The organism is Streptomyces sp. NPDC001020 (genome assembly GCF_053599115.1).
The window spans coordinates 229,620-283,461 of sequence record NZ_JBSFLQ010000003.1 but is presented as its reverse complement, the minus strand read 5'-3'; the positions used below and the strand labels follow the sequence as shown (position 1 = coordinate 283,461).

Annotated in this window: 58 protein-coding genes, 1 other RNA gene and 2 pseudogenes (2 of these 61 only partly in view); 30 read left to right on the top strand and 31 right to left on the bottom strand. The window is 71.1% G+C overall.

Annotation, left to right across the window (positions count from 1 at the left end; all coding sequences use genetic code 11):
• From ACWDEX_RS04280 to ACWDEX_RS04255, 6 genes are all read right to left on the bottom strand, one after another.
• Nucleotides 1-31: the 5' portion of a response regulator gene (locus ACWDEX_RS04280; RefSeq protein ID WP_450461654.1), read on the bottom strand. It extends 602 nt beyond the left edge of the window; the window shows 31 of its 633 coding nt (coding positions 1-31); its start codon is at nucleotides 29-31; its stop codon lies beyond the left edge, outside the window.
• An 89-nt stretch (nucleotides 32-120) separates the two neighbouring features.
• Nucleotides 121-345, bottom strand: a complete 225-nt coding sequence (locus ACWDEX_RS04275) for a type II toxin-antitoxin system HicA family toxin (protein ID WP_450461638.1) — start codon at nucleotides 343-345, stop codon at nucleotides 121-123.
• On the bottom strand, nucleotides 342-557 hold the full coding sequence (locus ACWDEX_RS04270) for a type II toxin-antitoxin system HicB family antitoxin (protein ID WP_450461636.1): 216 nt from the start codon (nucleotides 555-557) through the stop codon (nucleotides 342-344). Before ACWDEX_RS04270 ends, ACWDEX_RS04275 begins: the two co-directional genes overlap by 4 nt.
• Nucleotides 558-661: 104 nt before the next feature.
• Nucleotides 662-1,948, bottom strand: a complete 1,287-nt coding sequence (locus ACWDEX_RS04265; protein WP_450461635.1) for a sensor histidine kinase — start codon at nucleotides 1,946-1,948, stop codon at nucleotides 662-664.
• Nucleotides 1,949-1,963: 15 nt separating this feature from the next.
• Nucleotides 1,964-2,680, bottom strand: a complete 717-nt coding sequence (locus ACWDEX_RS04260; protein WP_450461634.1) for an ABC transporter permease — start codon at nucleotides 2,678-2,680, stop codon at nucleotides 1,964-1,966.
• Nucleotides 2,680-3,591, bottom strand: a complete 912-nt coding sequence (locus tag ACWDEX_RS04255; protein WP_450461633.1) for an ABC transporter ATP-binding protein — start codon at nucleotides 3,589-3,591, stop codon at nucleotides 2,680-2,682. The genes ACWDEX_RS04260 and ACWDEX_RS04255 overlap by 1 nt, the downstream gene beginning before the upstream one ends.
• 225 nt (nucleotides 3,592-3,816) lie before the next feature.
• Between ACWDEX_RS04255 and ACWDEX_RS04250 the strand changes: the two genes are divergently transcribed.
• Nucleotides 3,817-4,677, top strand: coding sequence for a MaoC/PaaZ C-terminal domain-containing protein (locus ACWDEX_RS04250; protein WP_450461632.1), 861 nt, complete (start codon nucleotides 3,817-3,819; stop codon nucleotides 4,675-4,677).
• 153 nt (nucleotides 4,678-4,830) lie between these two features.
• Here ACWDEX_RS04250 and ACWDEX_RS04245 read toward each other — a convergent pair whose 3' ends face one another.
• Nucleotides 4,831-4,998 carry a hypothetical protein gene (locus ACWDEX_RS04245; protein ID WP_450461631.1) on the bottom strand — a complete coding sequence of 56 codons (168 nt, stop codon included), beginning with the start codon at nucleotides 4,996-4,998 and terminating at the stop codon, nucleotides 4,831-4,833.
• A gap of 48 nt (nucleotides 4,999-5,046) precedes the next feature.
• Nucleotides 5,047-6,351, bottom strand: a complete 1,305-nt coding sequence (locus ACWDEX_RS04240; protein WP_450461630.1) for a hypothetical protein — start codon at nucleotides 6,349-6,351, stop codon at nucleotides 5,047-5,049.
• 232 nt (nucleotides 6,352-6,583) lie between these two features.
• On the opposite strand from ACWDEX_RS04240, the gene ACWDEX_RS04235 reads away from it, so the two are divergent.
• From ACWDEX_RS04235 to ACWDEX_RS04225, 3 genes are read left to right on the top strand one after another with little or no spacing between them, the layout of a single operon-like run.
• Nucleotides 6,584-7,447, top strand: coding sequence for a Nif3-like dinuclear metal center hexameric protein (locus ACWDEX_RS04235; RefSeq protein ID WP_450461629.1), 864 nt, complete (start codon nucleotides 6,584-6,586; stop codon nucleotides 7,445-7,447).
• Nucleotides 7,444-8,187, top strand: coding sequence for a zinc ribbon domain-containing protein (locus ACWDEX_RS04230; RefSeq protein WP_450461653.1), 744 nt, complete (start codon nucleotides 7,444-7,446; stop codon nucleotides 8,185-8,187). The genes ACWDEX_RS04235 and ACWDEX_RS04230 overlap by 4 nt, the downstream gene beginning before the upstream one ends.
• Before the next feature lie 12 nt (nucleotides 8,188-8,199).
• The gene (locus tag ACWDEX_RS04225; RefSeq protein ID WP_450461628.1) at nucleotides 8,200-9,456 is read left to right on the top strand and encodes a bifunctional RNase H/acid phosphatase; all 1,257 of its coding nucleotides are present in this window, start codon (nucleotides 8,200-8,202) and stop codon (nucleotides 9,454-9,456) included.
• Between the two features lie 17 nt (nucleotides 9,457-9,473).
• Here ACWDEX_RS04225 and eda read toward each other — a convergent pair whose 3' ends face one another.
• The 4 genes from eda to ACWDEX_RS04205 all read right to left on the bottom strand — a co-directional run bounded on the left by eda (nucleotide 9,474) and on the right by ACWDEX_RS04205 (nucleotide 12,481).
• Nucleotides 9,474-10,121, bottom strand: a complete 648-nt coding sequence (eda, locus tag ACWDEX_RS04220) for a bifunctional 4-hydroxy-2-oxoglutarate aldolase/2-dehydro-3-deoxy-phosphogluconate aldolase (protein WP_450461627.1) — start codon at nucleotides 10,119-10,121, stop codon at nucleotides 9,474-9,476.
• 83 nt (nucleotides 10,122-10,204) lie between these two features.
• Nucleotides 10,205-11,005, bottom strand: coding sequence for a peroxide stress protein YaaA (gene yaaA, locus ACWDEX_RS04215; protein WP_450461626.1), 801 nt, complete (start codon nucleotides 11,003-11,005; stop codon nucleotides 10,205-10,207).
• Between the two features lie 103 nt (nucleotides 11,006-11,108).
• Nucleotides 11,109-11,738 carry a hypothetical protein gene (locus ACWDEX_RS04210; protein WP_450461625.1) on the bottom strand — a complete coding sequence of 210 codons (630 nt, stop codon included), beginning with the start codon at nucleotides 11,736-11,738 and terminating at the stop codon, nucleotides 11,109-11,111.
• Nucleotides 11,735-12,481, bottom strand: a complete 747-nt coding sequence (locus tag ACWDEX_RS04205) for a MerR family transcriptional regulator (protein ID WP_450461624.1) — start codon at nucleotides 12,479-12,481, stop codon at nucleotides 11,735-11,737. The genes ACWDEX_RS04210 and ACWDEX_RS04205 overlap by 4 nt, the downstream gene beginning before the upstream one ends.
• Nucleotides 12,482-12,624: 143 nt before the next feature.
• Between ACWDEX_RS04205 and ACWDEX_RS04200 the strand changes: the two genes are divergently transcribed.
• From ACWDEX_RS04200 to rnpB, 5 genes and pseudogenes are all read left to right on the top strand, one after another.
• Complete coding sequence (locus ACWDEX_RS04200; RefSeq protein WP_450461623.1) at nucleotides 12,625-13,047, top strand: DUF4260 family protein; 423 nt, start codon at nucleotides 12,625-12,627, stop codon at nucleotides 13,045-13,047.
• Between the two features lie 40 nt (nucleotides 13,048-13,087).
• The gene (locus tag ACWDEX_RS04195) at nucleotides 13,088-13,627 is read left to right on the top strand and encodes a TetR/AcrR family transcriptional regulator (RefSeq protein ID WP_450461652.1); all 540 of its coding nucleotides are present in this window, start codon (nucleotides 13,088-13,090) and stop codon (nucleotides 13,625-13,627) included.
• A gap of 30 nt (nucleotides 13,628-13,657) precedes the next feature.
• Complete coding sequence (locus tag ACWDEX_RS04190) at nucleotides 13,658-14,500, top strand: helix-turn-helix domain-containing protein (RefSeq protein ID WP_450461622.1); 843 nt, start codon at nucleotides 13,658-13,660, stop codon at nucleotides 14,498-14,500.
• A 19-nt stretch (nucleotides 14,501-14,519) separates the two neighbouring features.
• Nucleotides 14,520-15,347: pseudogene (locus ACWDEX_RS04185) on the top strand (DMT family transporter); the annotation flags it as partial.
• A gap of 76 nt (nucleotides 15,348-15,423) precedes the next feature.
• Nucleotides 15,424-15,833: RNase P RNA component class A (rnpB, locus tag ACWDEX_RS04180), an RNA gene on the top strand.
• A gap of 227 nt (nucleotides 15,834-16,060) precedes the next feature.
• Here rnpB and ACWDEX_RS04175 read toward each other — a convergent pair.
• Complete coding sequence (locus tag ACWDEX_RS04175; RefSeq protein WP_450461621.1) at nucleotides 16,061-16,276, bottom strand: DUF397 domain-containing protein; 216 nt, start codon at nucleotides 16,274-16,276, stop codon at nucleotides 16,061-16,063.
• On the bottom strand, nucleotides 16,273-17,196 hold the full coding sequence (locus tag ACWDEX_RS04170; RefSeq protein WP_450461651.1) for a helix-turn-helix domain-containing protein: 924 nt from the start codon (nucleotides 17,194-17,196) through the stop codon (nucleotides 16,273-16,275). The genes ACWDEX_RS04175 and ACWDEX_RS04170 overlap by 4 nt, the downstream gene beginning before the upstream one ends.
• A gap of 149 nt (nucleotides 17,197-17,345) precedes the next feature.
• Between ACWDEX_RS04170 and ACWDEX_RS04165 the strand changes: the two genes are divergently transcribed.
• Both ACWDEX_RS04165 and ACWDEX_RS04160 read left to right on the top strand, forming a co-directional pair.
• Nucleotides 17,346-17,537, top strand: a complete 192-nt coding sequence (locus ACWDEX_RS04165; protein ID WP_450461620.1) for a hypothetical protein — start codon at nucleotides 17,346-17,348, stop codon at nucleotides 17,535-17,537.
• A gap of 95 nt (nucleotides 17,538-17,632) precedes the next feature.
• On the top strand, nucleotides 17,633-17,980 hold the full coding sequence (locus ACWDEX_RS04160) for a hypothetical protein (RefSeq protein ID WP_450461619.1): 348 nt from the start codon (nucleotides 17,633-17,635) through the stop codon (nucleotides 17,978-17,980).
• 180 nt (nucleotides 17,981-18,160) lie between these two features.
• Here the strand turns inward: ACWDEX_RS04160 and ACWDEX_RS04155 are convergent, their stop codons facing one another.
• The 4 genes and pseudogenes from ACWDEX_RS04155 to ACWDEX_RS04140 all read right to left on the bottom strand — a co-directional run bounded on the left by ACWDEX_RS04155 (nucleotide 18,161) and on the right by ACWDEX_RS04140 (nucleotide 20,819).
• Entirely contained in the window at nucleotides 18,161-19,420 is a 1,260-nt protein-coding gene (locus ACWDEX_RS04155) for an RNA polymerase sigma factor (RefSeq protein ID WP_450461618.1), read from the bottom strand.
• Nucleotides 19,421-19,425: 5 nt separating this feature from the next.
• The gene (locus tag ACWDEX_RS04150) at nucleotides 19,426-19,788 is read right to left on the bottom strand and encodes a YciI family protein (RefSeq protein ID WP_450461617.1); all 363 of its coding nucleotides are present in this window, start codon (nucleotides 19,786-19,788) and stop codon (nucleotides 19,426-19,428) included.
• A 100-nt stretch (nucleotides 19,789-19,888) separates the two neighbouring features.
• Nucleotides 19,889-20,008 (bottom strand): annotated as a pseudogene (locus ACWDEX_RS04145) (diguanylate cyclase); the annotation flags it as partial.
• A gap of 220 nt (nucleotides 20,009-20,228) precedes the next feature.
• On the bottom strand, nucleotides 20,229-20,819 hold the full coding sequence (locus ACWDEX_RS04140) for a TlpA family protein disulfide reductase (protein WP_450461616.1): 591 nt from the start codon (nucleotides 20,817-20,819) through the stop codon (nucleotides 20,229-20,231).
• Between the two features lie 290 nt (nucleotides 20,820-21,109).
• Here ACWDEX_RS04140 and ACWDEX_RS04135 point away from each other — a divergent pair, with 290 nt between their 5' ends.
• From ACWDEX_RS04135 to ACWDEX_RS04125, 3 genes are all read left to right on the top strand, one after another.
• Nucleotides 21,110-21,598: a DUF3515 family protein gene (locus ACWDEX_RS04135; protein WP_450461615.1), complete on the top strand. Its 489-nt coding sequence runs from the start codon at nucleotides 21,110-21,112 to the stop codon at nucleotides 21,596-21,598.
• Between the two features lie 67 nt (nucleotides 21,599-21,665).
• A complete protein-coding gene (locus ACWDEX_RS04130) occupies nucleotides 21,666-22,376 on the top strand; it encodes an ArsR/SmtB family transcription factor (RefSeq protein WP_450461613.1) in 711 nt (236 codons plus the stop codon).
• Nucleotides 22,377-22,446: 70 nt separating this feature from the next.
• Complete coding sequence (locus tag ACWDEX_RS04125) at nucleotides 22,447-23,394, top strand: DMT family transporter (RefSeq protein ID WP_450461612.1); 948 nt, start codon at nucleotides 22,447-22,449, stop codon at nucleotides 23,392-23,394.
• A gap of 41 nt (nucleotides 23,395-23,435) precedes the next feature.
• On the opposite strand, the gene ACWDEX_RS04120 is transcribed toward ACWDEX_RS04125, so the two are convergent.
• Nucleotides 23,436-23,990, bottom strand: coding sequence for a DoxX family protein (locus tag ACWDEX_RS04120; RefSeq protein ID WP_450461611.1), 555 nt, complete (start codon nucleotides 23,988-23,990; stop codon nucleotides 23,436-23,438).
• Between the two features lie 230 nt (nucleotides 23,991-24,220).
• On the opposite strand from ACWDEX_RS04120, the gene ACWDEX_RS04115 reads away from it, so the two are divergent.
• The 5 genes from ACWDEX_RS04115 to ACWDEX_RS04095 all read left to right on the top strand — a co-directional run bounded on the left by ACWDEX_RS04115 (nucleotide 24,221) and on the right by ACWDEX_RS04095 (nucleotide 29,150).
• Nucleotides 24,221-25,444, top strand: a complete 1,224-nt coding sequence (locus ACWDEX_RS04115; protein WP_450461610.1) for a D-alanyl-D-alanine carboxypeptidase family protein — start codon at nucleotides 24,221-24,223, stop codon at nucleotides 25,442-25,444.
• Nucleotides 25,378-26,571, top strand: coding sequence for a serine hydrolase domain-containing protein (locus ACWDEX_RS04110; RefSeq protein ID WP_450461649.1), 1,194 nt, complete (start codon nucleotides 25,378-25,380; stop codon nucleotides 26,569-26,571). The genes ACWDEX_RS04115 and ACWDEX_RS04110 overlap by 67 nt, the downstream gene beginning before the upstream one ends.
• A gap of 12 nt (nucleotides 26,572-26,583) precedes the next feature.
• The gene (locus ACWDEX_RS04105; protein ID WP_450461609.1) at nucleotides 26,584-27,576 is read left to right on the top strand and encodes a small ribosomal subunit Rsm22 family protein; all 993 of its coding nucleotides are present in this window, start codon (nucleotides 26,584-26,586) and stop codon (nucleotides 27,574-27,576) included.
• A 56-nt stretch (nucleotides 27,577-27,632) separates the two neighbouring features.
• Nucleotides 27,633-28,247, top strand: a complete 615-nt coding sequence (locus ACWDEX_RS04100; RefSeq protein WP_450461608.1) for a TetR/AcrR family transcriptional regulator — start codon at nucleotides 27,633-27,635, stop codon at nucleotides 28,245-28,247.
• Between the two features lie 171 nt (nucleotides 28,248-28,418).
• Nucleotides 28,419-29,150, top strand: a complete 732-nt coding sequence (locus ACWDEX_RS04095) for a bifunctional DNA primase/polymerase (protein WP_450461607.1) — start codon at nucleotides 28,419-28,421, stop codon at nucleotides 29,148-29,150.
• 32 nt (nucleotides 29,151-29,182) lie between these two features.
• On the opposite strand, the gene ACWDEX_RS04090 is transcribed toward ACWDEX_RS04095, so the two are convergent.
• Genes ACWDEX_RS04090 through efeO form a run of 4 tightly spaced genes read right to left on the bottom strand, consistent with a single transcriptional unit; the run spans nucleotide 29,183 to nucleotide 33,446 of the window.
• Nucleotides 29,183-30,184 (bottom strand): hypothetical protein, encoded by a 1,002-nt coding sequence (locus ACWDEX_RS04090; RefSeq protein ID WP_450461606.1) that lies wholly within the window; start codon nucleotides 30,182-30,184, stop codon nucleotides 29,183-29,185.
• Entirely contained in the window at nucleotides 30,141-31,016 is an 876-nt protein-coding gene (efeU, locus tag ACWDEX_RS04085; RefSeq protein ID WP_450461605.1) for an iron uptake transporter permease EfeU, read from the bottom strand. Before efeU ends, ACWDEX_RS04090 begins: the two co-directional genes overlap by 44 nt.
• A gap of 3 nt (nucleotides 31,017-31,019) precedes the next feature.
• Nucleotides 31,020-32,300 (bottom strand): iron uptake transporter deferrochelatase/peroxidase subunit, encoded by a 1,281-nt coding sequence (gene efeB / locus ACWDEX_RS04080; RefSeq protein ID WP_450461604.1) that lies wholly within the window; start codon nucleotides 32,298-32,300, stop codon nucleotides 31,020-31,022.
• A gap of 12 nt (nucleotides 32,301-32,312) precedes the next feature.
• Nucleotides 32,313-33,446, bottom strand: coding sequence for an iron uptake system protein EfeO (gene efeO, locus ACWDEX_RS04075; RefSeq protein ID WP_450461603.1), 1,134 nt, complete (start codon nucleotides 33,444-33,446; stop codon nucleotides 32,313-32,315).
• Nucleotides 33,447-33,604: 158 nt separating this feature from the next.
• On the opposite strand from efeO, the gene ACWDEX_RS04070 reads away from it, so the two are divergent.
• Nucleotides 33,605-34,249 (top strand): PhzF family phenazine biosynthesis protein, encoded by a 645-nt coding sequence (locus tag ACWDEX_RS04070; protein ID WP_450461602.1) that lies wholly within the window; start codon nucleotides 33,605-33,607, stop codon nucleotides 34,247-34,249.
• A gap of 18 nt (nucleotides 34,250-34,267) precedes the next feature.
• On the opposite strand, the gene ACWDEX_RS04065 is transcribed toward ACWDEX_RS04070, so the two are convergent.
• The gene (locus ACWDEX_RS04065; protein WP_450461600.1) at nucleotides 34,268-34,471 is read right to left on the bottom strand and encodes a DUF397 domain-containing protein; all 204 of its coding nucleotides are present in this window, start codon (nucleotides 34,469-34,471) and stop codon (nucleotides 34,268-34,270) included.
• Nucleotides 34,468-35,352 (bottom strand): helix-turn-helix domain-containing protein, encoded by an 885-nt coding sequence (locus ACWDEX_RS04060; RefSeq protein WP_450461599.1) that lies wholly within the window; start codon nucleotides 35,350-35,352, stop codon nucleotides 34,468-34,470. Before ACWDEX_RS04060 ends, ACWDEX_RS04065 begins: the two co-directional genes overlap by 4 nt.
• A gap of 189 nt (nucleotides 35,353-35,541) precedes the next feature.
• On the opposite strand from ACWDEX_RS04060, the gene ACWDEX_RS04055 reads away from it, so the two are divergent.
• On the top strand, nucleotides 35,542-36,183 hold the full coding sequence (locus ACWDEX_RS04055) for an ATP-binding protein (RefSeq protein WP_450461598.1): 642 nt from the start codon (nucleotides 35,542-35,544) through the stop codon (nucleotides 36,181-36,183).
• Nucleotides 36,184-36,515: 332 nt separating this feature from the next.
• On the top strand, nucleotides 36,516-37,247 hold the full coding sequence (locus ACWDEX_RS04050) for a DUF4097 family beta strand repeat-containing protein (protein ID WP_450461597.1): 732 nt from the start codon (nucleotides 36,516-36,518) through the stop codon (nucleotides 37,245-37,247).
• A 25-nt stretch (nucleotides 37,248-37,272) separates the two neighbouring features.
• Here the strand turns inward: ACWDEX_RS04050 and map are convergent, their stop codons facing one another.
• Nucleotides 37,273-38,130, bottom strand: coding sequence for a type I methionyl aminopeptidase (gene map / locus ACWDEX_RS04045; RefSeq protein WP_450461596.1), 858 nt, complete (start codon nucleotides 38,128-38,130; stop codon nucleotides 37,273-37,275).
• Between the two features lie 58 nt (nucleotides 38,131-38,188).
• Here map and ACWDEX_RS04040 point away from each other — a divergent pair, with 58 nt between their 5' ends.
• From ACWDEX_RS04040 to ACWDEX_RS04030, 3 genes are all read left to right on the top strand, one after another.
• The gene (locus ACWDEX_RS04040; protein WP_450461595.1) at nucleotides 38,189-38,422 is read left to right on the top strand and encodes a hypothetical protein; all 234 of its coding nucleotides are present in this window, start codon (nucleotides 38,189-38,191) and stop codon (nucleotides 38,420-38,422) included.
• A 290-nt stretch (nucleotides 38,423-38,712) separates the two neighbouring features.
• Entirely contained in the window at nucleotides 38,713-39,417 is a 705-nt protein-coding gene (gene npdG / locus ACWDEX_RS04035; protein ID WP_450461594.1) for an NADPH-dependent F420 reductase, read from the top strand.
• A 78-nt stretch (nucleotides 39,418-39,495) separates the two neighbouring features.
• The gene (locus tag ACWDEX_RS04030) at nucleotides 39,496-39,681 is read left to right on the top strand and encodes a hypothetical protein (RefSeq protein ID WP_450461593.1); all 186 of its coding nucleotides are present in this window, start codon (nucleotides 39,496-39,498) and stop codon (nucleotides 39,679-39,681) included.
• On the opposite strand, the gene ACWDEX_RS04025 is transcribed toward ACWDEX_RS04030, so the two are convergent.
• Nucleotides 39,671-40,471: a site-2 protease family protein gene (locus ACWDEX_RS04025; protein ID WP_450461592.1), complete on the bottom strand. Its 801-nt coding sequence runs from the start codon at nucleotides 40,469-40,471 to the stop codon at nucleotides 39,671-39,673. The genes ACWDEX_RS04030 and ACWDEX_RS04025 overlap by 11 nt on opposite strands.
• A 141-nt stretch (nucleotides 40,472-40,612) precedes the next feature.
• Here ACWDEX_RS04025 and ACWDEX_RS04020 point away from each other — a divergent pair, with 141 nt between their 5' ends.
• Complete coding sequence (locus ACWDEX_RS04020) at nucleotides 40,613-43,915, top strand: AfsR/SARP family transcriptional regulator (protein ID WP_450461591.1); 3,303 nt, start codon at nucleotides 40,613-40,615, stop codon at nucleotides 43,913-43,915.
• Between the two features lie 26 nt (nucleotides 43,916-43,941).
• On the opposite strand, the gene ACWDEX_RS04015 is transcribed toward ACWDEX_RS04020, so the two are convergent.
• The 3 genes from ACWDEX_RS04015 to panB form a co-directional block, all read right to left on the bottom strand.
• A complete protein-coding gene (locus ACWDEX_RS04015) occupies nucleotides 43,942-44,751 on the bottom strand; it encodes an ABC transporter permease (protein WP_450461590.1) in 810 nt (269 codons plus the stop codon).
• Complete coding sequence (locus ACWDEX_RS04010; protein WP_450461589.1) at nucleotides 44,748-45,779, bottom strand: ATP-binding cassette domain-containing protein; 1,032 nt, start codon at nucleotides 45,777-45,779, stop codon at nucleotides 44,748-44,750. Before ACWDEX_RS04010 ends, ACWDEX_RS04015 begins: the two co-directional genes overlap by 4 nt.
• 246 nt (nucleotides 45,780-46,025) lie before the next feature.
• Nucleotides 46,026-46,913 (bottom strand): 3-methyl-2-oxobutanoate hydroxymethyltransferase, encoded by an 888-nt coding sequence (gene panB, locus ACWDEX_RS04005; RefSeq protein WP_450461588.1) that lies wholly within the window; start codon nucleotides 46,911-46,913, stop codon nucleotides 46,026-46,028.
• 209 nt (nucleotides 46,914-47,122) lie between these two features.
• Between panB and ACWDEX_RS04000 the strand changes: the two genes are divergently transcribed.
• The 4 genes from ACWDEX_RS04000 (at nucleotide 47,123) to ACWDEX_RS03985 (ending at nucleotide 52,122) form a co-directional block, all read left to right on the top strand.
• The gene (locus ACWDEX_RS04000; protein ID WP_450461587.1) at nucleotides 47,123-48,715 is read left to right on the top strand and encodes an MFS transporter; all 1,593 of its coding nucleotides are present in this window, start codon (nucleotides 47,123-47,125) and stop codon (nucleotides 48,713-48,715) included.
• Between the two features lie 113 nt (nucleotides 48,716-48,828).
• Nucleotides 48,829-49,449: a TetR/AcrR family transcriptional regulator gene (locus tag ACWDEX_RS03995; protein WP_450461586.1), complete on the top strand. Its 621-nt coding sequence runs from the start codon at nucleotides 48,829-48,831 to the stop codon at nucleotides 49,447-49,449.
• A 282-nt stretch (nucleotides 49,450-49,731) separates the two neighbouring features.
• Entirely contained in the window at nucleotides 49,732-50,772 is a 1,041-nt protein-coding gene (locus ACWDEX_RS03990) for an endonuclease/exonuclease/phosphatase family protein (RefSeq protein ID WP_450461585.1), read from the top strand.
• A gap of 132 nt (nucleotides 50,773-50,904) precedes the next feature.
• Nucleotides 50,905-52,122 (top strand): MFS transporter, encoded by a 1,218-nt coding sequence (locus ACWDEX_RS03985; protein ID WP_450461584.1) that lies wholly within the window; start codon nucleotides 50,905-50,907, stop codon nucleotides 52,120-52,122.
• Between the two features lie 102 nt (nucleotides 52,123-52,224).
• Here the strand turns inward: ACWDEX_RS03985 and ACWDEX_RS03980 are convergent, their stop codons facing one another.
• Nucleotides 52,225-53,842: the 3' portion of an NAD+ synthase gene (locus tag ACWDEX_RS03980; protein WP_450461582.1), read on the bottom strand. Its footprint extends 137 nt past the window's final position; the window shows 1,618 of its 1,755 coding nt (coding positions 138-1,755); the start codon falls outside the window, past its right edge; it ends in the stop codon at nucleotides 52,225-52,227.

The following is a 53,842-nucleotide window of genomic DNA, read 5'->3' as shown; positions in this document are numbered from 1 at the left end:
CGCACTTCGACGGCCGACGATCCGCGGGCATCTCATTCACGCCCCCAGGGTATGGGGCTGACGCATCCCTGGGCTGCCTGTTGGGTTCGGTTGCCGTCAGGGGTCGGGTGTGGCGAGGTGCTACTTCATATGCTTCTCGAGGTCGTCCACGGTCCAGTCGGCCTGGCGGAGGTTGGAACGGAGGGTGCCTGGGGCGAGACTGTGGTGGAGGGGGACGATGACGGTCCTTTCCCCGCTGCGGTACTTGGCGTGGCTGCCGCGAGTGGCGATGTGCTCGAAACCGCCGCGTTCGAGGGCCTTCGCGACTGCTGAACCGGAGAGGCCTGTGAGGACGGCAGGGCTCATGCGACGCGCACCTCGATGGGAGCGGTGATCACGTCGGTGACCTTGGGAGCGGGAGCGTCCTCGAAGTAGAGCTCGAGTGCCTCACGGAGGTTTTCCAGGGCCTCCTCGATCGTCGCGCCTTGGGAGGTGACCTCGACCTGGAGGCAGCGCGCCACGTACCACTCGCCTTCATGGGTGATCGCGGCGGTCAGGTGCAGTGCGTCAGCCGTCATACCGCCAGCCTGGCATGCACTACGGCTGCCTGGGCGCGTCTTCTTCCACGGTCACCTTCCACGGTCACCCGTTCGTATTGCCGCGAACGAGTTGAGCAGGGCGGTCAGTCACCCGTGGGCGCCGTGGCCGCAGTGGACGGCAGCGCATACCCCGGCTCCACGGGGCGTTCCGGCTCCACCGGCAGTTCCGCGGTGACCGTGAAACCGCCGCGCGGTGACGGGCCGGCTCGCAGGGAGCCGCCCGCTGCCGCCAGGCGCTCGGTCAGCCCTCTCAGGCCGGTGCCGCCGACGCCCTCCGGGCGCGGTGCCGAGGGCACGCCGCTCCCGTTGTCGGCGACGGTCAGCCGGACGCGTTCCGAGGTGCTGTCGACGGTGATCTCGCAACGGTTCGCGCCGCTGTGCCGTACGGCGTTGGTGACGGCCTCGCGGACCACCCAGCCGAGCAGCGCCTCGGTCTGGGGCACCAGCGGCGCGCCCGAGCGGCGTACGACGGGTTCGATGCCGGCCGCGGTCAGGGCCGAGCGGGCGCGGTCCAGCTCCGTGGCCAGGCTGCCCTCGCGGTAGCCCGTGACCGCCTCGCGGATCTCGGTGAGCGCCTGCCGGCCGACGGACTCGATGTCGGTGACCTGCGCCAGCGCCGCCTCCAGGTCGTGGCGGGCCAGACGGCGGGCCGCCTCCGACTTCACGACGATGACCGAGAGGGTGTGGCCGAGCAGATCGTGCAGATCGCGGGAGAAGCGCAGACGCTCCTTCTCCACCGCCCGGCGGGCCAGTTCCTCGCGGGCGGCGCGCAGTTCGCGTACGGCCTCGGACAGTCCGAGGATCGCCGCGGTCACCATCGTCGACAGGAACGTGCCGTACACGATGGTGATCGCGTCCGTGCCGACGCGGAAGCCGGCGATGACGCCGGCGAGCGCGCTGAGGCCGAGGCCGGTCTTGCCCAGCCACGGGCCCCGGACCGTCGCGCCGGCCGCGAGCCCCAGCAGCGGGAAGAAGAGCAGCCAGTCGCCGCCGTACCCGATGGCCAGAGCACAGGTCACCAGGCCCATCAGGACGAGCGCCACCCGCGTGGAGGTCGCCTCACGGGTCTGCCTGTGGAAGGCGCGGAATGTCACATAGATGTAGAGGGAGTTGAAGGTGATCAGCCCTATGGAGCCGATCCAGGGGTCCGGGGTCTTGCCCTGGAAGAGATTGGAGAAGGCGCCCATCCCCATCAGCAGCCAGGGGAGCAGGGAGAAGCCGTTGGGTGGTGGGCCCGGTTCCTCGTGTGCCTTGCCGGCCTTCCGGGCGCTCCTGTACTCGGAGTTGAGGCGTTTTGTGTCCTCCTGCCACGCCCGACGGTCCAGTCGCCATGCGTCCAAGCGGCACGACACCCCTCGCAACCAGGCCATGTCCCCGTCCCCCGATCAGATGTTCCCGGCATACCGGCGGTACGACAGCACAGCGTACGAACCGAACGCCAGCAGCCAGGCCGTGAGCACGAGGACGGCACCGGCCGCCGGGGAGTGGCCCTCGGCGACCGCCGTGCCGAGCTGGGCGAAACGGTGGGTTGGGGTGAACGCGGACACCGAGCGAAGCCAACCGGGGAAGAGGGCGACCGGGAACCACAGACCGCCGAGGACGGCCAGTCCCAGGTTGCACACCATGTTCGCCACGCCGGTGGTCTGCGCGGTCAGCCGGTAGCCGTTGCCGAGGCCGAGCAGGGTGAAGGGGATCGAGCCGAGCCACAGCAACAGCGCGATCGTCGCCCACTGCCAGGCCGCCAGCCGTACGCCGTTGACGAGGCCGCCCGCCGCGAGCACCGCGACGATCGCGGGCAGCACCGTCACCGAACCGGTCAGTGCCCGGCCGGTGACGACCTGACGCGGGGTCATCGGGGTCACCCTGAGCTGCCGCAGCCAGCCGATCGCCCGGTCCTCGGCGACGCCGCCGCCGGTGTTGAGGGCGGAGCCGACCGCGCCGTACGCGGCCATCCCGACCATGGACGCGGCCTTCCAACCGGCGTCGATCTCACCGATGTTGGTGAACAACAGGTACATCATCACCGGCATCGCGATCCCGCCGATCACGAAACCGGCGTCGCGCAGGGTCCGGCGCACTTCCAGCAGCAGGTAGTCGAGCATCAGACCGTCTCCATCGTGCGCGAGGTCAGGGTCAGGAACGCGTCGTCCAGCGACGCAGGGGCGACCTCGAGGCCGCGTATCGCACCCAGGTCGGCCAGGGCGATCACCGTGGCGTCGGAGTCGTCCGTGCGCAGCAGCGCCCGGTCACCGCGCACCTCCAGCGAGCGCACACCGGGCAGCAGGGTCAGGCCGTCGGTGCCGCGACCGGCCAGGTCGATCGAGACCAGGTTGCCGCCCGCCGCCCGCCTCAACTGCTCGCCGGTGCCGTCCGCGACGATCCGGCCGCGGTCGATGACCAGGATCCGGTCGGCGTGCGCGTCGGCCTCCTCCAGGTAGTGCGTGGAGAACAGGACGGTGTGACCGCGGCGCGCGTACCCGCGCATGGAGTCCCAGAAGGCGCGCCGTGCCTCGACATCGAGAGCGGCGGTGGGCTCGTCCAGGACGATCAGCGACGGGTTCCCGGCGAGCGCCACCGCGAACCGCACCCGCTGCGTCTGCCCGCCGGAGAGCCGGTCCACCCGCCGCCCGGCCAGGTCGGTGATCCCGGCCAGTTCCAGGGCCTGTGCGACCGGCAGCGGTGCGGGGTAGCGGCCGGCCACGAAGGAGACCAGTTCGCGGACGGTGACCCGGGGTACCGCCCGTGCGTCCTGCAGCATGGCGCCCACCCGGCCCGCGCGCACGGCCCGCTCCGGGGGCACGCCGAACAGCTCCACCGTGCCCGCGTCGGGCTCGTTCAGACCGAGCAGAAGGGAGATCGTCGTGGACTTCCCGGCGCCGTTGCGGCCCAGCAGCGCGACGGTCTCGCCGCGCTCGATCTCCAGGTCGACGCCGTCGACGGCGCGTACGGTGCCGTAGGTCTTGACCGTCCCCGTGAAGGCCACGGCGGGTGGTGTCCCGGTCGTCTTCGTCATGACCACGACGCTACGAGCGCACGGTGCTCGCTCGGCAGATGCGGTTGTACGGACTCCGGCAGGACAAATGTCACCGTGTGTCGACCGACCTGACGTCCCCGATTTGGCGTCCTCGACCTGACGCCCGGTCAGGACCTTTCCGGGGGCGGAACGCTGGGCTATACAGGGGGAGTCGGGCGAGTGGACGCGTTCTGGCTCGGCTCATGACGACACACCGGGAGCCCCATGCCGATCGACGCAGTCAAGGCCCTCGCCGCCGACCCCCGGACCGGTGAGATCGCCTGGACCGCCAAGGACGTCCAGCTCTACCACCTCGGCATCGGCGCGGGCGTTCCCGCCACCGGCCCCGACGAGTTGCGCTACACCCTGGAGTCCCGACTGCACGTCCTGCCGAGCTTCGCCACCGTGGCAGGGGCCGGCTCCCCGGGCGTGATCGCCGGTCTGTCCATGCCCGGCGTCGACGTCGACCTCGCCCACGTCCTGCACGGCGGCCAGACGCTGCGGATCCACCGCCCGATCCCGACCGAGGGAAGGGCAAAGGCCGTCTCCCGTATCGCCGCGGTGTACGACAAGGGCAAGGCCGCCGTCCTCGTCCTGCGTACCGACGTCGGTGACGCCGACGGTCCGCTGTGGACCGGCGACGCGCAGATCTACGTGCGAGAGGAAGGCGGCTGGGGCGGCGACCGCGGTCCCTCCGCCCGCCCTGCCGATCCGCCCACCGGCGAGCCCGACAAGGTGGTGGAGCGGCCGATCCGCGAGGACCAAGCCTTGCTCTACCGCCTCTCCGGGGACTGGAACCCGCTGCACGCCGACCCCGAGTTCGCGCGGCTCGCTGGATTCGAGCGGCCCGTCCTGCACGGTCTGTGCACTTACGGGATGACGCTCAAGGCCGTCGTCGACACCCTGCTCGAGGGGGACGTGAGCCGGGTCCGCGCCTACTCCACGCGCTTCGTCGGGGTCGTCTTCCCGGGCGAGACCCTGCGCATCCGTATGTGGCGGCGGGACAACTCGATCCGGGTGGCCGTGCGGGCGGTCGAACGCGGCGACGCTCCTGTCCTCGCCGACACGACCGTCGAACACTCCTGAGTCAGCCGAGTCTCCGGGCCACTCCCGGGCCACGCACAGAGCGGCCCCGCCCGTCGTCCGACGGGCGGGGCCGTGTGTGATGCGGCAACCGGTAGGCGGTTCAGTGAAACCGGTGGACTTCAGTTCACTTTTCCGCCTGCCGTTGGCCCACTGTCAGGCCACCGAGCTACCGACCTGCTCGGCCTCCTCGGACAGCTTGCGGTGCCGGCCGCTCGGGGCCGACTCGGCTTCCTGGGCGGAAACCGGGCCGCGGTGCCGACCGTGACCGGAGGCCTCCGAGGCCTGGGCAGACATAGGCGGTGTGGTGTTGTTGTCGCTCATCGGAAGTGCTCACCCCGTCAATATGATCCTTCGTACAGCCGGGCGAGTCTAACGGGCGGCCATGACAGGAGCGTTGCCAGCCGGAGAAGTCTTCGCCACTTCCGCCGGAGGCGTCCCCACCGCTTCCGGCAGAGGTTTGCGTACCGCGCCCGCCGGTGGTCTGCGTGCCGGTTCCGCCAGGGGTCTGCGCACCTTGGCGGCCTCGGTCGCCGTACGCCCCCGCAACGGCGCCTGCTGCAACGGCACCGGCCGCGCCGCTTCCCGCTCCGCGGACTGCCGGGCCGGCCGCTCGGAGCGCTCCCTCACGGGCCCGGGCGGGACGGCTCCACCGGGCGCCGTCAGCCGCGCCACCCCGCACCGCAGCGCCTCCGTCGCATACGGAAGCCGCAGCACCCCCTCCGGCGTCCACAGCCCCGCCCCCGCCAACCAGCCGGTGGGCGGCGCGAGGTGCTGAACCCGGCGGTCCGCCGGGTGCCACACCCCGACCCAACTGCCCGCCGCCCCGTCGATCCGCAGCGCCACCGCACAGCTCTCCGGGGTCAGCGTCTGCCCCGGCTGGATCGCGAACGGCGTCACGGAACAGGTGTCCAGGCGCAGGCACTTCGGAAAGCGCACCGGCAGCGCGCTCCCCAGCACTCCCCAACCCAGCCGGCCACGACCGGGCGACGGCGCGTCCGAGCGGATCAGCAGCAGCCCGCTGTCCGGGTCGGCGAGCAGCACCCGGTCCTCGCTCTCCTCCGTGATCTCCAGCAGCGGCGACACCTCCCCGCCCCGTCCCAGGTCCACCACCACCGTCTTCGTGGGACCCCCCTCAGGCATGCGGTCCAGGGCCAGCATCCGGCCCGTACGGTCCAACCACACCCCTCCGGAGCAGCGGGCCGGCACCCGGGCCAGGCGCTCGGGACCGTGCGCCCCGCCCGCCACCAGCCACACCGTCGTCGTGTCGGCGTCCACCGCGAGCGCGTACGCGCGGTCTCCCGTCGGCACGGGCGGCAGCAGCCACAGCCGGGTGCCCTGGTTCGGGTACTCCAGCGCACCCAGTGCCAGCTCCCCGGTCCCCGGACCCGTCGGGTACAGCAGTGAGAACGTGTGCCGCCCGTCCGCGGCACGGTGGATCAGCACCCGCCCGTCAGTCATCGGCTGCACTTCGGTGCCGGGTTCCTCCGGCCGGCTGCCGGGCAGCGGTACGGCGTACGGTTCCGGTCCGTCCAGGGTCCAGCGCTCCGGGTACCAGGACTCGCCGTCCCGGGCGAGCCGCGCGGCGTAGGAACCGTCCGCGGTGATCACACATCCGGTTCGGGCGGTCCAGTCGTTCCCGTTCTCCGTCGCGGTCATGAAGGCACAGGCCGTCATCGTTCGGTCACCTCCGGCGAAGAAGCTAGTTTTCATACGCACAGACGTGGCATCCCCGAGGGCCGCTTCACACATAAGGGTGTTCGTCTCGCCGTTCGCCTGAGGAAACGGGGGCGGATGTGCTGCACGAGGAACGGACGCGTCCCGCCCGCAGGCCACCCCGTGCCGCCCAGATGGCCGGTCGACCCGTGACCCGGTATGGCACAGACCGGGGCCAGGTAGCCTTTTCCCCGTGCCCCGTCTGTCTGAAGTCATCGCCGCGCTGGAAACCCTGTGGCCTGCCGAGCGGGCCGAGTCCTGGGACGCGGTCGGCACGGTCGTCGGCGACCCCGGCCAGGAGGTCTCCCGGGTCCTCTTCGCCGTCGATCCCGTCCAGGAGATCGTCGACGAGGCGGTGAAGCTGGGCGCGGACCTGCTGGTCACGCACCACCCGCTCTATCTGCGGGGGACCACGACGGTGGCGGCCTCCACCTTCAAGGGCCGTGTCGTGCACACCCTCATCAAGAACGACGTCGCGCTGCATGTCGCCCACACCAACGCCGACCGGGCCGATCCAGGTGTCAGCGACGCCCTGGCCGGCGCGCTCGACCTGCGGGTCCTGCGCCCCCTCGTACCGGACCCGACAGACCCGGACGGTCGCCGGGGCCTTGGCCGCATCTGCGAGCTGGACCACCCGCTGACCGTCCGCGAGCTGGCCGCCCGCGCCGCCGAACGGCTGCCCGCCACTGCGCAGGGCGTTCGCGTCGCCGGCGACCCCGACGCCCTCGTCCGCACGGTCGCCGTCAGCGGCGGCTCCGGCGACAGCCTCTTCGCCGACGTCCGCGCGGCCGGCGTCGACGCCTTCCTCACCGCGGACCTCCGCCACCACCCGGCCTCAGAGTTCATGGCGGATGGCGCCCACAGTCCTCTCGCGCTGCTCGACGCGGCGCACTGGGCCACCGAATGGCCCTGGTGCGAGCTGGCCGCCGCCCAGCTCGACGAGATCTCCGACCGGCACGGATGGGACCTTCGCGTCCATGTCTCGAAAACGGTCACCGACCCCTGGACCGCCCACGCGGCTTCCTCCCCGACCCACACCCCTGGAGCCCCCAACTGAACGCCGCGCCCGCCGACCAGATCCGACTCCTCGACGTCCAGGCCCTCGACGTACGCTTGCAGCAGCTCGCGCACCGGCGGAGGTCCCTGCCCGAGCACGCCGAGATCGAGTCGCTGACCAAGGACCTCACACAGCTGCGCGACCTGCTGGTGGCCGCGCAGACCGAGGAGAGCGACTGCGCCCGCGAGCAGACCAAGGCGGAGCAGGACGTGGACCAGGTGCGCCAGCGCTCCGCCCGCGACCAGCAGCGCCTCGACTCCGGCGCGATCACCTCCCCCAAGGACCTGGAGAACCTCCAGCACGAGATCGCCTCGCTCGCCAAGCGGCAGGGCGACCTGGAAGACGTGGTCCTGGAGGTGATGGAGCGCCGCGAGTCCGCGCAGGAGCGGGTCGGTGAGCTGACCGAGCGGGTCTCCTCGGTGCAGTCGAAGATCGACGGCGCCATGGCGCGCCGGGACGCGGCCTTCGAGGAGATCGACGGCGAGGTGGCGTCGGTGACCAAGGAGCGCGAGGTCATCGCCGGTTCGGTGCCCGCGGACCTGCTGAAGCTGTACGACAAGCTGCGCGGGCAGCAGGGCGGCATCGGCGCGGCCAAGCTGTACCAGCGCACCTGCCAGGGCTGCCGCCAGGAGCTGGCGATCACGGAGCTGAGCGAGATCCGCGCTGCCGCGCCGGACAAGGTCGTGCGCTGCGAGAACTGCGGCCGCATCCTGGTGCGCACCTCCGAGTCGGGCTTGTAAGAGGCGTACGGCGTGCGGGAGTTCATCGTCGAGGCCGACGGCGGGTCCCGGGGCAACCCGGGACCCGCGGGCTACGGTTCCGTGGTGTGCGACGCGGCGACGGGCCAGACGCTGGCGGAGCGGGCCGAGTTCATCGGGACCGCCACGAACAACGTCGCCGAGTACCGGGGACTGCTTGCCGGGCTGCGCGCGGCGCACGACCTGGACCCGGCCGCGCGGGTGCGCGTGCGGATGGACTCCAAGCTGGTCGTGGAGCAGATGTCCGGCCGCTGGAAGATCAAGCACCCGGCCATGAAGCCGTTGGCGATGCAGGCCGCCGCCGTCTTCCCCGCCGAGCAGGTGACCTACGAGTGGATCCCGCGCGAGCAGAACAAGCACGCGGACCGTCTGGCCAACGAGGCGATGGACGCGGGCAGTCGGGGGGAACGCTGGGAGCCCTCCCGCTCGACCGCCGAACTGGACACCCGTGCCGCCGGGGCACCCGAACCGGCGGGCCCGCCGGGCGACGCGGCCGCCGGCGCGGCACGGGCGCGGGCGGCTCTGGCCGCCGCCGTCACTGCCTCCCCGGCCCGCGACGGGGCGGGGGAGAAGGCCGCCGCCGACATCAGGGCCGCCCGCCACGTCGCCTCCGCCCCGCCCGACCTCGGCACCCCGACCACGTTCGTGCTGCTGCGTCACGGTGAGACCCCCCTCACCCCGCTCAAACGGTTCTCCGGCAGCGGCGGCAGCGACCCGGCCCTCTCCGAGACCGGCCGGCGCCAGGCCGAACTCGCCGCCGGGGTGCTGGCCGCGCGGGGGACCGTTCAGGCCGTCGTCTCCTCGCCGCTCGCCCGCTGCCGCGAGACCGCCGGGATCGTCGCCGCCCATCTCGGGCTCGACGTGGGTGTGGAGGACGGGCTGCGCGAGACCGATTTCGGCGCCTGGGAGGGCCTGACGTTCGCCGAGGTCCGCGAGCGCTACCGGGACGACATGGAAGCCTGGCTGGTCGATCCGGAGGCCGAACCCACCGGCGGCGGCGAGAGTTTCGCGGCCGTCGCCCGCCGGGTCGCCGCCACCCGCGACCAGATCCTCGCCTCCCGAGCGGGCCGCACGGTCCTGCTCGTCTCGCACGTCACCCCCATCAAGACCCTTGTGCGCCTCGCTCTCGGCGCACCCCCCGAGGCCCTGTTCCGCATGGAGTTGTCCGCCGCCTCGCTGACCGCGGTGGCGTACTACGCGGACGGCAACGCCAGTCTCCGCCTCCTCAACGACACCTCTCACCTGCGCTGAGGATCACCGCGGCGACGCTACCGCCCGAGCGCCGCCGCCTGCCGAGCCAGCCCCTCGACCCGAGCCCAGTCCTTCGTCGTGATCGCGTCCTGCGGCACCATCCATGTTCCGCCCACACAGCCGACGTTGGGGAGCGCGAGATACTCCGGGGCGTTCGCCGGGCCGATCCCGCCGGTGGGACAGAAGCGGGCCTGTGGGAGGGGTCCGGCGAGCGACTTCAGATACACCGTGCCGCCCGCCGCCTGTGCCGGGAAGAACTTCATCTCCCGTACGCCCCGTTCGAGGAGCGCCACGACCTCCGACGCCGTGGACACCCCCGGCAGGAACGGCACTCCGGACGCCTGCAGCGCCGCCAGCAGCACGTCGGTCCATCCGGGGCTGACCAGGAAACGCGCCCCGGCCGCCACACACTCGGTCACCTGCCGGGGCGTGATGACCGTACCGGCCCCGGCCACCGCGCCCGCGACCTGCTCGGCGATCGCCCGGATCGCGTCGAGCCCGGCCGGGGTGCGCAGTGTCACCTCGATCGCGGGCAGCCCGCCCGCGACCAGTGCCCGCGCCAGCGGTACGGCGTCTGCGGCGTCCTGTACGACGACCACGGGGACGACGGGCGCGAGATCGAGCACCGAGACGGCGGACGCCGACGAGGGCAGCGGTGAGGCCATGGCCTCATCCTGCCCACCGAAACCGGCATACGCAAAGGTCGTTGCACATACCGCAACGTCAGTGGTGCGGTGGCCCTCAGGTGTCAGTGGATCTCGGACACCACCACGTCGAGCGCCCACGCCTTCCCCGCCTTGGCGGGCGCCTCAGCCTCCACCACGTACCCCAGGTCCCGCAGCGCTTCCACCAGTTGGGCCGGGTCCTTCGGCGCCGCCCCTTCGGTCAGCAGGCTGCGGACGATCCGCCCCTTGGTCGCCTTGTTGAAGTGGCTGACCACCGACCGCTTCTCGACGCCGTCCACGACCTGCGCGTGCAGTACCCGCACGGTCGCCGTCCGCCCCGCGAGCTCCCCCTTCGGCTTCCAGGCTGCCGCGTACGCGGAGGACCTGAGGTCCAGCACCATGCCGTCGCCGGCCGCCTCGGGCAGGGCGGAGGCCATCGGCGTACGCCAGAACGCGCCCAGCGCCCCGAGTCCGGGCAGCTTCACACCCATCGCGCACCGGTACGACGGGATCCGGTCGGACACCCGGACCGCGCCCCACAGCCCGGAGAACACGAGCAGGGACCTGGCCGCGCGCCGCTTGGCCGCCGTGTCCAGCGAGGGGAGGTCCAGGGCGTCGTACAGGACACCGGTGTAGATCTCCCCGGCCGGGCGCGCCCCCGCGGTCCGCAGCCCGGCGTTCTTCGCGACTTCCCCGCGCAGCCCCTCGCTGAGCCCCAGCACCTCGCGCGCCTTGTCCGTGTCGCCCGCGCACAGCTCGACCAGCTCGGCGAGCACGGCCTCGCGGGCGGCGTTCAGCTCCGGCAACGACAGCGACTCCAGCCTCACCGGGGCACCGCGGCCGGAGGACGCCTTGCCCTCGGAAGGCGGCAGCAGGACAAGCACCACGTACTCCTTCTGTAGAACTCAGCGCCAGCGTACGGCGTGCCCCGCGCCCGGATGCCACCCCACTGCCCCGCGGTCGTGGGGGAGCGACCGTGGGTGCGTCTCACCCGGGCTGGTCCGCGAGCGGCGCGGACGCCGTTCGCGCCTGTGCGAGGGCCCGTACGAAACCGTCGGCGTCGTCGGCCTGGAAGCGGACGACACCGACCGGCCGCCGGCGCCCGAGCAGGGTGACATGGGTGACCGGCTCGGTGAGTTCGAGCGTGACGGAGGTCTGCGCGCCGACCGGCATGTCCAGTTCGCCGTCGGCCCGCCCGTGCGTGGTGCGCAGTTCGCGTCGCACGCTCGCGATCCGCTCCAGCGGAACGCTCAGGTCGACCTGGGCGGCCTGGCGCAGGCGCAGCACCGTGGGCGTCAGGACGTGTGGCCGGGTCACCGAGGCCGCGTGCAGTCCGACGACCATCAGCACGGCGTACACGTCCACGACGAGCACCATCCCGTGGACGACCGGCCGGCCGCGCAGCAGCACCGCCAAGCCCGCCGTCTCCACCACGCACACGAAGCCGAGCCCGAACAACAGGGCGCCCTGCCCGCGCGCGTACCCGAACGGGCGGCCCCCGCGTAGGCCGTGGGTGCGGCGGGCCGCCCAGAGCGCGATGCTCGCCAGCGCCCGGAACTCGTGGCGCAGCAGCGCTCGGACCGTGCGCACAGCCGCCCTTCCCTTACCGTCCGTCATGCGCGGCTCTCCTCGGCGTACCGAAGGGCGCGGCGGATCACCTCGGCCTGGGCCGGTGCCAGGTCCGCGTAGAGCGCGTGCAGGAAGCCGTGACCGTGGTCCACCTGCTCCTGCGGCACCAGCCCGTCCGGCAGGCAGACGGCGACCGCTCGGGCCGCCTCCTCGATCCGCGGGTCGTCCGGCTCGGCGTCCACGAGCGCGTCGAGGAGCGCGTACGCCTCCCGCGCCCGCTCCATCGCGTCCGCATCCCCGAACGCCTCGCCCAGCGAGGCCATCAGCCGTTCCCGTTCCTCCTCAGGCACAGCGGTCTCGATCAGCGCCAGCACCTCGCGGTCCTTGGCGGCCATGGGGGAGGCCGTGACGCCCTCCAACCCTGCGAACATCGCTGCCAGTTCGGGGGATACGGGGCCTTCGGCGGGCAGGTTGCCCTCCAGGAGCGCGCGCAGCCGGGCGCGGCGCTCGCGGATCGCCGCCTCCTGCCGGGCGAGGTCGTCGTCCAGTTCCGCGAGTACCTCGACGAGTTCGCGCCCGGCGTCGTCCGCGAGTACGTCCCGTACCTCCGCAAGGCCGAGGCCCAGTTCGGTCAGCCGTCGGATCCGGGCGAGGACGACGGCGTGCCTCAGTCCGTAGTCGCGATAGCCGTTGGCGCGCCGCTCGGGTTCCGGCAGCAGCCCGAGGTGGTGGTAGTGCCGCACGGTCCGCGTGGTGACGCCGACGGTCGCGGCGAGTTCTCCGATCCGCATGGCATCAGTACAAACGCTGACGTCGCGTCAAGGTCAAGCACGGCCCGAGGGTAGTCCGGCCTTGACGGCTAACGTCGTTAGCCCTATGGTCGTAGTCGACGGCTAACAACGTTAGCCGCAACTCGACAGCGCAGGAGGCAGCCATGTCCGCGGCCACCACCACATCCAGCCGCCCCGCCCGCCCCGCCCTCACCGTCGCCCGCCGCACCGCCTGGCTGGCGAACGCCCTGTTCTGGTCCGCCTTCGCGGTGGTCGAAGCCATAAACCACGGCTGGCTCGCGGGCACGCTCGCTCTCGTCTTCGCCGTCCTGCCCGACCTGACCTTCCTGGTCGCCCTGGACGAGGCGCCCCACATGGCCAAGGGACAGCTCCCGCCCCGAGCGGTGCCGTACTACAACGCGATGCACCGGGCCTCGGTCCCGCTGGCGCTGCTGGTCCTCTGCGTGGTCGTGCCCTTCACCGGGGCCCCGGCCTTCGCGGCCCTGTGCGGCTGGCTCGCCCACATCTCGTACGATCGCGCCTTCGGCTACGGACTGCGGACCAAGGAGGGCTTCCAGCGTGGCTGACCGTTCGACATCGAAGCCCGGGGCTCCCATCGCCGCGGCCGTGACTCCCCTCCCGACGGCCGGGGCGCACCTCTCGCCCCGCGCCCGGGAGATCGTCGCGGCGGCCCGGACGCTCCTGGAGGAGTCCGGGCCCACCGCGCTCACCATGCGGACCCTCGCCGACCACCTCGGTATCAAGGCCCCGTCCCTCTACAAGCACTTCCCGGACAAGCAGGCCGTCGAGGTCGAGCTGATCGCCCAGATGCTCGAGGAGTGGGCCGAGACCCTGGAAGCGGCCGAGGCCCGCACCTCCGGCGCGCTGCCCGCGCTGGCGGAGGCGTACCGGACGTACGCACTCGCCCACCCGCACTTGTACTGCCTGGCCACAGAACGCCCCCTGCCCCGCGCGTCGCTGCCCCCGGGCCTGGAGGACCGGGCCGCGCTGCCCCTGCTGCGCGCCTGCGACGGAGACCAGGACCTGGCCCGCGCCATCTGGGCCTTCGCCCACGGCATGGTGGTCCTGGAGATCCACGGCCGGTTTCCCGGCGACGCGGACCTGGCGGAGGCATGGAATCGGGGACTGAGCGCGTTGCACCCCTAGAAGTCGCAGCCCCACAAGGGGGCAAGGCGCATGGAAGGGGCCGTAGTGCGCGCACGTGAGCAGGCGTTGTGGACCAGGGCGCGCCTCGGCCGGGGCGGACCGCCGCTCGACCTGCTCACCGCCAGCTTCGACCGGCACCGCTACGCCCCGCACGCGCACGCGGAGTTCACCATAGGCCTGTGCGTCAGCGGCTCGGAGGTCATCGACTACCGCGGCGGGCGCATCCGCACCAGCCCAGGCACCATCACCGCCCTCGCCCCCGGCGAGATACACACCGGCGCACCCGCCACCACCGACGGCTACGCCTACCGGGCCCTGTACGCGGAACCCTCCCTGCTCACCGACGGCGTCCTCGGCGGACTCCCGCACTTCCGTGAACCCGTCCTCGACGACCCCGAACTGGCCGCCGCCCTGCGCGCCGCCCACGCCGACCTGAGCGCCTGCCCGGATCCCCTGGAGGCCGAGTCCCGCCTCCCGTGGCTGCTCACTGCGCTCGCCCGCCGCCACTCCACCGCCCGCCCGGTCGCCGACGCGACCCCCGGCGCCGCGTCCATCGCACTCGCCGTACGCGACCGCCTCGCCGACGAACTCCTCGCCCCGCCCTCCCTCGCCGACCTCGCCGCCGACCTGGGCCTGTCCCGCTACCAGTTGCTGCGCGCCTTCCGTACGACGATGGGGATACCGCCCTACGCCTGGCTCGCCCAGTACCGCGTCACCCGCGCCCGGGGCCTGCTGGAGAGCGGACGGCGCCCCGCCGAGGTCGCCCCGCTCGTGGGCTTCGCCGACCAGGCACATCTGACACGCTGGTTCCGGCGCGTGCTCGGGGTGACCCCGGCGGTGTACCGCAACGGCGTTCAAGACGCGCTGCTCTGACGTAGCAGAGACTCGCCGCATGACTGCACGTGGCTGGATTCTCTTCTCCCTGATGGGAGTGGTCTGGGGCTTCCCCTACCTGATGATCAAGGTGGCGGTGGACGCCGTGTCCCCCACCACCGTGGTGTTCACGCGCTGCGCGCTGGGCGCCGTGCTCCTGCTCCCGTTCGCCCTGCGCCAAGGGGGACTGGCCCGGACCGTACGGACGCACTGGCGCCCCATGCTGGCCTTCGCGTGCCTGGAGATCATGGGCCCCTGGCTCACGCTCACCGACGCCGAACGGCATCTGTCCAGTTCCACGGCGGGGCTGCTCATCGCGGGCGTGCCGATCGTCGGGGTGGTCCTCGCCCGGTTGCTCGGCGACACGGAACGTCTCGGCGTGCGACGCGTGGCCGGCCTCGCCCTGGGGCTGGGCGGCGTCGCCGTGCTCACCGTTCCCCACCTCACCGGCGGCGACGCACGCTCGCTGGCCGAGGTGCTCCTGACGGTCCTCGGCTACGCGACCGCACCGCTGATCGCTGCCCGCCACCTCAAAGACGTCCCCTCGCTCCAGCTCACGGCCCCCTGCCTGGCCCTGGCAGCACTGGTCTACGCCCCGGCCGCCGCGGCCACCTGGCCGTCCGCCCTGCCGTCCGCCGAGGTTCTGGCCGCCCTCGCCGGACTGGGGGTGATCTGCACGGCCGTCGCCTTCGTGGCCTTCCTGGAGCTGATCAAGGAGGCGGGCCCGACCCGGGCCACCGTCATCACCTACGTCAACCCGGCGGTCGCGGTGGCGGCGGGCGCACTCCTCCTGGACGAACGCCTCACCGCGGGGATCCTGGTCGCGTTCACCCTGATCCTCGCCGGCTCGGTGCTCGCGACGGCGGGCCCGGCCACCGGACGAAACCGCCGCCCGCGCCCGGTAGCATGGTCGGCACGGCAGACGAGCCGGGCGGGCGGCCGCGTGGGGGTCCTGGTGGACCTCCCCGAGGAACGTCCGGGCTCCACAGGGCAGGGTGGTGGCTAACGGCCACCCGGGGTGACCCGCGGGACAGTGCCACAGAAAGCAAACCGCCGGGGACCGTATTCGTACGGACCCCGGTAAGGGTGAAACGGTGGTGTAAGAGACCACCAGTGCCCAGGGTGACCTGGGCAGCTAGGTAAACCCCACCCGGAGCAAGGTCAAAAGGGAGCACCTTGGTGCTCCTGCGCGGACGTTCGAGGGCTGCCCGCCCGAGTTCGCGGGTAGACCGCACGAGGCCGGCGGCAACGTCGGTCCTAGATGGATGGCCGTCACCGATGGGTCCGCGAGGACCCTTCGGGACAGAACCCGGCGTACAGCCCGACTCGTCTGCCTTAAGGCTCTGACCTGGGTTTCCCTGGGCAGAGCCGTTTCGTGTGTAGAGGCGTCTGCCCGTTTGGACTGAGGGTTTCCCGAACGGCACTCCAACAGAGCCTCACTAGGCCACGGTTGAGCCTGATCGGCTTGTGCCCCCAGAAAGAGCAGAAGAGAGAGGACACCAGTACTCGAGCCCTGCCGTCCAAGGGGAATCGGCAGGGCTTTCGGGAGGCGTGCGGACGTCAGGCGCCCCGGTCCGACGAGGCCAGACGGACGAAAACCGCCCACGCTTCACGCGACACAGTGAGGACGGGCCCGGCGACGGCCTTGGAGTCGCGGACGTGTGCAACTGCTGTACCTGCCGCGACCTCTACGCACTGGCCACCCTCGGCGCCGCTGTAGCTGCTCTTGAACCAGGTGAGGCCGGACGTGACGGTCGAGGACTCAGCGTTGTTCATAGCGATCCCAGCAACCCTTCGATGAACTTCAGTGACTCTCGCGAAGAGAGAGCCTGTGATCGGATGATTCCATAGCGCGCGGCAGCGAGGGCGGCTCGTCCGGGATCGGTTTCCAGACTGCTGGTGCCTTGTGCTTCGGCATACACGAACTTCTTGCCGTCCTGACGCGTGATGACCGTGAACGGCCCATCTGCGCCAGCGCTCTCTTCACAGGCGAGTGGCATGACCTGGATCTCGACGCTCCGCCTTTGCCCGATCAGGAGGAGCTGTTCCAACTGCCCTCGCAGCACGTCCATTCCGCCGTGCCGGCGTCGCAACGTGGACTCGTCCAGCACGAAACTCAGTAGTGGTGCCAGTGGTCGGTCGAAGATCTCCTGCCGAGCCAGTCGCGCGGTCACCCGCTGCTCGATGGTCTCCTGGTTCAGAGGCGGTCGCCGATTGCCGAGCAGTGCCCTCATGTATTCCTCGGTCTGAAGCAGGCCGTTGACCACGAGCGTGTCGTACATGAGCAGCTCAATGGCCTCCTTCTCCAGTACAGCCATCCCCTGAAAGAACACCGGATACTGAGCCTTCTCCACCTCCTCCTTCCACACGCACAGCAACCCGCCCGCCCCCAATACCTCGTCCGCCTCGTCGATCGTCCTCGGAGAGGGAATCCTCCGCCCCTGCTCGAACGCGGCGACCGTCGACGCCGAGTACCCGATCCGCCGACCGAGCTCCGCCCGGTCCAGACCCGCCCGGAGCCGCAGGGTCTTCATGGTCTGCCCGAAGGCCGCGACGACGCCCTTCCCGGCGCCCTCCTCCGGTCGCCGTCCGTCCCCGTCGCCGTTGTCCAGCCAGTCCCCGGGGCTCACGATCGCCGTCCCGTCATGGGCCGGAACCGCCCCGGCCTCCGCCGCCGCATCCATATGCTCTGCCATCTCCACCACCGCCTCCCCCGGCCAACGCCCCGCAGGGGGACGCTGTCACGCCGCGCGCTTCGTACTCGTGGACGCATCGCGCGTACAAGCGGCCGGCGTCGGTGCGTCACCAGTTGTAACGCTACGCCGCCAACGCTTCTGTAATCAGCGTGACGCCCAAACCTGCCAACACCACTGGCGCCACTCGACCCATCGAGGAGTACCAGCGTCTCCGCCGGATCTCCGAGGACGCCGAAGAGGAATGGCTCAACTGGCTGGCTCGCGAGGCGGAGTCCGAAGGCGCGGAAGGCTCGGTCTCCCTCAAAGAGATGACTGACCTGCTGCGCGGCCGTCACGACTGACCACATGGGGTGGTGAACGACGATCTGCGTGCAGGCCCCGTCAGCCCCAGGTACCGTCGGAGGTCAGCGTGACACCAGGAGGAGCGCCGCACCCGATGTCCGCAGTCCGTAAGATTCCCGCCACCCCCGAGGCCCTGCGGGCCGTCCTCGCCGAGATCGCTCCGCATCGGCTCACCGACTTCGACGAAGCCCGTGCCAAAGCAACGGGACAGGCCCGCGAGGCGACGGACCCCACCCCGCTCCGGATCTTCACCGAGATGTGGGCGGTGGAGGTCGCCATAGAAGGGGACCCGGACCTCGCGGCCAGTCTGCGCACTTTGGAACACAAGGCCGACGTCGTCACGGATATTGCGGAGGCCCGCGATATCGTCCGGCAGATCGCCGCCATCCGTCGCAACGCCGCTGCTGCTGCTGGAGTCCTCCCGGAGGAAACCGATCGGTGACCGACGAATGGACTTGGGACCATGCCTTCGCAGCCGAGGACCAACTGTCCTTTCCTGAGATCGTCCGGGAAGAGGTCAGGGAAATGGCCAGCAAGATGCTGCACGCGGAGGTGCGACTGCGCGACAGACTACCTGCACGCCTCTTCAGTGGGGCTCAGCACTGCTCGGATCTGTGTCCAGTCAGCGCATCGCCGGGTTCTCCAGGCGGTGGGCGCGCTCGGTGAGGTGGCGGCGCTCGGGGGTGCTGGTGGTGCGGCGGGCGGCCTCACGATAGGAGTTGGCGGCGGCCTCGCGTTCGCCCAGCAACTCCAGCAGGTGGGCGCGGGTGGCGAACAGCCGGTGGTGACGCGCCAGGCGCTTGTCGCTCTCCAGCTTCGCCAGCAGGTCGAGGCCGGCGGCCGGGCCGTGGACCATGGCGAGGGCGATGGCGCGGTTGAGGCTGACCACCGGGTTCGGCTCGAACTGTTCCAGGAGGTCGTACAGGGCGAGGATCTGGGGCCAGTCGGTGGCGTCGGTGTGGTCGGCCTCGTCGTGCACGGCGGCGATCGCCGCTTGCAGTTGGTAGGGGCCCGCCTGGCCGTGGGAGAGGGTGCGGCTGATCAGGTCCACGCCTTCGGCGATCAGTTGGTGGTCCCACCGGCCGCGGTCCTGCTCCGCCAAGGGCACCAGCTCGCCGTGGGGTCCGGTACGTGCCGGGTGGCGGGCTTCGGTCAGCAGCATCAGGGCGAGCAGCCCCGCTGTCTCGGCGTCCTCGGGCACGAGGCGGTGCAGCAGCCTGGTGAGCCTGATCGCCTCGGTGGACAGTTCCGGCGTGGTCAAGTCGGAGCCGCCGGTGGTGGTGTAGCCCTCGTTGAAGATCAGGTAGAGCACGTGCCGGACCGCGGCCAGCCGCTCGGCACCATCGGGGTCCTTCGGCAGGGACAAGGTGCCGCCGACCGTCTTGATGGCCTGCTTGGCCCGGCTGATGCGCTGGGCCATCGTCGCCTCGGGTACCAGGAAGGCCGCGGCGATCTGCGCGGTGGTCAGGCCGCCGACCGCGCGCAGGGTCAGCGCGATCTGGCTCGGTGCGGACAGCGAGGGATGACAGCACAGGAACAGCAGAGTCAAGGAGTCGTCCCGGTCCGAGGCGGGCGAGACGTCGGCGGCATGGGCCAGCAGCGCGGACTGCGGAGTGGCCAGCGCCAGGACGTCCTCACGGCGGCGGCGCGCCGTCTCGCTGCGCACCTGGTCGACCAGCTTGCGGGAGGCGACGGTCACCAGCCAGCTCCGCGGGCTGTCCGGCACCCCGGTCTCGGGCCACTGCAGGGCGGCCGCCAGCAGCGCCTCCTGGACGGCGTCCTCACACGCGTCGAAGACGCCGTACCGTCGGACGAGAGTGCCGAGGACCTGCGGCGCCAGCTCGCGTAGCAGGTCCTCGACCTGGTGGTGCAGGGTGCTCACGGTGCTCACATGTCCGCCGCGGACTCGTGCAGCACCGGCCACAGCTCCACCGGCTCCACATCGGCGAAGGGCATGTCGGCCGCGATCTGCTGCGCCCGCTCCAGGCTCTCGCAGTCGAACAGGTAGAAGCTGGCGATGTACTCCTTGGTCTCCAGGTACGGCCCGTCGGTGACGGCCGGGACGCCGTCCTTGCGGCGCACCAACTGGGCGGCGGCGGCATCCGCGAGACCGTAGGCACCCAGCAGCTCGCCGCTCTCCCGGTACTTCTTGTTGAACGCCTCCTGCTTGGCGATCGCCTCGGGCCACGCCTCGGCCGGGAAGGAGTCCCACTTGGCCTGGTTGCCGTAGATCATCGCGAGGTACTTCATGTCGGGTGTCCTCCCCGTCGCGCGCGCCCCGTCGGTGCGCTGTCACCCTTCGGTCGGAGCGGGAAGCGGGTCCTCGACATCCGACGGCACTTTCTTCGATTCAGTCCTTCCACGGTGATCCCATGATCGTGTCCACGAAGTTGCCGCGTTCGAAGCCGGGGACGAAACGTTCGAGCACATCCGCCTTGACGTTGCCGAAGGTCGTCTCCGGCTTGCGTCGCCTCACGGGTGAGTGCCGTGTCGGGAACGTGGATCCCGGCTGCGTCGGTCATGGTCATGGACTCCGCCTGTTCATCGGGAGGGTCGATGGGCGTACGGCTCTTTTCAGGGTCGCCGCGATAACGGCTCGGTGCCATGGCGATGTCGACGCGTATCTCGCGGATTCCGCCATGGCGGGGGCGCGCGACCGCCGAGGTGACCGTCGGCCGCTTCCGGTGCCCTCAGTGACCCGGCTTGCCGGATCCCTTCCCGGCGGCGGTCAGCAGCGGGGTGATGATCTCCGCCATCCGCGACTCCGTCACCATCCCCATCCGGGTGGCCGCTACCTTCCCCGCGGGATCGACGATGATCGTGAACGGAAGCGACTGCGTGTTCACGAGGCCGTGCGGCAGCCTCAACACCTGCTTTCCGGAGGGATCGTGCAGGGACGGGTAGCCCAGACGGAACTCCCTTTGGAACGCGCGCCCATGGGCCCGGCTGGTGTCGTTGTCGAGCCCCAGCACCTGGACCCCACGGCTGCCCCACTTCTCCTGGATTCGCTTCAGCTCGGGCGCCTCCGCCCGGCAGGGACCACACCAGGAGGCCCACGCGTTGACCAGCACCACCTTGCCCCGGTAGTCGGACAGCCGGACCTCGTCGCCCTCCAGGGAGGTCCCGGCAAGGTCCGGAGCAGTGGGACGCTCGCCCTCCTTCATGGTCCTGGTGAGCCGATCCCCGGGGCTGGTGTCGCCGACCGGATCCGGGGACGAGCAACCGGCGAGAACCACACAGGCCGCGGCCACGGCCAGGTACGGGCGTCGAGTCGCTGTCATCGCCCGGTCACACATCCCTTCGTCACGGGCCGCCCCCCGGCAGCGGCCCGATTGACTGATCATTGTCCTCCGCCGCCCAGGCCTCCGGAGCCCGGGGGTCGGTTCAGTCGTGTCAGGTCCGCTTGAGCGAACGGAATGCCAACTTCCGCCAATGCAAAGCCGGTTGGAGGGTTTCAGGAGGCCGTGTCCGTGGAGGGCGGACGCCTGGGCCGCGTCGGCCCCTCGGTCCCCGGTGCCCTAACGTTCTGCCCGACCCAGCCGCTCCCGCTCCGGAAAGCCGACCACCGAGTATGCCGTTCACCCGCCGAACCCGACTGGCCCTGACCATGGGGGTGGGCGCCCTCGCCGCCGGTGCCGCCGTCGCCACCTACGCCCTCACCGACACCGGAACCGACCCCGGCGTACGCCCCGCCAGGAACGCCGACGCCCCGCACTGCCGCCGCATCACCGACGCCGCCCCCGCGTCACTCGGGGACCTTTCCCGCCGCGACAGCGACCTTCCCGGCGTCGCTGTCTGGGGAGACCGCGCCATAGTGCTGCGCTGCGGAGTCACACCTCCCGGACCCACCAGCGACCCGTGCTTCGCGGCCGATGGCGTGGACTGGGTCATCGACCTCGGCCAGTCCACCCGGAGCAGAAAAGTCGTCGTCACCTACGGTCGTACCCCGGCCACCCAGGTCATCTTCGACGGCGCCGAACAGACCGACGTCGCCCTGATCGGCCTCTCCCGGCTCGTCGCCCCCATACAGCAGACATCCCGCTGCCTCGAGGCGAAATGACAGGCTCGCGCACGCTCCGCACCCTGACAGTTCGGTGAGTGCCGAAGCATTGAGGCATGATGAAGACGTGACTGACTCTTCCGCGCCTGCCGCACGCCTCGCCGCCCTCGCCGGTGCCATGGCCGACGAGACCCGGGCCGCCATCTGCCTGGCACTGCTCGAGGGCCGCGCGTGGAGTGCGGGCGAACTGGCCCGGATCACCGGGGTGGCACCGTCCACCGCGAGTGGTCATCTGACCCGACTTCTGGATGCCGGGATCTGTGTGACCGAGCGGCAGGGCCGCCACAGTTACGTACGGATCGCCGACACCGCGACGGCACGCCTGGTCGACCTGCTCGCCGCGCACGCGATCCCCGACCGGGACGCGGCGCACGCGGCGCCGGTCGTCGACCCGCCCGATCCGCTGGCCGGTGCACGGACCTGCTACGACCACTTCGCGGGCCGGTTCGGCATGGCGGTCACCGACGCCATGGCGGAACGCGGGCTGCTGCGCACGGAGGGCGTGTTCGAGCTGACCGAAGCGGGTCGGGAGTGGTGCGCTCGGGCAGGCGTCGACCTCGGCTACCGGGGCCGTCGGCCGATCGCGAGCTCCTGCCTGGACTGGACCGAGCGCCGCCGCCACCTCGGCGGGGTGGCCGGTGCGCGACTGTGCGCCCTGGCGTTGCGTCTGGAGTGGGTGGCACGGGTGGAGGACGGCGGACGGGCGCTGCGGGTGACCGCCGCCGGCGAGCGCGCCTTCGGCGAGCTTCTGGGGATCACGCCCGACATCTGGCGCTGACTCCGGACTCCTGGCATCTGACGAGAAAATTTCGGTGGACGCCGAAATGTTGGGACCTTAGGCTGTCCGCATGGGTTCCCGTCTCAGCTCTCCTGGCGTCCTCACGGCCGGCGCCGCCACCTTCTCCGTGGTCGCCTGGGCGTCCGCCTTCGTGTCCATCCGCAGTGCGGGATCCGCCTACTCCCCGGGCGCACTGGCGCTCGGCCGGCTGCTGTCCGCCTCGCTGGTGCTGGTCGCCCTGGTGGTCATACGACGCGCAGGCCTGCCACCCCGCGGCGCCTGGCGCGGCATCCTGGTGTCCGGAGTGGTCTGGTTCTGCGGCTACATGGTCGTCCTCAACTGGGGTGAGCGCCTCGTCGACGCCGGGACGGCGGCCCTCCTGGTGAACGTCGGGCCGATCCTGATGGCACTGCTCGCGGCGCGGCTGCTCGGGGAGGCGCTGCCGCCGCGGTTGCTCGCCGGGATGGCGGTGTCCTTCGGCGGGGCGGTGGTGGTCGGCCTGTCGACCTCGTCCGGGCATGACGGCGGCACCTCGGTACTCGGAGCTGTGCTGTGTCTTCTCGCGGCGGTGGCCTACGCGACCGGCGTGGTCGCCCAGAAGCCGGCGCTGTCGTACGGGACCCCGCTCCAGATCACCGCGTACAGCTGCCTGATCGGCACGGTGGCGTGTCTTCCGTTCGCCGGGCAACTGGCCGCCGAACTGCCGAAAGCCCCGGCGTCCGCGACGTTCAACATGGTCTACCTCGGCGTGGTGCCGACCGCTCTCGCCTTCACCACGTGGACTTATGCGCTGGCCCGCACGCCCGCCGGCAAGATGGGCGCGACGACGTACGCGGTCCCGGCCATCGTGGTACTGCTGAGCTGGGCGTTCCTGGACGAGGTGCCTGCCTGGCTGACCCTGCTCGGCGGCGTCCTGTGCCTGGCGGGTGTGGCCGTGTCCCGTTCCCGGCCTCGGGCGCCCCGTACCGTCGCCCAGCAGGCCGCCGCGGAACCAGAGCCGGCCGACACGGCCTCCTGACCAGTGCCTGCTGCGGCACGAGCCGCGTCCGCAGGCCGCTCCTACTCGAACTCCTCCTCGAACAGCGCCTCCTGTTCCCCCGCCGCACTCCTCCGCATCCGCCTGTTCCGCGCCCCCACCACCACCGCCGTGACCGCCGCCGTCGCCGCGAACGCGGCCGGAACCATCCAGTCCCGGTTCACGGCGTGCCCGAGTACGGCGTCCAGGGAGAGGCGGCCGGGGCCCGCGACGGCCAGGCTCACCGCCGTGAGACCCACGGACGCCGCGTACTCGTAGCCGCCCTCCTGGGCGAAGAACCCGCTCGGCGCGTGGACCGCCGCCGCCCCCGCCATCGCGCCGGCCGCCGCCGCGCCCGCCGCCGGTGTCGCCAGGCCCAGCGCCAGCAGTGTGCCGCCGCCGGCCTCCGCGAGCCCGGCCGCCGCGGCGCTCGCCTTCCCGGGCCGGTAGCCCATCGACTCCATGAGCTGCCCGGTCCCCTTGATCCCGCCCCCGCCGAACCAGCCGAACAGCTTCTGCGCGCCGTGCGCGGCCAGCACCCCGCCGGTGCCCAGCCGAAGCAGCAGCAGTCCCACGTCACGTCGGTCGATACAGGTCACGGTCGGCTCCCGGGGCAGGCTGCAGGAACAGTTCCCTCCGCCTTCCCACCGTCCCACCACCCCCACCCGCCCGGCATGTTCGCGACGCCGATCGGGTGGCCGGGGCCCGCACCCGAGCACGGGCTCCGGCGGCGGATCCCGTGGGGGAGGCGGACACGATGACCCGGGCTTTGCCGCGCCTTTATGCCTCCCTTGCGTGCCGCCACAGGCTCCCTTTGTACGGTCCCGGGATGCGTGATTCCTTTCCGCCCTCCCCGCGTGCCGCGCAGATGAGCCGCCGTGCCGTCCTCGGGCTCGCCGCCGCCGCGCCGCTGGCCCTCGCCGCACCCGCGTCCGCCTCCCCCCAGTTCTCGGCTGTCGAGCAGGGAGGCACCCCCGAGGTCGTCGGCGGTGAGCGGCTGGGTCGCACCGGCGTCCAGGTGCAACGGGCCCTCGGCCTGCCGGAGAAGCTCACCGCCCGCTCCTGGCTCGTGGCCGACCAGGACAGCGGCGAGGTGCTCGCCGCGTACAACGCGCACCACCGGCTCCCGCCCGCCTCCACGCTGAAGATGCTGTTCGCGGACACCGTGCTGACGAAGTTCGAGCGGACCCGGACGTACCAGGTGACCGACGAGGACCTCGCAGACGTCCCGGTGGGCTCCAGCCTGGTCGGCATCAAGCCCGGAATCACCTACACCGTCGAGCAGTTGTGGCTCGGTGTCTTCCTCCGCTCCGGCAACGACGCGGTGCACGTCCTCAGCCATATGAACGGCGGCGTCGCCAGGACCGTCGCCGAGATGCAGGCGAGGGCACAGGATCTGCAGGCCCTCGACACGCATGTGGTCAGCCCCGACGGCTTCGACCACGAGGGACAGTTCTCCTCCGCGTACGACCTCACGCTGTTCGCCCGCCACGGCCTGCGGAACGCCGACTTCCGCGGCTACTGTGCGACACGGACCGCCGACTTCCCGGACGACGACGGGAAGACCTTCCAGATCCAGAACACCGACCGTCTGCTGACCGGCGCCTGGGGTCTGGGCACGTACAAGGGGCTCATCGGCGTCAAGAACGGATACACCAGCCACGCGGGCAACACCTTCACCGGTGCCGCCACCCGCGGCGGCCGCACCCTCCTCGTGACCGTCATGCACCCGCGGCCCGGTGGCAACAGCGTCTACGAGGAGACCGCTGCCCTGCTCGACTGGGGCTTCGCCCGCGGCGCGACCACCCGGGCGGTGGGCAGCCTGGTCGACCCGCTCAGCGAGGGCGGATCGAGGGCGACGCCCGCGCCGCCGGCCAAGGCGCCGGAGAGGGCCTCGGGTGCGGAGCCCTCCACCGCGGGCAGCGGCTCGTCGTGGGGGCTGGTCGGCGGGGCCGGGGGAGCGATGGCACTGCTGGCCGGCGGGGTATACGTGCTGCGCGGGCGCGGGCGTCGGCGCAGGGGAGCGGCCGGGAGCACGAGGGAGGAGAGCTGAGCGCACCGAGACTACGAGTCGGCACCCCGGAGAAGGCCGGGCTCGATCCGCACGAGCTGCGCCTCCTCGTCCAAGGGATCAGCGACGCCGTGAGTGCGGAGCGCCCCTGGGCGGCCGGTGCCGTGGTGGTCGCCGGGCGCGGCCCGGTGGTCGCCGTCGAGGAGGCGGTGGGCTGGGCGGTCCGCTACGCCGCGTACGACGCGGACACGGACCGGGGTGTCGAACTGCCGCCCGCGGCGCGGGTGCCGATGACCGTGGACACACCCTTCGACCTGGCCTCGCTCACCAAGCTGTTCACCTCGGTCGCCGCCGTGCAGCAGCTCGAGCGCGGCACGCTCGGCATCGACGCCCGTGTGGCGGCGTATCTGCCGGACTTCCGGGCGGCCGCCGAGCACGGCATCACCGTGCGCCGGCTCCTGACCCACACCTCCGGACTGCGGCCCGAACTCCCGCTGTACGACTGCCGGTCACCGGCGGCACGGCTCGCGCTGCTCCGGGCGGAGGCGCCGGTGTCACAGCCCGGGACGTACCGCTACTCGGACCTGAACCTGCTGCTCCTGCAGTACGTCCTGGAACGCATCACCGGCCGCACCCTCGATGTGCTCATCCGCGACGGGATCACCCGGCCGCTCGGCATGACGGCGACGGGCTTCGGGCCGAGCCCGGGCGCGGCGGCGACGGAGGACCAGCGGCGGCCGTGGGCCAAGGCGGACCGGGGGATGCTGCGGGGGGTGGTCCACGACGAGAACGCGTGGGCGCTCGGCGGGGTGGCCGGTCACGCGGGCCTCTTCTCCACGGCCCGTGACCTGGCCGTCTTCTGCCGCACGCTGCTGGCCGGCGGCTCGTACGGGCCCGCGCGCATCCTGGGCCCCGACTTCGTCGAGCTGCTGCTCACCCCGCCCGGGCTCGGCTTCGCTCTCGACCAGCCCTGGTTCATGGGCGGGCTGGCGGGCCGGGGCGCTGCCGGTCACACGGGATTCACGGGCACGTCGCTGGTGCTGGACCCGGCGACGGACACCTTCCTCGTCATCCTGGCGAACACGGTCCATCCGCGCCGCCGGAGCCCGGACAGCCGGCCGAGGGCGGCGGCCGGGGACCGACTGGCACGGGCGACCCGGGGAACCTGAGAGAATTTCCCGGTGAACGCCCCCGCCTCTCCAGCCGACACCCTCCGCGCCGCCCTCGCCGGGCTGCTCGACGGGCTCCCGCCCAGGCAGGCCGCCCAGGCCGTGGACCGGCTGATCACGAACTACCGGGGGCGGACCCCGACCGACGCGCCCGTACTGCGGGACCGCTCGGACGTGGTCGCGTACGCCGCCTACCGGATGCCCGCGACGTTCGAGGCAGTGCGCGCGGCGCTGGACGCGTTCGCGGACGCCGTGCCCGACTGGGTACCGGCGAGCCATGTGGACGTCGGTGGCGGCACCGGCGCGGCGACCTGGGCCGTGAGCGCGACCTGGGAAGGGGAGCGGCCGGTCACCGTGCTCGACTGGGCTGAGCCCGCACTCGCGCTGGGCCGGGAGATCGCCGCCGCGAACCCTGCGCTGAGATCCGCCGCATGGCACCGCTCTCGTATCGGAGCGACGCTCTCTATCGAGAGCGCCGATCTAGTCACGGTCTCCTACGTCCTGGGCGAACTCACCGAGGCCGACCGCGCGTCCGTCGTCGACGCCGCTGCTTCCGCCGCCCAGGCCATCGTGATCATCGAGCCCGGCACCCCGGACGGCTACGCCCGCGTCATCGAGGCCCGCGACCGGCTGATCGGCGCCGGCTTCCATGTCGCCGCCCCCTGCCCGCACAGCTCGGCCTGCCCCATCGTCCCCGGCCAGGACTGGTGCCACTTCTCGGCCCGGGTCAGCCGCTCCTCACTGCACCGACAGGTCAAGGGCGGCTCACTGGCATACGAGGACGAGAAGTTCAGCTATGTCGCCGCGACCCGTCTCCCGGTGGCGCCGGCCACCTCCCGGGTCGTCCGCAGGCCGCAGATCCGCAAGGGCCAGGTGCTCCTCGACCTGTGCGGCCCGGGTGAGCTGCTGCACCGCGACACGGTGACCAAGCGGCACGGGCCGCTGTACAAGGCGGCCCGGGACGCGGACTGGGGCGACGCCTGGCCGCCGCCTCCCGTGGACTGAACAGCCCAGCCCTCGCGCGAGACGCACCGTCTTGCCGCCTTGATAGGTTCGGCCGCATGGTCAAGAAGCCCGCACCCGATTCCAGTCGCCGCAGTGAGAGGTCCCGCCGCGCCATCTACGACGCCGCGCTCGCGCTCGTCGGGGAGATCGGCTATCCGAGGACCACCATCGAGGGCATCGCCGCCCGGGCCGGTGTGGGCAAGCAGACCATCTACCGGTGGTGGCCGTCCAAGGCCGACGTCCTGCTGGAGGCCTTCCTCGACCTCGGCGAACGGGCGACCGAGGAGACCGGCCAGGAGCCGCACGCCCTCCCCGACACCGGGGATCTCGCCGCCGACCTCAAACTCGTCCTGCGGGCCACCGTCGACGAGCTGCGCGACCCCCGCTTCGAGGCCCCGGCCCGCGCCCTCGCCGCCGAGGGCCTGGTCAACGCGCAGCTCGGTGCCGAGGTCGTCGCCAAGCTGCTCGAGCCCCAGTTCCAGCTCTACGTCCGTCGGCTGCGCTCCGCGCAGCAGACGGGTGCGATACGCCCCGACGTCGACCCGCGCATCGCCCTCGAACTCTTCGTCTCCCCACTCGCCCAGCGCTGGCTCCAGCGCACCGGGCCCATCACGTACGCGTACACGGACACCCTCGTCGACTACGCCCTCCACGGCCTGGCGCCCCGCTGAGGCTCACTTCTGGCCGGGTAAATCGTATGAAATCCTGCTATACATCCCGACCCTGGTCCGCAGTCGCTGTCGTCTCCTCCACCCCGGACGAAGGCTCCGGTCACGGGAGGCGCAGGATGGTGGGACCATAAGGCGTGCTGTCCGCATCACAGCAGCGAGGCGAGGGGATAGATGAGCGCAGAGTTCGGCCGCCGCACGGGCGGGCGGGGCAGGATCTCCCAGTGGCTGCGCGGACGTCGTCCCGACCGTCGCAAGGAGGACGTCGGCGACGGCGGCCGTGAGGAGATGCTGCTGGCTGCCGCCGCCGCGGGGCTGCCGCTCGCGCCCGCCGCGCACCCCGTCGGCTACCGGTGTTCCTGCGACCGCGTCGGCTGTCCCACGCCCGCCCGGCATCCGGTCTCCTTCGCCTGGCAGACGCAGTCCACCACCGACCGGGCGCAGATCGAGCGCTGGGTCAGGCACCAGCCGGAGGCGAACTTCATCACCGCGACCGGGATGGTGCACGACGTCCTCGACGTCCCCCACCAGGCCGGTCAGGAAGCCCTGGAACGGCTGCTCGCCACCGGTGTCGAGGTGGGACCGGTTGCCACGACCGGCGACGGGCGCATGCTGTTCTTCACGCTGACCCGCGGCACGCCCGAGGACGAGGACGAGTGGTGGCCGTGCGAACTGGACTGCCACCCGGAGACGATGGACGAGCACCCGGGGCTGCGCTGGCACTGCCGGGGTTCGTATGTGCTGCTGCCGCCCGCTCGGCTGCCCGGTGACCTGACGGTCGAGTGGGTACGGGGGCCGGAACACACGCTGCCGGATCCGCTGAGCCTGCTGGAGGCGCTGACGGACGCGTGCGCGCGCCACGCGGAGGGCGAGACGGAACTCGCGTCCTGGCCGCACCGGGGCTGAGCGGCCCGGTCGCGCACGCGCCGACACCGGGCCTATTCCCCCTTGGCGCCGGTCAGTCCCTGTACCCGGCTGAGGAACTTCACCTCGCCCTTCGCCGGGTCCAGTACGGCCTGGTTGGAGACGTACTCCCGGGTCAGTGACTGCCTGACCTCGCCCTTCAGCAGCGCCTTGATGTCCGGATCGGTGACGTTGATGTTCACGCCCTGCGCGGCCGTCTGCTTCTCGTAGTGGCGCGTGGCGAAGAAGACCAGCGCGCCACCGTCCGTGGTCCGCAGCCCCACCGGGGCGTAGTCGCCGCCTCTCAGCGGCTCGTCGATGTACTGCCGGGCAAGTCCCGGCTTGCTCGCGTTCTTCAGCCGGGTGGCCCGCCACTGCGAGGTGTGCATGCCCGGCGCGAACGCGTCCCCGCCGCTTTGCAGATAGGTCGTGTACGCCGCGCCGAGCTTTTGCGGCTGCACGGCGAGCGCCGGGTCGTTCGCGGGGACGGGCTCGGCCCAGCCGTCCTTGTCCTTCTTGAACGTCGGTACGTCGTTGCCGGGGAGGATGGTCAGATATGACACCGCCCACACCTTGCTCGCCTCGGAGCGGGTGAAGACCAGCAGCCAACGGGCGTCCGTGCTGCCCTTGTTGGCGCGGGTGTCGGCGACGAACCAGCGTGGCCAGCCCGCCTTTTCGGGGATCGTGAACTTGGCGTCGGTTAGCTTCAGCGGGACGTGGGCCGGGTTGCCGCCCGGGTGGTTCCGGTGCCCGGCCTCCAGCTTGCCCCCGTCGATGTCGGCGATCGGACCGGTGACCCGGTCCGCGTCGAGGGACCGGTCGTACGCCTTGTCCGCCTTGTTGTAGGCGGTGAGGAAGTCCCCCAGCGCACGGGCGGCTTCGGCCCGGGTCGCCGTCGGTACGACCTCCCGCTCGCCGTGCACCACCACGCAGCCGCTCGCCGTCACGGACACGGTGGCCACCGCCGCCGTCACCAGGGCGAGCCGGCCCGGACTACGAAGCGTTCGAGGGCTGTGATCCCCGCGATCCCTGCTCATCAGTGACCTTCACCTTCCCCTTTCCGGAGGCGAACCCTACCGGGGAGAGGAACAGCGCGAGCGTGGGGACCAGGTACAGAGCCCACACCGTGACCTGAAGGACCGTCGGGTCGGGCTGGAAGTTGAAGACGCCCTTCAGCAGGGTGCCGTACCAGCTGTCCGGCGGGATCGTGCCGCTGATGTCGAACGCGAGGTTGGTCAGGCCGGGGATCAGGTCGGCCTCCTGGAGGTCGTGGATGCCGTAGGCGAGGACGCCTGCCGCGACGATGACCAGCATGCCGCCGGTCCACGTGAAGAACTTGGCAAGGTTGATCTTCAGGGCACCGCGGTAGAACAGCCAGCCCAGCAGGACGGCGGTGGCCAGGCCCAGGGCGACGCCGATCAGCGGGCGGGGCGTGCCGTCGCTCGCCGCGTGCACCGACGCCCACACGAACAGCGCGGTCTCCAGACCCTCGCGGCCGACGGCCAGGAACGCGGTGACGACGAGTGCGGCCGTGCCCGTCTTCAGGGCCGTGTCGAGCCTGCCGTGCAGCTCGGACTTGAGGTTGCGGGCCGTGCGCCGCATCCAGAAGACCATCCAGGTCACCAGGCCCACCGCGAGGATGGACAGGGAGCCGCCGAGCGCCTCCTGCGCCTGGAACGTCAGCTCCTGGGAGCCGAACTCGAGGGCGAAGCCGAAGCCGAGCGCGATGGCGACCGCGATGGCGATGCCGGTCCAGATCGGTTTCAGCGCGTCCCGTCGGCCGGTCCTGACCAGGTAGGCGATCAGGATGCAGACGACGAGACTGGCCTCCAGCCCCTCACGCAGGCCGATCAGATAGTTGGAGAACACGGGCTACGCCTCCTCGGAAAGCAGGGTCCGACCCCACCAGTCGTGCTGGTCGCGGACCCCCGGCGGGATCGCGAAGACAGCCGAACCCACGTGCTGGATGTACTCGTTGAGCGCGTCGGACGCCGCGAGCTTGCGCTGCAGCGGGATGAACCCCTTGCGGGGGTCGCGCTGGTAGGCCAGGAAGAACAGACCGGCGTCGAGGCGGCCGAGGCCGTCCGTACCGTCAGTGAAGGAGTAGCCGCGGCGCAGGATGGTGATCCCGCCGTTGGCGTCGGGGTGCGCGAGCCGGACGTGCGCGGTGGGCTTCATCGCCTTCAGGAACGGCTCGTCGTGCTCCTTCGCCTTGCCGACCGGGGCCCCCTCGCCCTTGTCGCGGCCGAAGACGTCCTCCTGCTCCTGCAACGAAGTCCGGTCCCAGGTCTCGATGTTCATACGGATGCGCCGGGCGACGAGGTACGAACCGCCCGCCATCCAGGCCGGTCCGTCACCGTCGCCGACCCACACATGCTTCTTCAGCCGGTCCGTCTCGGTGCCCGCGATGTTGCTGGTGCCGTCCTTGAACCCGAAGAGATTGCGCGGGGTCTGGGCGTCCGGGGTCGTCGACGACGTCTTGCCGAAGCCGAGTTGGGACCAGCGGACGGCGACCTTGCCGAAGCCGATGCGGGCCAGGTTGCGGATCGCGTGCACGGCGACCTGCGGGTCGTCCGCGCAGGCCTGGACGCACAGGTCGCCGCCGGTGCGGGACTTCTCCAGGTTGTCGCCCGGGAAGTGGGGCAGGTCCACGAGCGCGTCAGGCCGCTTGTCCGCGAGGCCGAACTTCTCGAAGAACGACGGCCCGAAGCCGATCGTCAGCGTCAGCCGCGACGGCTTGAGACCGACCGCCTCACCGGTGTCGTCGGGCGGGGCCTCGGGGAGCCCGCCGAACGCGCCCTCGCCGACCGCCCGACCGGCGGTCATACGGCGCGCGGCCTCGGTCCAGTCCTTCAGCATCCCTGCGAGCGCGGCACGGTCGGTGGTCTTCACGTCGAACGCGGCGAAGTGCAGCCGGTCCTGCACCGCGGTCGCGATGCCCGCCTGGTGCGCGCCGTGGAAGGCGACCTCGGCGCCCGTCGTGGCCCCCGCCGGGTCCGCGTCGTCGCGCGTACGGGCCATCGCGACCGTTCCGCCGGTCACGGCGGCGCCGAGCGCGAGTCCCGCCCCGCCCCAGCCGATCAGCGCCCGCCGGGAGGGCGCCGAGGAGGCGGTGCCCGGCGTGGTCGTGTCGGGGTTGGAAGTGTCCGTCATGTTCCCGCTCTCCTACTTCACGACCGCGGCGGCGAGCTTGGACAGCGGCTCGGCGAGCGCGTTCACCGCGTCCGAGAGCTCCTTGCGGTCGTCCTTGCCGACCTTGTCGTAGGAGACGAAGTCGTACGACGTCTTGCCGGACCGGTACTTGTCCAGCAGCGTGTTCAGCGCGGCGAACTGCTGGTCGAGTTCGTTGGCCAGTGCCGGGTCCTTCTTCCCGGCGACCGGCTTGAGCAGCTCGTACGCCTTCTGCGCGCCCTCGACGTTGCCCTTGAAGTCGACCAGGTCCGTGTGCGAGTAGGCCTCCTCCTCGCCGGTGACCTTGCCGGTGGCGACCTCGTCGAGCAGTTCCTTGGCGCCGTTGGCCATGGAGGTCGGGGTGATCTCGGCGGTGCCGACCCGCTTCTGCCAGTCCTTCAGGTCGGTCACGAGCTGGTCGGCGAGGGCTCTCTCCTGAGCGCCGATCTTCTTGTCCGCCCAGAGCGCCTTCTCCAGACGGTGCCAGCCGGTCCACTTCTGGCCCGGCTCCAGACCGTCGGCGCGGACGTCGACCTTCGGGTCGATGTCGCCGAAGGACTCGGCGACGGGCTCGGTGCGCTCCCAGCCGAGCCGGGAGATCGCGTACGCCTTCTTCGCGGCCTCCAGGTCGCCGTCCTTGACCGCCTTCACGAAGGTCTCGACGTGGGGCAGCGTCTCGTCGGCCTGCGCCTGTACGTAGGCGCGGTAGTCGGCCACGGCCTGGTCCAGCTTGGGGTCCCGCTTGGCGCTCGTGCCGCCGGTGACCGTGAGCTTCTGCCGTACGCCGTGCCCCTTCATGCCGGGGCGGCAGGCGATCTCGTACTCGCCGGCCTTGACCTCGGAGGTCATCGTGTACTTGGTGCCCGGACCGATGTTCTCCTTCTCGGCGACGATCCGGTCGTCCGGGAAGAGGATCTCGACCTCGGTGGCCTTCGAACCCTTGTTCTCGATCTGCAGCGTGACATGGCCGGCCGGCACGGACTTCGTCGAGGTCTCGCAGGTCGAGTCGGCCGCCGTCACCTGGATCGCCCCGTCGCCCTTGGCGTCGCTCTTCGCGGTGCAGGCCGTGACGGCGGTCAGGGCTGCCGCGGTGACGGCGACGACGGCGGAGAAGCGGACGGTTCGCATGCGTGCTCCACGGAGAAGGTTCGGTAAGGCATGCCTAATTTAGCCGAGGCTTGGCTAAGTCATGCCCGGCGGGTCCGTGATTCAGGTCTCACCGGCGCGCCAGGAGCCTGATTCGGCCGCCGTCGGCCGGGGCGCCGGTGTGATGTTTGAATGCCCGCGTGACTGACTACGACGTGCTGCGCGTCTTCTGTGGGCCCGACGGCGGCTACGGCAACGAACTCGGCGTCGTCCGCGACGGTTCGTCGATCCCCGAGCGAAGCGAGAGGCAGGCGTTCGCCCTGAAGCTCGGCTTCAGCGAGGCCGTGTTCGTCGACGACCCCGAGCGCGGTGTCATCGACATCTATACGCCCACCCTGCGGCTGCCGTTCGCCGGACACCCCTGCGTGGGCACGGCCTGGCTGCTCGACGTGCCCGAACTGGTCACGCAGGCGGGAGTGGTGGGTGCCCGCCAGGACGGCGAGTTCTGCTGGATCGAGGCCCGCGCGGAGTGGGCGCCGCCGCGCACGCTGCGGCAGTACGCGACGCCCGAGGAGGTGGATGGCCTGTCCGTCCCCCCGCCTGGGGAGTGGATCTACGCCTGGGCATGGGAGGACGAGACGGCGGGCCGGGTGCGCGCCCGCGGCTTCCCCGGCCGCGACGACGGGATCGACGAGGACGAGGCGACGGGCGCGGCGGCGCTGCTGCTCACGGCCCGGCTAGGCCGTGCGCTCAACGTCCGCCAGGGGGCGGGCTCGCAGATCGTGACGGCACCGCAGCCGGAGGGGTCGGTGGAGGTCGGGGGGCGGGTGTTCCTGGAGCGCTGAGACTCGCGGCCGCGGCCCTCAGCCAAGGTGTGCGATGAAGGCGTGCCAGGCATTGCGGCCGAAGGGGATCACCGGGCCGGTGGGGTTCTTGCTGTCGCGGACGGGGGCGTGGGTGGGGATGTCGTGGCCGAGTTCGAGGCACTCGTTGTTGCCACCGCTGTAGGTGCTGCTGCGCCAGTCCGCCTTCGTCAGGTCCGGTATCTCGTGGCCTGAGGTGTTCATGTCCTGTGCTCCTTGGACCTGCGTCGGATGACCGTGCGGGATTCCACGGGGGAGAGGGCGGACGTACGGGCGGCATCGAACAACTCGCGGTAGCGGGTCACCTCGGCTTCCCTTTCCAGCCACACCGAGCCGGTCGGATTGTCCGCCAGCACTACGTCGAGCGCCGCCTCCTCGGGGAAACCCAGGACTACGTACGGGCCGAACATACTCGCATGTGCTCCACGCGAGAACGGGAGGACCTGGATGGTCACGTTTGGGCGTTCGGAAGCGGACAGGAGATGTTCGAGCTGCACCTTCATCACCTCGGGGCCCCCGACCTGTTGGAGGAGCACCGCCTCCGAGAGGACTGCCCAGAGGCGGAGCGGTGAGTCGTCGACGAGACGTTCCTGGCGGGTGAGGCGCACTTGCACGAAGTGCTCGATCTCGTCGGCCGTCTGCCACTGGCGGGAGGCGACCGTCACCGCTCGGATGTACTCCGGGGTCTGCAGCAGTCCGGGCACCAACTGAGCCTGAAACGTGCGGATGGTTCCCGCCATAGCCTCAAGCGCGATGTAGTCGCGATACGTGTCGGCCAGCATCGATCCGTACTGAGTCCACCAGCCCTGCCTGCGACGGCGGTTGGCCTTGCGGGCGAGCCCGGCGAGTCGGTCGCGGAGTTCGGTGTCCGTAGCTCCGTATGTCTGAAGCATCGCGGTCAGGTCAGGGAGCCGGACTGTCACGCGGCCGTTCTCGATGCGGCTGATCTTCCCTTTGGTGCAGTCGAGCGCCTCGGCTGCCTCTGAGGTGGTGAGCCGCGCGGACTCTCGCAGTCGGCGCAATTCGTCGCCCAGTTGGCGACCGAGGACGGTCGATGGGCTCGAGGCGGTGCTGTTTTCAGGCATGGCTCCACCTTTAGCAGCGGCGCGAGTGGGGCGAGCATGACTTAACTCGAAAGAAGGAAGATTGGCGCCACATCATCTAGAAACGTTGCAGACACGGATGGCGCGCATACATCGTTCCTTATCGGCGGCCCCAACCAGAGCCGTACGGCGGGGATTTCGTCACTGACGCCGAATCCTGGAGGCTTCCCCATGACGACACCGAATGACGTCGCCTTTCGGCTCCCGCGAAGCCATCGCAGCGTTTCCCGAGCGAGAGCCCTGCTGCACGCCGTGCTCACTGATTGGGGCATCGGTCAGGAGGTACTGAGCAACGCCGAGTTGGTGCTCTCCGAGCTCGTCACCAACGCGCTCCGCGTCCCGGTACCGAGCGACCGGCAGGTGGGCGTACGGATCGCGCACTCGGTGGCGGAGGGGCTGCTGCGGCTGGAGGTGAGCGACGCGGGAGGGGGCAGGCCCGAGGTGCGGGAGCCCGGAGAGGACGAGACGTGCGGGCGGGGGCTGCTGCTCGTGGAGGCGCTCGCGCATCGCTGGGGCTACGAGGAGCGCGCCGCCGGGATCGGCAAGACGGTGTTCGCGGAACTCAAGGCTCCCGACCTCCTCGCCGAGCCTGTCGCGCGCGAGGTGGCGGCGGTGCTGGTCCGTACCGGACAGCAGGTGCGGGTCTGGGGCGCATGGCGGACCGTTCTCGGCGTGCGGAACGAGCAGTACGCGTCCGCGGGCCCGGCTGTGGTGCTGACGCTGGACGACGGTCCGGCGCTGCGTGTGCACGCGGCGGAGCCGCTGGCCGTGCGCGGAGGGGAGGGCGTCGGGCGAGGTGGCGCCCAGGGGTGATGCTGCCTTGGAGGCCGCCCTGCGCGGCCGCGTCCACGGGGTGTACTTGCCGCGGCGTTACACATTCCGAAGAACCGTCACATCCGCGGCCGCCCCTACCGGCAGCACCCCCTGGGTTCCTTGTAGGTGTACGACCTTCCCCGGAACAAGTGCCCTGTGCCGGCAGCGGACGGCTGCTCGTGGCGAGGGTGCCCCTAAGGGGAAGTTGGGGGGTTACCCCGATCGTCGCCAACCGGAAGGAACGGTAGTTTGCAAGGAGTTGGAAACCGGACAACTCGGAACGGTGCATTCTGCGGGTCCGTCTCGGACGGCGCCCGGAACGGGGGACATTCATGCGTAAGTTGGTTCGCTGCCTCGCGATCGTCGTGGCGGCCGGAACCGCGGTCGGCGGGCTGGCCGCGTGCGATCCGCTGCATCAGGAGACCTTCCAGGACGACAGCACGCTGTCCGGGAAGATCACCTCGGTCCGGCTGGACATCGGGTCGGGCGGTGCCACGGTGAACGGAACGAAGGGCAACGGTAAGTTGTCGCTCCATCGCACGGTCGCGTACGAGGGCGACAAACCGCACGGCGCCACCTACCGGATCGAGGACGGCGTCCTCGTCCTCGGTGGCTGCGGCAGCCACTGCTCGGTGACCTACACCGTCGACGTGCCCGCCGGTATCCCGGTGAGTGGCGATGCCTCCAGCGGTTCCGTCAGCGTGACGCGGGTGGGCGCGGTGAAGGTGACCGCAGACTCCGGCCAGATCGAGATGAACGACGTCTCCGGCCCGGTCGAGGTACGGACTTCCGACGGCCGGATCACGGGGCGGAACATTGCAGGCCGCCGGCTCCGGGCGGAGACCTCCAACGGCGCGATCGACCTCGCCCTCGCCACACCCCAGGACGTGCGGGCCAGGACGTCCAACGGGAACATCGACCTGACCGTGCCCCAGGCCGACTACCGGGTGAGTGCCAAGACCAGCAACGGCAGCAAGCACATCGAGGTGACCGACGACCCGTCGGGTCGCTACCGGCTCGACCTGACCACCAGCAACGGCCAAATCGCCGTCGAACACCCCTGATGAGCGGCGCGAGCCGGCCACGCCCCTACGGCAGCGTCAGGATCTCCGCGCCCGTCTCGGTCACCACCAGCGTGTGCTCGAACTGGGCCGTGCGCTTGCGGTCCTTGGTGACGACCGTCCAGCCGTCGTCCCACATGTCGTACTCGTGGGTGCCGAGGGTCAGCATCGGCTCGATCGTGAACGTCATGCCGGGCCGCATCACCGTCGTGGCGTGCGGGCTGTCGTAGTGCGGGACGATCAGGCCGGAGTGGAACGAGGTGCTGATGCCGTGGCCGGTGAAGTCGCGGACCACGCCGTAGCCGAAGCGCTTGGCGTAGGACTCGATGACGCGGCCGATGACGTTGATCTGGCGGCCGGGCCGGACGGCCTTGATGGCGCGTGCGAGGGACTCGCGGGTGCGCTCGACCAGCAGCCGGGACTCCTCGTCCACCTCGCCGACGAGGTACGTGGCGTTGTTGTCGCCGTGGACGCCGCCGATGTACGCCGTCACGTCGAGGTTGACGATGTCGCCGTCCCGCAGCACCGTCGAGTCCGGGATGCCGTGGCAGATCACCTCGTTGACCGACGTGCACAGCGACTTCGGGAAGCCGCGGTAGCCGAGCGTCGAGGGGTAGGCGCCGTGGTCGCACATGTACTCGTGCGCCACCCGGTCCAGTTCGTCCGTGGTCACGCCCGGTGCGATGTGCTTGGCCGCCTCCGCCATCGCCCGCGCGGCGATCCGCCCGGCGGTCCGCATCGCCTCGACGGTCTCCGGAGTCTGTACCTCCGGCCCGGTGTACGGCTTCGGCGCGGGCTTGCCGACGTACTCGGGGCGGCGGATGTTCCCCGGCACGGGACGGTTCGGGGAGAGCTCCCCGGGGGCGAGCAACGAGTGGCCAGACATGACAGCGAGTCTATCCAGGGCCGAGGGGGGAACATGTCGTTGGTGAGAGGAGCTGGTCATGGCCCTGTTCAAGAAGCGGACCGCGGGAAAGCCGGGCGAGTGGTACTACTGCCTGGAGCATCAGAAGGTCGAGGAGGGACCCGAGTGTCCCGCCAAGGACCGGTTCGGGCCGTACGCGTCCCGCGGGGAGGCTGCGCACGCGATGGAGACGGCGCGCGAGCGGAACCTGCAGTGGGAGACGGACCCCCGGTGGCACGACGTCCCTCCGACGGGTGAACGGGAGGACGACTGAGTCAGGGCTTACCGGGCGCTGTCGGGGCGGCGGGGGCGAACCCCCCCCGGCCGCTCAGCCCGCCGCCCCCTCCCGTTGCGGGCCGACCGAGTGCGACAGCAACTCGCTACCGGCCAGACGACCGCGCAGCTCGTCCGGGATCGTCTGGTTCCACATCGCGCCCCGGAATCAGCCGACCCGGAGCCCGGAGGCAACCGGTTTTCCCTCTTCGCGGCTTTCCCCCTTCCCGTGGCGGTCCTCACTCGACGAGCGCGGATCGCGGGGCGCGGGCGCGCACGTAGAGTCGCCCCATGACCTCAACCGACAGTGCACAGAAGGCCCCCGTCAAGGACCCCTGGGACCTTCCCGACGTCTCCGGGCTCGTCGTCGGCGTGCTCGGCGGCACCGGCCCGCAGGGCAAGGGCCTCGCCTACCGGCTCGCCCGGGCCGGCCAGCAGGTGATCATCGGCTCGCGGGCCGCGGAGCGCGCGCAGTCCGCCGCCGAGGAGATCGGCCACGGTGTCGAGGGCGCCGACAACGCCGAGGCCGCCCGGCGCAGCGACATCGTGATCGTCGCCGTGCCGTGGGAGGGACACGGCAAGACGCTCGAGTCCCTGCAGGCGGAACTGGCCGGCAAGCTCGTCGTCGACTGCGTCAACCCGCTCGGCTTCGACAAGAAGGGCGCGTACGCGATCAAGCCGGAGGAGGGCAGCGCCGCCGAGCAGGCCGCGGCCCTGCTGCCGGACTCGCGGGTCACCGCCGCCTTCCACCACCTGTCCGCCGTCCTGCTCCAGGACCCGGAACTCGACCAGATCGACACCGATGTGATGGTCCTCGGCGAGGAGCGCGCCGACGTCGAGATCGTGCAGGCACTGGCCGGGCGGATCCCCGGCATGCGGGGCATCTTCGCGGGGCGGCTGCGCAACGCCCACCAGGTGGAGTCCCTGGTGGCGAACCTGATCTCCGTCAACCGCCGGTACAAGGCGCACGCGGGACTCCGCATCACCGACGTGTGAGCCCATGGGGGACACTGGTCGACGTACTTGATGTACTACCGGTCGTCGCAGCAGTGTCCCCCGACAGGAGCCACCCCCATGCCCCGCCTCGCCCTCTACGCCCTCGTCGTCTGCGTGCTCGCCGTGGCCGCGGCGGTCGTCTCGTTCGTCCAGGGCAGCTGGCTGGGGATCGTATGGGTGCTGCTGGCGGGCCTGTCGTCCAACATGACCCTGTACTACCTGCGGCGCGGCAAGGCGGCCCAGAAGCAGTCCGCTACCGGCTGAGCTGACAGAGCTCGCCGGTGCCGTCCCAGAAGCGGTAGAGGTCCTGGCCGCAGTAGCGGTCGAGGTCGTCGATGCCCAGGGCGCCCAGGATCCCGTCGATCACATCGAAGAAGGCGCTGTTGACCGACGGGAGCCACAGCAGCGCGAACACGAACAGCAGGCCGTACGGGGCGAACGGCTCCACCTGGCGCTTCACCTTGTACGACAGCCAGGGCTCGATCACCCCGTAGCCGTCCAGGCCGGGTACCGGCAGGAAGTTCAGGATCGCCGCGGTGACCTGGAGCAGCGCGAGGAATGCGAGCGCGTACCGGAAGTCCGTGGGCACCCCGTCCAGCGCGTGCAGCCAGAACGGGGCCGTGCACACCACCGCGAACAGCACGTTCGTCAGCGGACCCGCCGCCGAGATCAGACTGTGCCGCCAGCGGCCCCGGATGCGGCCCCGCTCGATGAAGACCGCGCCGCCCGGCAGACCGATCCCGCCCATGATCACGAAGATCACCGGGAGGACGATGCTCAGCAGGGCGTGCGTGTACTTCAGCGGGTTGAGCGTGAGATAGCCCTTGGCGCCGACCGTGATGTCACCGCCGAGCAGGGCGGTGCGCGCGTGCGCGTACTCGTGCAGACAGAGCGACACGATCCACGCGGCCGTCACGAACAGGAACACGGCCACGCCCGGTTCCTGGGCGAAGCCGCTCCAGGTGGCCCAGCCGGTGACCGCCGTCACGGCCAGCAGGCCCACGAAGACGGGGCTGATCCTCCGGTCGCCGGGCCGGGTGGCGGCGGTGGTCATGGGACTCCTCGGACTCGTACTCCTGCCGGGGGCGTGCCCCGAAAACGTCTCGCGAACGGTACCGGGTTCCGGAGAGGGTGGGGACACGAAGGGCGTCGTACCGCCCGAACCCCGTGACCGGCCCCGACGCCACCGGAGACAATGACACACGTGCGCTATCGGATCCTCGGCACCACCCAGGCATTCCGCGTCGACGGCACGAGCGTCCCGGTCGGCGGGGCGCGGCTGCGCGCCCTGCTGACCGTGCTCGCCCTGCGAGCCGGCCGGACCGTCCCCGCCGCCCTCCTCGTCGACGAGGTGTGGGCCGGCGACCCGCCCGTCGACGCCACCGGCGCCCTGCAGGCGCTGGTCGGACGGCTGCGCCGGACGCTCGGGCCGGACGCGGTGCAGTCCGTGGACGGCGGCTACCGGCTGGCCTCGACGCCGGACGACATCGACCTGCACCGCTTCGAGCGGCTCGCCGGGGAGGGCCTGCGCGCCCTGGGCGACGGCGATCCCGCGAAGGCGGCGGTCGCCCTGGACGACGCCCTCGCCCTGTGGCACAGTCCCGCCCTCGCCGACCTCCCCGACCGCACCGCCGAGGCGGCCCGCTGGGAGACCCGCCGCCTCGACGTGCGCCGCGCCCGCCTCACCGCGGGCCTCGCCCTCGGTCACGGCGAGCGGCACCTGCCCGAGCTGACCGCCCTGTGCGACCTCCACCCCCTGGACGAGCCCCTCCAGGCACTGCGGCTGCGCGCCCTGCGCGACGCGGGCCGGCCGGCCGAGGCGCTGGCCGCGTACGAGGACGTACGAGAGCTGCTCGCGGACCGGCTGGGCTCGGATCCGGGGCCCGAACTCCGTGCGCTGTACGGGGAGTTGCTGCGCGCCCCGGAAACCGCACCGGCAGTGGTCGTCCCCCGGCCCGCAGTGGCCCCGGCCGGGGAGACCTCCGTCTCCTCCCCGCCGCCCGGCAACCTCCGCGCCCGGCTGACCTCCTTCGTCGGACGGGACGCGGACATCGACGCCATCCGCGGTGACCTCGCCGCCGCCCGGCTGGTCACCCTGCTCGGGCCGGGCGGTGCCGGAAAGACGCGGCTGTCGCAGGAGGCCGCCGAGGCCGTGGCGCACACGGCGCCGGACGGGGTGTGGCTGGCCGAACTGGCGCCGGTCGGCGACCCGGATGCCGTGCCCGAGGCCGTGCTCACCGCCGTCGGAGCGCGCGAGACCGTGCTGCGCGGCGCCGGCGCCGAGGAGATGCGCGTCGCCGCCGACCGGCACGACGACCCCCTTGTCCGGCTCGCCGAACACTGCGCGTGGCGCCGCATGCTGCTCATCCTCGACAACTGCGAACACGTCGTGGACGCCGCCGCCCGACTGGTCGAGCACCTCCTGGAACGCTGCCCGGGGCTGACGGTCCTCGCCACCAGCCGTGAACCCCTCGGCGTCCCCGGGGAACTGCTGCGCCCGGTCGAGCCGCTGCCGCAGCCGTACGCGCTGAAGCTGCTCGCCGACCGCGGCGCCGCCGCCCGGCCGGGCTTCAGGGTCCAGGACGCCCCGGAGGCCGCCGACGAGATCTGCCGCCGCCTCGACGGACTGCCGCTCGCCATCGAACTGGCCGCAGCCCGGCTGCGCATGCTGTCGCTACGCCAGATCGCCGACCGGCTCGACGACCGCTTCAGGTTGCTCACCTCCGGCGCCCGTACTCTGCTGCCCCGGCAGCAGACCCTGCGGGCCGTCGTCGACTGGTCCTGGGACCTGCTGGACGCCGACGAACGCGCGGTGCTGCGTCGGCTGTCCGTCTTCGCCGGTGGCTGCGACCTGGCCGCCGCCGAGGCCGTGTGCGGGCCCGCCGCACTGGAAGGGGTCGCCTCTCTCGTCGACAAGTCCCTGGTGGTGGCGGCCCCTTCGGGAGACGGGGAGATGCGCTACCGACTCCTGGAGACCGTCGCCGAGTACGCGGGCGAGCGACTCGACGAGTCCGGTGAGCGGCCCGACGCCGAGCGCGCCCATCTCACGTACTACCGCGAACTTGCCCGTACCACTGACCCGTTGCTGCGCTCGTCGGCCCAGCGCACGGCGATCGAACGGCTTCAGGTGGAGCACGAGAACGTGCGTAGCGCCCTGCGCCGCGCCGTCGCCGCCCGTGACGAGCAGGAGGCGCTGTGCCTGCTGCACTCGTTGTCCTGGTACTGGCAGATGCGGGACTTGCGCACCGAGGCCCGTGCCTGGTCGAGCGCCGTCATCGCCCTCGGCCCTGATCCCTTCACCTCGCCCGTCCGTAAGGTGCCCGACCTGCACGAGAGGTGCACCGACAGCCCGCCGCCGATGCGCCCGGAGATCCTCGACGAGGCCCGCCGCGGCGCCCATCTCGTCCACCTCGCCTGCATGGACATGGACCTTCAGGTATGGGAGACGGCCGAGGCCAAGGAGAAGCTGCGCGTCATCAGCGAGACGTACCGCCCCGGCCAGCCGCAGACCTGTCGCATGCCCGGCTTCGTATGGATCTTCGCCGTCCTGCTCACCGGCGACCTGAACCGTCTGCGCGTGGTCCTCGACGAATCCGTCCGCACCTGCCGGGAACGCGGCTCCACCTGGGAGCTGGCCAACACCCTTCAGATGCGCGCCAACATCCTCGCCAACCGCAGCGACTGGGCGGGGGACGCGCGGCGGGACGCCGACGAGGCGCTGGAGACCTTCCGTGACCTCGGGGACGCCTGGGGCGTGGCCGAGTCCCTGTCCGCCCGTGGTGAGGCCCATGAGCGGCGTGGCGACTATCTGCTCGCCGCCGCCGACTACGAGGCCGCCGCGGAGTACGCCGAACAGCTCGGTGCCCGATCCCAGAGGGGCGTGCTCGTCGCCCGCCTCGGCAATGTCCTGCTGGACACCGGGGAGAGCGAGCGGGGCGAGCGGCTGCTGCGGCAGGTCATCGACGAGGGCCATGGCTCGTTCAGCGACGCCATGCCCTTCGCCCGGACTGTCCTGGCCATGTGGCTCAGCCGCACCGACCGGGTGGCCGAGGCGCGTGAGCAGGTACGGCTGCTGCGCAGGGACTTCGCGGCTGTCGGGTTCGTGGTCTTCGAGGGCCTGGTGCTCGGCGTAGAAGCCTGGCTGGAGACGGTGGACGGGCGGTATCCGCAGGCCCTGGCCAAGGTGCGCGCGGCGCTCGCGCGATCCGAGGATCGGATGACCCAGATGATCGCTCCGCAGATGCCCTCCGTGCACCTGACGTGTGCCGTGATCGCGCTCTGCGGTGCGAAGGACCGCAGCCGTGCCCGCGATGCCGCCCGGTGTCTGGCCACCGCCGACCGGCTGCTGCCGCCCGGCCATGTCCAGCCCCCTGCGGAGCGCGAGGCCCGCGTCAAGGCGGAGGCGGCGGCCCGTGACGTGCTGGGCGACGCCGCGTACGAGGCCGCGTACGCGGAGGGCGACGGGCTCTCGCTGGAGGAGGCCGTCGCCCTCGTCTGACGCGTACCGGCGGTGCTGGTGCCCGGTCAGCTCTTGGCGGCGTACTTGCGGATGGCGATGGGCGCCGCGACCGCCGTGATCGCCGCCGACCAGATCACCGTCACCCACAGGTCGTGCGCGACCGGGCCGCCCAGCATCAGACCCCGGGCCGCGTCCGCGAGTGTGGACAGCGGGTTGTAGTCGGTGAAGTGCCGCAACCAGCCGGGCATCGAGTTCGTCGGCGCGAAGATCGAGGAGCCGAACTGCAGCGGGAACAGCACCAGGAAGCCCATCGCCTGTACCGACTGAGCGTTCTTCAGCGTCACGCCGAGGGTGAGGAACACCCACATGATCGAGGAGGCGAACAGCGCGGACAGGCCGATGGTCGCGAGCAGGCCGGCCCAGTGGTGGATGTGGAACCCGACCAGGACGGCGACGACCATCAGGATGACCGTGGCGAACAGCATCCGGGCCAGCTCCACGGCGACCTTCGCGAGGAGTACGGACCCGCGCCCGATCGGCAGCGAGCGGAAACGGTCCATGACACCGCTGTTGAAGTCCTGGCTGAACCCGGTGCCGACGCCCTGCGACAGGGTCATGCTCATCATCGCCAGCATGCCGGGGATGACGTACTGCACGTACTCGTCCTGGCCGCCGCCCAGCGCCTGGCCGATCGAGCCGCCGAAGACGTACACGAACAGCAGCGTGAAGACGATCGGCATGAACAGCGCGTCGAACATCGACTCCGGGTCCTGGCGGATCCAGAGCAGGTTGCGCCGGATGAGCGCGCTGGTGTGCCGCAGATGCCCACGCAGCGGGATCCGGGCGTTGGCGGTGGCGACGGTCGTGGCGCTCATACGGCGATCTCCTCGCGGGAGTCGGCGGACGTGGCGTCCTGCGGGGCACCGGTCTTGTGGCCGGTCAGGGACAGGAACACCTCGTCCAGGCTGGGCAGTTCGGTGGTGATGCCGGCGAGCGTGATGCCGCGGGCGGTGAGCGCGCCGACCACCGCGGTCAGTTGCTCGTCGCTGAGGATCGGCACGAGGACGGTGCCGGTCTCGGTGTCCACGGTCGCGTCGCCGGGTCCGGTGAGGCCGAACTCGTCGAGCGACGCGGCCGTCGGGCGCAGCTCCTGCGGGTCGGCGGGACGGATGCGCAGTGTACGGCCGCCGACCTTGGCCTTCAGCTCGTCGACGCCGCCGCCCGCGATGACCTTGCCGCGGTCGATGACGGTCAGCTCGGAGGCCAACTGCTCGGCTTCTTCCATGTACTGGGTGGTGAGCAGCACGGTCGCGCCCTCGGCGACCATCCGCTTGATCTCGGTCCACACCTCGTTCCGGGTCCGCGGGTCCAGGCCTGTGGTCGGCTCGTCCAGATACAGGACGGCGGGGTGCCCGATCATGGAGGCGGCGAGGTCGAGGCGGCGCCGCATACCGCCGGAGTAGGTGGACGCCGGGCGCTTGGCCGCATCCGTGAGCGAGAACCGCTCCAGGAGCCCGTCGGCCCGGGCGCGGGACTCCTTGCGGGACAGGTCGAGGAGCCGGCCGATCATGTAGAGATTCTCGTACCCGGAGAGCTTCTCGTCGACCGACGCGTACTGGCCGGTGAGGCCGATCACGCGCCGGGTCTGGCGGGGCTGGCGGACGACGTCGTAGCCGGCGACCATCGCATGGCCGGCGTCCGGGGTGATGAGGGTGGAAAGGCAGCGGACCAGGGTGGTCTTCCCTGCGCCGTTCGGCCCGAGTACACCGAGGACCGTGCCCTCGCGCACGTCGAGGTCGACGCCGTCCAGTGCCTTCGTCTCGCCGTAGTGCTTGACCAGCCCCCGTACGGTGACGGCCGCGTCCGGTGCGGCGTCGTGGGGTTTGTTGTCGATGCGCGTCATGCCGTTCACGGTGCCAGCCGCCACCGACAAACCGCCGACAGGTCACCTACAGCCACGACAAACCGCCGACAGATCACCCGACCGAACGGCGAGCAGCCCGCCGACGGGGGAAGATCGGCGGGCTGCTGCGGGCTGCTGCGGGCTGCTGCGGGCTCCGTGCGGGGCGGGGGAACCGCGCGCCGATGCGTGCGGCGCGCGGTGTGTGGACTACCGAACCCGGCAGTGCACTGAGTGCACCGAGTGCACTCAGTGCACCGAGTGCTCCTCGAGGGGGAACGTTCCGCCCACGACGTCCTCGGCGAACGCCTTCGCCGCGTCGCCCATGACCTGACGCAGGTTCGCGTACTTCTTCACGAACTTCGGCACCCGGCCGTCGGTCAGCCCGAGCATGTCGGTCCACACCAGGACCTGGGCGTCCGTGTCCGGGCCCGCGCCGATGCCGACCGTCGGGATGTGCAGCACCCGCGTCACCTCGGCGGCCAGTTCCGCCGGGACCAGTTCCAGAACGACCGCGAACGCGCCCGCGTCCTGCACGGCCTTGGCGTCCCGCAGCAACTGCGCCGCGGCCTCCTCGCCGCGCCCCTGCACGCGGTAGCCCATGGCGTTGACCGACTGCGGGGTCAGGCCGATGTGTGCCATGACCGGGATGCCGGACTCCACCAGCAGCTCGATCTGGCGGTGCGAGCGTTCACCGCCCTCCAGCTTCACGGCGCCGACCCCGGCCTCCTTCACCAGGCGGGTGGCCGAGCGCAGCGCCTGCACCGGGCCCTCCTGGTACGAGCCGAAGGGCAGGTCGGCGACGATCAGGGCGCGCTGGGTGCCCCGGACGACCGCGGCGGACAGCATGGTCATCTCGTCGAGAGTGACGGGCACGGTGGTCTCGTACCCGAGGTGGCAGTTGCCCGCCGAGTCGCCGACGAGCATGACCGGGATCCCGGCCTCGTCGAACACGGACGCGGTCATCGCGTCGTAGGCGGTGAGCATGGGCCACTTCTCGCCGCGCTCCTTGGCGGCGGTGATGTCGCGTACGGTGATGCGGCGGGTGCTCTTTCCTCCGTACAGCGCCTTGCTGCTGTCGGACGGCTTGAGCGCACCCTGGGCGGGCTGCCCCTGGGCAGCCGGAAGCTGCGTCATCGCAACGGCTCCTTCTGTCATCTCGAGGCGCCCTGACGGCGTCCCCGGACCACATCCATGGTGGCACCTCGTGCCATGCGCGGCTAGAGCAGGGGACGGGACGCGGGGGCGCGGGTCACCGTCGTCGCCCGTACAAGTAATCGCAAGGCGCCGGTAAAGATTTTCGATACGAGACGGTTCCGTATCGTAATGCACCTACGCTCGGTGTCATGACAACTCCAGCCGCCCCTGCCGAACGCCGCGTCCCGGAGGCGATACACAGGCGCCGATGGGCCATCCTCGGCGTGCTGATGCTCAGCCTGCTGATCGTGGTGCTCGACAACTCCATCCTCAACGTCGCCATCAAGACCATCTCCACTCCGGCGCCGACCGGCCTGGGCGCCACGCAGAGCGAGCTGGAATGGGCCATCAACGCCTACACGCTCGTCTTCGCAGGGCTGCTGTTCACCGCAGGTCTGCTGGGCGACCGCCTGGGCCGCAAGAAGATGCTGCTGGCCGGTCTTGTCGTGTTCGGTGCGGGGTCGGCGCTCGCGGCCCAGTCCGGCTCACCGGGCCAACTCATCGCGTTCCGCGCGATCATGGGCCTCGGCGCCGCCTTCGTGATGCCCGCGACGCTCGCCGTCCTGGTGAACGTCTTCGAGCGGGACGAGCAGCCCAAGGCCATCGGTATCTGGGCCGGCGGCGTCGGCCTCGCCATCGCCATCGGGCCGATCACCGGCGGGGTGCTCCTCGACCACTTCTGGTGGGGCTCCGTCTTCCTGATCAACGTGCCCATCGTGATCATCGCGCTGGCCCTGATGATCTGGCTGGTCCCCGACTCCCGCGACCCCAACCCCGGCCACATCGACCCCTTCGGCGTCGTCCTGTCAGTCGTCGGCCTGGTCCTGCTGGTCTACGGCATCATCAAGGGCGGCCAACTGGCCGACTTCACCGACGTCAAGGTCCTCGCCACCATTGCCGCGGGTCTCGCCGTGCTCGCGTTCTTCGTGGTGCACGAGAAGCGCAGCGACCACCCGTCCATCGATGTCACCTACTTCAAGAACAAGGTCTTCTCCGCCGCCATCGCCGCGATCGCGCTGGTCTTCTTCGCACTGATGGGCGTGACCTTCTTCTCCGTCTTCTACACCCAGAGCGTCCGCGGGTACTCGCCGCTGCAGACCGGTCTGCTGATGCTGCCGCTGGCCGCCGCACAGATGATCTTCGCGCCGCGCGCCCGGCTGGTGGTCGAACGGTTCGGCAACAAGGTCACGACCACCGCGGGCATGATCGTCATCACCGCGACGCTCGCCTCGTTCGCCGCGCTGGAGGCGGACACGCCGATCTGGATCCTCGAGGTCATCTTCTTCCTCATGGGCGCCGGCATGGCCCACATCATGACCCCGACCAGCGTGGTCATCATGCAGGCGCTGCCCCGGGAGAAGGCGGGCTCAGCGTCCGCGCTCAGCAACACCTTCCGCCAGGTCGGCGGCGCGCTGGGTATCGCGGTGCTCGGCTCGGTGCTGTCGACGGCGTACCGCACCGGCATCCAGGACAAGCTCACCTTCCTCCCGGCCGGCGTCCGCCACACCGCGGGCGAGTCCATCGAGGCGACGCTCGGCGTGGCCTCGAAGCTCGGCCCGAACGGCAGGGCCCTGGTCGGGCCGGCCAACGACGCGTTCCTGCACGCGATGCACACCACGGCCCTGTGGGGCGCGGGCGTGGCGGTGCTCGGCGCGATCGTGGTGGCGCTGTTCCTGCCCGGGAAGCCTCCCGCACCGCAGGCGGAAAAGGGCGAGGCGGAACTGGTGACGGCGGACCACTGACGGCGGACAACTGACGGCACGTCACAGCCGGGCACTCCGGGAGGCGGGGTGTCCGGCACGGCGTACACCGGGAAGAATCAGCCCAGCCCAGCGCAGCCAGGACGGAGTCGAATGTGAGCCTTGCCGACAGCGGCCCCCAGCAGGACTACCCCGTGCGTGGACGCCCCCGCAGTGAGGTCGTGGAACGGGCCATCATCGAAGGTGTGATGAAGCTCATCGAGGACGGAGTGCCCCTCGCGGACCTGTCCATGGAGCGCATCGCCCGCACCGCCGGTGTCGGCAAGGCCACCATCTACCGTCGCTGGAGCAACAAGGAGGACCTCTTCATCGACGCCGTCCGCTCCGCCGAGCCCAAGGACCCTGAACTGCCCGGCACATCGATGCGCGACGACCTCGTGGTGCTCCTGGAGGCGCTGCGGCAGCGCGGCCTGGCCGGCCGCACCTCGGCGATCCTGCACAACGCGCACGTCCAGATGAAGTGCAGCCCCAAGATCTGGGCCGCGTACGACGCGTGCGTCATCGCTCCCCGGCGCCGGGCCGGGCTCGACGTCCTGCGCCGAGGGCAGAAGAACGGCGAACTGCGCCAGGACGTGGACGTGGAGCTGATGAACGACATCCTCGTCGGCCCCATGATCGTGCGCTCCATACTGCGTCCCGACGCCGAGCTGGAGGAGGGCCTTGCCGAGCGGATCGTCGACACGGTGCTGGAAGGGCTACGACCCGTCAGACCCTAAGGGCTGTCCCGTGATTCCTGGCGGGCGCGCGACGGCAGCTACGGCACCTCGCCGCGTTGTCGGGACGTCCGCATACATCAGGGATCACGGGACAGCCCTTGGCCCGCGTCCGCGTTTCGTCACAAAAGGTGCCACTCGTGTCCCGCCCGGAACTCTTCACGTCCCCTTCTTCGTCCTCGTGCCAGTACGGCCGTCATGGGACGGCAGGAACGAGCCCGATCATCCCCTAGGGTCGTACCGCGAGGGGACGACGGTGTGCACGGCAGGCTGTGAGGCGACGGTATGGCGCAGGCGTACATGACGGAGACGGGTAGCGGCGGCTCGGGACCGGACCGTCGAGGATCCCGGCTCCAGCGCCTGTTCGACACCCTGCGCGGCGACCGCGGGATCTGGCGCCGCGGAGGCGTTCTGGCCGCCATCGCGGTGATCCTCGCGCTGGTGATGCTGCTGCACGCCCGGATCCCCAACCGGATCGGCAACCTCGGCAGCCTCAGCGAGACGTTCCTGCCCTGGCTCGGCGTCGTCCTCGTCCCGCTGCTGCTGATCCTCGCGCTGGTGAGGAGGTCGGCGACCGCGCTGATCGCGGTGCTGCTGCCCGCAGCGATCTGGCTGAACCTGTTCGGCGGGCTGCTCGGCGACAAGACCGGCGTCGGCGGCGACCTGATGGTCGCCACGCACAACGTGAACGCCGACAACCCCGACCCCTCCCGCACCGCCCGTGACGTGGCCGCATCCGGCGCGCAGGTGCTGGCCCTGGAGGAGCTGACCGAGTCCGCGGTGCCGGTGTACGAGAAGGCGCTGGCGTCCACGTACCGCCACCACGCGGTCGTCGGCACCGTCGGACTGTGGAGCAAGTACCCGATGACCGGTGTCGAGGCGGTCGACATCAAGCTGGGCTGGAAGCGGGCGATGCGGGCCACCGTGACCACGCCGGAGGGGAGGATCGCCGTCTACGTCGCCCACATGCCCTCGGTGCGGGTGAAGATGGAGGCCGGGTTCACCGCCCGGCAGCGGGACACCAGCGCGGACGCGCTCGGCGAGGCCATCGCCGACGAGGAACTGGACAAGGTGATCCTGCTCGGCGATCTGAACGGCACCATGAACGACCGCTCGCTCAACGCCGTCACCTCGCAGATGCGTTCCACGCAGGGCGCGGCGGGCAGCGGCTTCGGGTTCAGCTGGCCGGCGTCGTTCCCGATGGCGCGGATCGACCAGATCATGGTCAGGGGTGTCGAGCCGGTGAGTTCGTGGACCCTGCCGCGGACGGGAAGCGACCACCTGCCGGTCGCCGCGCGTGTGCAGGTCGACCAGGCCGAGTCCTGACGAGAACACCAGGTGCGGGAAGGGCCCCGGCAGCCGTGCGGTGACCTCCTGGAACGCCGGGCCCGCCCCGGCTTTGTTCTGTGGCCGAACATAGGATGGGCGGACCCCCCTCCTGAAAGGCGAAGCCCCTTCATGCCCCTGGCCCTGCTCGCCCTCGCCGTGGGTGCCTTCGGCATCGGCACCACCGAGTTCGTGATGATGGGCCTGCTGCCCAACGTCGCGAACGACCTGCACATATCCATCCCCACCGCCGGGCATCTGGTCTCGGCGTACGCGCTGGGCGTGGTGATCGGCGCGCCGCTGCTCGCCGCGGTCACCGCCCGTATGCCCCGCCGTCCGGTCCTGATCGGGCTGATGGTCCTGTTCGTGCTGGGTAACGCGCTGGCCGGCCTCGCCCCCGGCTACCACTGGCTGCTGGCCGCGCGTTTTCTGAGCGGTCTGCCGCACGGGGCGTTCTTCGGCGTCGGCGCGGTCGTCGCCATGAACCTGGTCGCGCCCGAGCGCAAGGCCCGCTCGGTCTCGCTGATGTTCCTGGGCCTGACGGTCGCGAACATCGCGGGCGTGCCGGTGGGGACGCTGACAGGCCAGCACCTGGGGTGGCGGGCCACGTTCCTGGGCGTGAGCGCCATCGGCGTGGCCGCGATCGTCTCTCTCGTCCTCCTGATCCCGAGGGACCACACCCACGTCCCGGCCGTCGGCCTGCGGGGCGAGCTGGCGCCCCTGCGTTCCCTGCCGGTCTGGCTGGCACTGGGTACGACGGTGGCCGGCATGGGGGCGCTGTTCTCGGCGTACAGCTATGTGGCGCCGATGCTGACGGACGCGGCCGGGTACGCGGAGGGCAGCGTCACCCTGCTGCTGGCCCTGTTCGGGGTGGGCGCGACGGTCGGCAACCTCGTCGGCGGCCGGCTGGCGGACCATTCGCTGCGGGGCACGCTGTTCGGCGGCCTGGCTTCGCTGACGGTGGTGCTGTCCCTGTTCCCGCTGCTCATGGGCGCCCAGTGGAGCGCGGCCCTGGCGGTGACGCTGCTGGGCACGGCGGCGTTCGTCACCGGTTCGCCGCTGCAGCTCATGGTCATGGAGAAGGCGTCGGCGGCCCCGTCGCTGGCGTCCTCGGCGAACCAGGCGGCGTTCAACCTGGCGAACGCGGGCGGGGCCTGGGTCGGCGGCCTCGCGCTGGCCGCGGGCTTCTCCGTCACCTCCCCGGCGATCGCGGGCGCGGCCCTGGCGGTACTCGGGCTGGCGGTGGCGTCAGTCGCGTACGCGGTTGACCGCCGGGTCGCTCCACCGGCGGGGCAGGTACGACTGGTGGCGGCGCATGTTCCGGAGCACGCGGAGAGCGTGCGCGGCTGAGCCGGTCGATTCAGCCCGTCCGGCGTTCGAGGGCAAGGCCGTTCAGGCCGAAATACAGGGGGCCGGGGCGGCAGCCCCCGGAAACCCGGCCCCCGCGAAGCGCTACGCGTGCTCGCGCCACCTGTTGGTGATCGGCAGGCGGCGGTCCTTGCCGAAGCCCTTCGCCGAGATCTTCGTGCCCGGCGGGTACTGGCGGCGCTTGTACTCCGCGGTGTCGACCATCCGCAGCGTCTTCACCACCAGCTCGCGGTCGAAGCCCGCCTCCGTGATCGCGTCCGCGCCCTTGTCCTGGTCCACGTACAGATCCAGGATCGCGTCCAGGACCGGGTAGTCGGGCAGCGAGTCCGTGTCGACCTGGTCCGGGCGCAGCTCCGCGCTCGGCGGCTTCTCGATCGAGTTCTCGGGGATCGGCGGGGTCTGGCCGCGTTCCTCGGCGGCCCGGTTCCGCCAGCGCGCCAGCTGGAAGATCGACGTCTTGTACACGTCCTTGATCGGGCCGTAGGCGCCCACCGAGTCGCCGTACAGCGTCGAGTAGCCCACCGCCAGCTCCGACTTGTTGCCGGGCGCCAGCACGATGTGGCCCTCCTGGTTGGAGATCGCCATCAGCAGCGTGCCGCGCAGCCGGGACTGGAGGTTCTCCTCCGCCAGCCCGGTCAGGCCAAGGGAGTCCATGTAAGCGGTGAACATCGGCTCGATGGGGACCGTGCGGAAGTGCAGGCCCGTACGCCGCGCCAGCTCCGCCGCGTCGTCCTTGGAGTGGTCGGAGGAGTACTTGGACGGCATCGACACGCCGTACACGTTCTCCGCCCCCACCGCGTCGCAGGCGATCGCCGCGACCAGCGCAGAGTCGATGCCGCCGGACAGCCCGATCAGGACGGACCGGAAGCCGTTCTTCGCCACGTACGCCCGCAGGCCCACGACCAGCGCCGAGTAGACCTCCTCCGCGTCGTCCAGCCGCTCGGCGTACCCGCCCGTCAGCTCCGGCTCGTACGCGGCAAGCGGTTCCTCGGACAGCACGAGCCGGTCGATGCGCAGGCCGTCGTCCACCACGTCCGTGGGGGCGTCCGCCTCCGCCCGGGGCAGGTCGAGATCCAGGACCACGCATCCCTCCGCGAACTGCGGCGCGCGCGCGATCACTTCGCCGTCCGGCGCGACGACGATCGAGTCCCCGTCGAAGACGAGCTCGTCCTGCCCGCCGATCATGGCGAGGTAGGCGGTGGTGCAACCCGCTTCCTGAGCTCGCTTGCGAACCAGTTCGAGACGCGTGTCGTCCTTGTCCCGCTCGTAGGGCGAGGCGTTGATCGAGATCAGCAGCCCGGCCTTCGCGGTCCGGGCCGCCGGGACGCGACCGCCCTCCTGCCACAGGTCCTCGCAGATGGCGAGCGCGATGTCGATCCCGTGCAGCCGCACGACCGGCATCGTGTCACCGGGCACGAAGTAGCGGTACTCGTCGAAGACGCCGTAGTTGGGCAGGTGGTGCTTGGCGAAGCTGAGCGCGATCTCCCCGCGGTGCAGCACCGCCGCCGCGTTCTGCGGGACGCCGGCCGGCTGCCCGTACTTCGGCTGTGCGCTCTCGCTGCGGTCGAGATAGCCGACGATCACCGGCAGCTCCCCGAGACCCTCGTCGGCGAGCCGCGCGGCGAGGTCCCTCAGGGCCGCCCGCGAGGCCTCGACGAAGGAGGACCGCAGGGCCAGGTCCTCGACGGGATACCCGGTCAGC

Coding starts and splice junctions, on each gene's coding strand:
- ACWDEX_RS04275 (WP_450461638.1), bottom strand. CDS start 345: ATGAGCCCTGCCGTCCTCACAGGCCTCTCCGGTTCAGCAGTCGCGAAG.
- ACWDEX_RS04270 (WP_450461636.1), bottom strand. CDS start 557: ATGACGGCTGACGCACTGCACCTGACCGCCGCGATCACCCATGAAGGC.
- ACWDEX_RS04265 (WP_450461635.1), bottom strand. CDS start 1,948: ATGGCCTGGTTGCGAGGGGTGTCGTGCCGCTTGGACGCATGGCGACTG.
- ACWDEX_RS04260 (WP_450461634.1), bottom strand. CDS start 2,680: ATGCTCGACTACCTGCTGCTGGAAGTGCGCCGGACCCTGCGCGACGCC.
- ACWDEX_RS04255 (WP_450461633.1), bottom strand. CDS start 3,591: ATGACGAAGACGACCGGGACACCACCCGCCGTGGCCTTCACGGGGACG.
- ACWDEX_RS04250 (WP_450461632.1), top strand. CDS start 3,817: ATGCCGATCGACGCAGTCAAGGCCCTCGCCGCCGACCCCCGGACCGGT.
- ACWDEX_RS04245 (WP_450461631.1), bottom strand. CDS start 4,998: ATGAGCGACAACAACACCACACCGCCTATGTCTGCCCAGGCCTCGGAG.
- ACWDEX_RS04240 (WP_450461630.1), bottom strand. CDS start 6,351: ATGACGGCCTGTGCCTTCATGACCGCGACGGAGAACGGGAACGACTGG.
- eda (WP_450461627.1), bottom strand. CDS start 10,121: ATGGCCTCACCGCTGCCCTCGTCGGCGTCCGCCGTCTCGGTGCTCGAT.
- ACWDEX_RS04210 (WP_450461625.1), bottom strand. CDS start 11,738: ATGACGGACGGTAAGGGAAGGGCGGCTGTGCGCACGGTCCGAGCGCTG.
- ACWDEX_RS04205 (WP_450461624.1), bottom strand. CDS start 12,481: ATGCGGATCGGAGAACTCGCCGCGACCGTCGGCGTCACCACGCGGACC.
- ACWDEX_RS04200 (WP_450461623.1), top strand. CDS start 12,625: ATGTCCGCGGCCACCACCACATCCAGCCGCCCCGCCCGCCCCGCCCTC.
- ACWDEX_RS04190 (WP_450461622.1), top strand. CDS start 13,658: ATGGAAGGGGCCGTAGTGCGCGCACGTGAGCAGGCGTTGTGGACCAGG.
- ACWDEX_RS04175 (WP_450461621.1), bottom strand. CDS start 16,276: ATGAACAACGCTGAGTCCTCGACCGTCACGTCCGGCCTCACCTGGTTC.
- ACWDEX_RS04170 (WP_450461651.1), bottom strand. CDS start 17,196: ATGGCAGAGCATATGGATGCGGCGGCGGAGGCCGGGGCGGTTCCGGCC.
- ACWDEX_RS04160 (WP_450461619.1), top strand. CDS start 17,633: ATGTCCGCAGTCCGTAAGATTCCCGCCACCCCCGAGGCCCTGCGGGCC.
- ACWDEX_RS04150 (WP_450461617.1), bottom strand. CDS start 19,788: ATGAAGTACCTCGCGATGATCTACGGCAACCAGGCCAAGTGGGACTCC.
- ACWDEX_RS04140 (WP_450461616.1), bottom strand. CDS start 20,819: ATGACAGCGACTCGACGCCCGTACCTGGCCGTGGCCGCGGCCTGTGTG.
- ACWDEX_RS04135 (WP_450461615.1), top strand. CDS start 21,110: ATGCCGTTCACCCGCCGAACCCGACTGGCCCTGACCATGGGGGTGGGC.
- ACWDEX_RS04125 (WP_450461612.1), top strand. CDS start 22,447: ATGGGTTCCCGTCTCAGCTCTCCTGGCGTCCTCACGGCCGGCGCCGCC.
- ACWDEX_RS04115 (WP_450461610.1), top strand. CDS start 24,221: ATGCGTGATTCCTTTCCGCCCTCCCCGCGTGCCGCGCAGATGAGCCGC.
- ACWDEX_RS04100 (WP_450461608.1), top strand. CDS start 27,633: ATGGTCAAGAAGCCCGCACCCGATTCCAGTCGCCGCAGTGAGAGGTCC.
- ACWDEX_RS04095 (WP_450461607.1), top strand. CDS start 28,419: ATGAGCGCAGAGTTCGGCCGCCGCACGGGCGGGCGGGGCAGGATCTCC.
- ACWDEX_RS04090 (WP_450461606.1), bottom strand. CDS start 30,184: ATGAGCAGGGATCGCGGGGATCACAGCCCTCGAACGCTTCGTAGTCCG.
- efeB (WP_450461604.1), bottom strand. CDS start 32,300: ATGACGGACACTTCCAACCCCGACACGACCACGCCGGGCACCGCCTCC.
- efeO (WP_450461603.1), bottom strand. CDS start 33,446: ATGCGAACCGTCCGCTTCTCCGCCGTCGTCGCCGTCACCGCGGCAGCC.
- ACWDEX_RS04065 (WP_450461600.1), bottom strand. CDS start 34,471: ATGAACACCTCAGGCCACGAGATACCGGACCTGACGAAGGCGGACTGG.
- ACWDEX_RS04060 (WP_450461599.1), bottom strand. CDS start 35,352: ATGCCTGAAAACAGCACCGCCTCGAGCCCATCGACCGTCCTCGGTCGC.
- ACWDEX_RS04055 (WP_450461598.1), top strand. CDS start 35,542: ATGACGACACCGAATGACGTCGCCTTTCGGCTCCCGCGAAGCCATCGC.
- ACWDEX_RS04050 (WP_450461597.1), top strand. CDS start 36,516: ATGCGTAAGTTGGTTCGCTGCCTCGCGATCGTCGTGGCGGCCGGAACC.
- map (WP_450461596.1), bottom strand. CDS start 38,130: ATGTCTGGCCACTCGTTGCTCGCCCCCGGGGAGCTCTCCCCGAACCGT.
- ACWDEX_RS04040 (WP_450461595.1), top strand. CDS start 38,189: ATGGCCCTGTTCAAGAAGCGGACCGCGGGAAAGCCGGGCGAGTGGTAC.
- npdG (WP_450461594.1), top strand. CDS start 38,713: ATGACCTCAACCGACAGTGCACAGAAGGCCCCCGTCAAGGACCCCTGG.
- ACWDEX_RS04030 (WP_450461593.1), top strand. CDS start 39,496: ATGCCCCGCCTCGCCCTCTACGCCCTCGTCGTCTGCGTGCTCGCCGTG.
- ACWDEX_RS04025 (WP_450461592.1), bottom strand. CDS start 40,471: ATGACCACCGCCGCCACCCGGCCCGGCGACCGGAGGATCAGCCCCGTC.
- ACWDEX_RS04020 (WP_450461591.1), top strand. CDS start 40,613: ATGACACACGTGCGCTATCGGATCCTCGGCACCACCCAGGCATTCCGC.
- ACWDEX_RS04015 (WP_450461590.1), bottom strand. CDS start 44,751: ATGAGCGCCACGACCGTCGCCACCGCCAACGCCCGGATCCCGCTGCGT.
- ACWDEX_RS04010 (WP_450461589.1), bottom strand. CDS start 45,779: ATGACGCGCATCGACAACAAACCCCACGACGCCGCACCGGACGCGGCC.
- panB (WP_450461588.1), bottom strand. CDS start 46,913: ATGACGCAGCTTCCGGCTGCCCAGGGGCAGCCCGCCCAGGGTGCGCTC.
- ACWDEX_RS04000 (WP_450461587.1), top strand. CDS start 47,123: ATGACAACTCCAGCCGCCCCTGCCGAACGCCGCGTCCCGGAGGCGATA.
- ACWDEX_RS03990 (WP_450461585.1), top strand. CDS start 49,732: ATGGCGCAGGCGTACATGACGGAGACGGGTAGCGGCGGCTCGGGACCG.
- ACWDEX_RS03985 (WP_450461584.1), top strand. CDS start 50,905: ATGCCCCTGGCCCTGCTCGCCCTCGCCGTGGGTGCCTTCGGCATCGGC.